This window comes from Nonomuraea sp. NPDC059194 (genome assembly GCF_042754765.1).
Taxonomy (GTDB): domain Bacteria; phylum Actinomycetota; class Actinomycetes; order Streptosporangiales; family Streptosporangiaceae; genus Nonomuraea.
Window position 1 is genome coordinate 1 of the sequence record NZ_JBHZBH010000056.1, and the last position, 41,501, is coordinate 41,501.

The 41,501-nt window shown below is 69.3% G+C and carries 44 protein-coding genes and 1 pseudogene; 23 read left to right on the top strand and 22 right to left on the bottom strand.

Features of this window, described 5'->3' with window-relative positions; all coding sequences use genetic code 11:
* Positions 1–90: 90 nt before the first annotated feature.
* From ACFXJ8_RS39830 to ACFXJ8_RS39850, 5 genes and pseudogenes are all read right to left on the bottom strand, one after another.
* Complete coding sequence (locus ACFXJ8_RS39830; RefSeq protein ID WP_379650109.1) at positions 91–1,794, bottom strand: ATP-binding protein; 1,704 nt, start codon at positions 1,792–1,794, stop codon at positions 91–93.
* Between the two features lie 287 nt (positions 1,795–2,081).
* Positions 2,082–2,519, bottom strand: a complete 438-nt coding sequence (locus tag ACFXJ8_RS39835) for a hypothetical protein (RefSeq protein ID WP_379650111.1) — start codon at positions 2,517–2,519, stop codon at positions 2,082–2,084.
* 158 nt (positions 2,520–2,677) lie between these two features.
* Positions 2,678–2,890: pseudogene (locus ACFXJ8_RS39840) on the bottom strand (IS3 family transposase); the annotation flags it as partial.
* 350 nt (positions 2,891–3,240) lie between these two features.
* A complete protein-coding gene (locus ACFXJ8_RS39845) occupies positions 3,241–4,599 on the bottom strand; it encodes a hypothetical protein (RefSeq protein WP_379650113.1) in 1,359 nt (452 codons plus the stop codon).
* A 145-nt stretch (positions 4,600–4,744) separates the two neighbouring features.
* On the bottom strand, positions 4,745–5,953 hold the full coding sequence (locus ACFXJ8_RS39850) for an NADP-dependent malic enzyme (RefSeq protein ID WP_379650115.1): 1,209 nt from the start codon (positions 5,951–5,953) through the stop codon (positions 4,745–4,747).
* Between the two features lie 135 nt (positions 5,954–6,088).
* Here ACFXJ8_RS39850 and ACFXJ8_RS39855 point away from each other — a divergent pair, with 135 nt between their 5' ends.
* A complete protein-coding gene (locus tag ACFXJ8_RS39855) occupies positions 6,089–6,505 on the top strand; it encodes a CGNR zinc finger domain-containing protein (RefSeq protein ID WP_379650117.1) in 417 nt (138 codons plus the stop codon).
* Here ACFXJ8_RS39855 and ACFXJ8_RS39860 read toward each other — a convergent pair.
* A complete protein-coding gene (locus ACFXJ8_RS39860; RefSeq protein ID WP_379650119.1) occupies positions 6,502–6,840 on the bottom strand; it encodes a S24 family peptidase in 339 nt (112 codons plus the stop codon). The genes ACFXJ8_RS39855 and ACFXJ8_RS39860 overlap by 4 nt on opposite strands.
* Positions 6,841–6,870: 30 nt before the next feature.
* Between ACFXJ8_RS39860 and sodN the strand changes: the two genes are divergently transcribed.
* The 3 genes from sodN to ACFXJ8_RS39875 all read left to right on the top strand — a co-directional run bounded on the left by sodN (position 6,871) and on the right by ACFXJ8_RS39875 (position 8,599).
* Positions 6,871–7,272 (top strand): superoxide dismutase, Ni, encoded by a 402-nt coding sequence (gene sodN, locus ACFXJ8_RS39865; protein ID WP_379650121.1) that lies wholly within the window; start codon positions 6,871–6,873, stop codon positions 7,270–7,272.
* Positions 7,273–7,391: 119 nt separating this feature from the next.
* On the top strand, positions 7,392–7,802 hold the full coding sequence (locus ACFXJ8_RS39870; protein WP_183655876.1) for an anti-sigma factor: 411 nt from the start codon (positions 7,392–7,394) through the stop codon (positions 7,800–7,802).
* A gap of 17 nt (positions 7,803–7,819) precedes the next feature.
* Positions 7,820–8,599, top strand: coding sequence for an RNA polymerase sigma factor SigF (locus ACFXJ8_RS39875; protein WP_379650122.1), 780 nt, complete (start codon positions 7,820–7,822; stop codon positions 8,597–8,599).
* On the opposite strand, the gene ACFXJ8_RS39880 is transcribed toward ACFXJ8_RS39875, so the two are convergent.
* Positions 8,596–9,000 carry a hypothetical protein gene (locus tag ACFXJ8_RS39880; RefSeq protein ID WP_379650123.1) on the bottom strand — a complete coding sequence of 135 codons (405 nt, stop codon included), beginning with the start codon at positions 8,998–9,000 and terminating at the stop codon, positions 8,596–8,598. The two genes, ACFXJ8_RS39875 and ACFXJ8_RS39880, sit on opposite strands and share 4 nt — an antisense overlap.
* Positions 9,001–9,257: 257 nt before the next feature.
* Between ACFXJ8_RS39880 and ACFXJ8_RS39885 the strand changes: the two genes are divergently transcribed.
* Both ACFXJ8_RS39885 and ACFXJ8_RS39890 read left to right on the top strand, forming a co-directional pair.
* Positions 9,258–10,199 carry a diacylglycerol/lipid kinase family protein gene (locus tag ACFXJ8_RS39885; RefSeq protein WP_379650125.1) on the top strand — a complete coding sequence of 314 codons (942 nt, stop codon included), beginning with the start codon at positions 9,258–9,260 and terminating at the stop codon, positions 10,197–10,199.
* 278 nt (positions 10,200–10,477) lie between these two features.
* Positions 10,478–10,732, top strand: a complete 255-nt coding sequence (locus ACFXJ8_RS39890) for a WhiB family transcriptional regulator (RefSeq protein WP_379650127.1) — start codon at positions 10,478–10,480, stop codon at positions 10,730–10,732.
* A 235-nt stretch (positions 10,733–10,967) separates the two neighbouring features.
* Here ACFXJ8_RS39890 and ACFXJ8_RS39895 read toward each other — a convergent pair whose 3' ends face one another.
* Positions 10,968–12,479 (bottom strand): sensor histidine kinase, encoded by a 1,512-nt coding sequence (locus tag ACFXJ8_RS39895; protein ID WP_379650129.1) that lies wholly within the window; start codon positions 12,477–12,479, stop codon positions 10,968–10,970.
* Between the two features lie 357 nt (positions 12,480–12,836).
* Between ACFXJ8_RS39895 and ACFXJ8_RS39900 the strand changes: the two genes are divergently transcribed.
* From ACFXJ8_RS39900 to ACFXJ8_RS39915, 4 genes are all read left to right on the top strand, one after another.
* The gene (locus ACFXJ8_RS39900; RefSeq protein WP_354921679.1) at positions 12,837–13,556 is read left to right on the top strand and encodes a GntR family transcriptional regulator; all 720 of its coding nucleotides are present in this window, start codon (positions 12,837–12,839) and stop codon (positions 13,554–13,556) included.
* 434 nt (positions 13,557–13,990) lie between these two features.
* Positions 13,991–14,302 (top strand): DUF6247 family protein, encoded by a 312-nt coding sequence (locus ACFXJ8_RS39905; RefSeq protein ID WP_379650131.1) that lies wholly within the window; start codon positions 13,991–13,993, stop codon positions 14,300–14,302.
* Positions 14,303–14,545, top strand: coding sequence for a hypothetical protein (locus ACFXJ8_RS39910; protein WP_379650132.1), 243 nt, complete (start codon positions 14,303–14,305; stop codon positions 14,543–14,545).
* Between the two features lie 40 nt (positions 14,546–14,585).
* A complete protein-coding gene (locus ACFXJ8_RS39915) occupies positions 14,586–15,143 on the top strand; it encodes a type II toxin-antitoxin system VapC family toxin (protein WP_379650134.1) in 558 nt (185 codons plus the stop codon).
* Positions 15,144–15,276: 133 nt separating this feature from the next.
* Here ACFXJ8_RS39915 and ACFXJ8_RS39920 read toward each other — a convergent pair whose 3' ends face one another.
* Positions 15,277–15,885: a hypothetical protein gene (locus ACFXJ8_RS39920; RefSeq protein WP_379650136.1), complete on the bottom strand. Its 609-nt coding sequence runs from the start codon at positions 15,883–15,885 to the stop codon at positions 15,277–15,279.
* Positions 15,886–16,189: 304 nt separating this feature from the next.
* Here ACFXJ8_RS39920 and ACFXJ8_RS39925 point away from each other — a divergent pair, with 304 nt between their 5' ends.
* Positions 16,190–16,963: an SAM-dependent methyltransferase gene (locus ACFXJ8_RS39925; protein ID WP_379650138.1), complete on the top strand. Its 774-nt coding sequence runs from the start codon at positions 16,190–16,192 to the stop codon at positions 16,961–16,963.
* A 45-nt stretch (positions 16,964–17,008) separates the two neighbouring features.
* Positions 17,009–18,655 (top strand): acetolactate synthase, encoded by a 1,647-nt coding sequence (locus ACFXJ8_RS39930; RefSeq protein ID WP_379650139.1) that lies wholly within the window; start codon positions 17,009–17,011, stop codon positions 18,653–18,655.
* Positions 18,656–18,659: 4 nt separating this feature from the next.
* Here the strand turns inward: ACFXJ8_RS39930 and ACFXJ8_RS39935 are convergent, their stop codons facing one another.
* Positions 18,660–20,264 (bottom strand): protein kinase, encoded by a 1,605-nt coding sequence (locus tag ACFXJ8_RS39935; RefSeq protein WP_379650141.1) that lies wholly within the window; start codon positions 20,262–20,264, stop codon positions 18,660–18,662.
* 232 nt (positions 20,265–20,496) lie between these two features.
* Here ACFXJ8_RS39935 and ACFXJ8_RS39940 point away from each other — a divergent pair, with 232 nt between their 5' ends.
* Positions 20,497–20,889: a thioesterase family protein gene (locus ACFXJ8_RS39940; RefSeq protein WP_379650142.1), complete on the top strand. Its 393-nt coding sequence runs from the start codon at positions 20,497–20,499 to the stop codon at positions 20,887–20,889.
* On the opposite strand, the gene ACFXJ8_RS39945 is transcribed toward ACFXJ8_RS39940, so the two are convergent.
* The 7 genes from ACFXJ8_RS39945 to ACFXJ8_RS39975 form a co-directional block, all read right to left on the bottom strand.
* Complete coding sequence (locus tag ACFXJ8_RS39945; protein ID WP_379650144.1) at positions 20,886–21,095, bottom strand: biotin/lipoyl-binding carrier protein; 210 nt, start codon at positions 21,093–21,095, stop codon at positions 20,886–20,888. The two genes, ACFXJ8_RS39940 and ACFXJ8_RS39945, sit on opposite strands and share 4 nt — an antisense overlap.
* 38 nt (positions 21,096–21,133) lie before the next feature.
* The gene (locus ACFXJ8_RS39950; RefSeq protein ID WP_379650146.1) at positions 21,134–22,489 is read right to left on the bottom strand and encodes an acetyl/propionyl/methylcrotonyl-CoA carboxylase subunit alpha; all 1,356 of its coding nucleotides are present in this window, start codon (positions 22,487–22,489) and stop codon (positions 21,134–21,136) included.
* A gap of 124 nt (positions 22,490–22,613) precedes the next feature.
* The gene (locus ACFXJ8_RS39955; protein WP_379650177.1) at positions 22,614–23,882 is read right to left on the bottom strand and encodes an HD-GYP domain-containing protein; all 1,269 of its coding nucleotides are present in this window, start codon (positions 23,880–23,882) and stop codon (positions 22,614–22,616) included.
* Entirely contained in the window at positions 23,882–25,234 is a 1,353-nt protein-coding gene (locus tag ACFXJ8_RS39960) for an HD-GYP domain-containing protein (protein ID WP_379650147.1), read from the bottom strand. Before ACFXJ8_RS39960 ends, ACFXJ8_RS39955 begins: the two co-directional genes overlap by 1 nt.
* 179 nt (positions 25,235–25,413) lie before the next feature.
* Positions 25,414–26,337, bottom strand: coding sequence for an NAD-dependent epimerase/dehydratase family protein (locus ACFXJ8_RS39965; protein ID WP_379650149.1), 924 nt, complete (start codon positions 26,335–26,337; stop codon positions 25,414–25,416).
* Positions 26,338–26,347: 10 nt separating this feature from the next.
* Entirely contained in the window at positions 26,348–26,614 is a 267-nt protein-coding gene (gene rsrA, locus ACFXJ8_RS39970) for a mycothiol system anti-sigma-R factor (RefSeq protein WP_379650151.1), read from the bottom strand.
* Positions 26,611–27,216: a sigma-70 family RNA polymerase sigma factor gene (locus tag ACFXJ8_RS39975; RefSeq protein ID WP_379650153.1), complete on the bottom strand. Its 606-nt coding sequence runs from the start codon at positions 27,214–27,216 to the stop codon at positions 26,611–26,613. Before ACFXJ8_RS39975 ends, rsrA begins: the two co-directional genes overlap by 4 nt.
* Positions 27,217–27,438: 222 nt before the next feature.
* Between ACFXJ8_RS39975 and ACFXJ8_RS39980 the strand changes: the two genes are divergently transcribed.
* On the top strand, positions 27,439–28,179 hold the full coding sequence (locus ACFXJ8_RS39980) for a class I SAM-dependent methyltransferase (RefSeq protein ID WP_379650154.1): 741 nt from the start codon (positions 27,439–27,441) through the stop codon (positions 28,177–28,179).
* 2 nt (positions 28,180–28,181) lie between these two features.
* Here ACFXJ8_RS39980 and ACFXJ8_RS39985 read toward each other — a convergent pair whose 3' ends face one another.
* A complete protein-coding gene (locus tag ACFXJ8_RS39985) occupies positions 28,182–28,514 on the bottom strand; it encodes a TraR/DksA family transcriptional regulator (RefSeq protein ID WP_379650156.1) in 333 nt (110 codons plus the stop codon).
* 158 nt (positions 28,515–28,672) lie between these two features.
* Complete coding sequence (locus tag ACFXJ8_RS39990; protein WP_379650157.1) at positions 28,673–29,419, bottom strand: SOS response-associated peptidase; 747 nt, start codon at positions 29,417–29,419, stop codon at positions 28,673–28,675.
* Between the two features lie 70 nt (positions 29,420–29,489).
* On the opposite strand from ACFXJ8_RS39990, the gene aroA reads away from it, so the two are divergent.
* Positions 29,490–30,770 (top strand): 3-phosphoshikimate 1-carboxyvinyltransferase, encoded by a 1,281-nt coding sequence (aroA, locus tag ACFXJ8_RS39995; RefSeq protein ID WP_379650159.1) that lies wholly within the window; start codon positions 29,490–29,492, stop codon positions 30,768–30,770.
* A 28-nt stretch (positions 30,771–30,798) separates the two neighbouring features.
* Entirely contained in the window at positions 30,799–31,824 is a 1,026-nt protein-coding gene (gene rsgA, locus ACFXJ8_RS40000) for a ribosome small subunit-dependent GTPase A (RefSeq protein ID WP_379650179.1), read from the top strand.
* Between the two features lie 188 nt (positions 31,825–32,012).
* Here the strand turns inward: rsgA and ACFXJ8_RS40005 are convergent, their stop codons facing one another.
* On the bottom strand, positions 32,013–32,456 hold the full coding sequence (locus tag ACFXJ8_RS40005; protein WP_379650161.1) for a DUF4442 domain-containing protein: 444 nt from the start codon (positions 32,454–32,456) through the stop codon (positions 32,013–32,015).
* A 49-nt stretch (positions 32,457–32,505) separates the two neighbouring features.
* On the opposite strand from ACFXJ8_RS40005, the gene hisN reads away from it, so the two are divergent.
* A complete protein-coding gene (hisN, locus tag ACFXJ8_RS40010; protein ID WP_379650181.1) occupies positions 32,506–33,327 on the top strand; it encodes a histidinol-phosphatase in 822 nt (273 codons plus the stop codon).
* A 208-nt stretch (positions 33,328–33,535) separates the two neighbouring features.
* Here the strand turns inward: hisN and ACFXJ8_RS40015 are convergent, their stop codons facing one another.
* On the bottom strand, positions 33,536–34,000 hold the full coding sequence (locus ACFXJ8_RS40015) for a low molecular weight protein-tyrosine-phosphatase (RefSeq protein ID WP_379650163.1): 465 nt from the start codon (positions 33,998–34,000) through the stop codon (positions 33,536–33,538).
* A gap of 121 nt (positions 34,001–34,121) precedes the next feature.
* Here ACFXJ8_RS40015 and pstS point away from each other — a divergent pair, with 121 nt between their 5' ends.
* The 5 genes from pstS (at position 34,122) to ACFXJ8_RS40040 (ending at position 38,663) form a co-directional block, all read left to right on the top strand.
* Positions 34,122–35,234 carry a phosphate ABC transporter substrate-binding protein PstS gene (pstS, locus tag ACFXJ8_RS40020; protein ID WP_379650165.1) on the top strand — a complete coding sequence of 371 codons (1,113 nt, stop codon included), beginning with the start codon at positions 34,122–34,124 and terminating at the stop codon, positions 35,232–35,234.
* Between the two features lie 3 nt (positions 35,235–35,237).
* Positions 35,238–36,218, top strand: a complete 981-nt coding sequence (gene pstC, locus ACFXJ8_RS40025) for a phosphate ABC transporter permease subunit PstC (protein WP_379650167.1) — start codon at positions 35,238–35,240, stop codon at positions 36,216–36,218.
* A gap of 67 nt (positions 36,219–36,285) precedes the next feature.
* Positions 36,286–37,161, top strand: a complete 876-nt coding sequence (gene pstA / locus ACFXJ8_RS40030; protein ID WP_379650168.1) for a phosphate ABC transporter permease PstA — start codon at positions 36,286–36,288, stop codon at positions 37,159–37,161.
* A gap of 15 nt (positions 37,162–37,176) precedes the next feature.
* On the top strand, positions 37,177–37,953 hold the full coding sequence (pstB, locus tag ACFXJ8_RS40035) for a phosphate ABC transporter ATP-binding protein PstB (protein ID WP_379650170.1): 777 nt from the start codon (positions 37,177–37,179) through the stop codon (positions 37,951–37,953).
* A complete protein-coding gene (locus ACFXJ8_RS40040) occupies positions 37,953–38,663 on the top strand; it encodes a response regulator transcription factor (RefSeq protein WP_379650172.1) in 711 nt (236 codons plus the stop codon). The genes pstB and ACFXJ8_RS40040 overlap by 1 nt, the downstream gene beginning before the upstream one ends.
* A gap of 15 nt (positions 38,664–38,678) precedes the next feature.
* Here the strand turns inward: ACFXJ8_RS40040 and ACFXJ8_RS40045 are convergent, their stop codons facing one another.
* Positions 38,679–39,554: a phenylalanine 4-monooxygenase gene (locus tag ACFXJ8_RS40045; RefSeq protein ID WP_379650174.1), complete on the bottom strand. Its 876-nt coding sequence runs from the start codon at positions 39,552–39,554 to the stop codon at positions 38,679–38,681.
* Positions 39,555–39,679: 125 nt separating this feature from the next.
* Here ACFXJ8_RS40045 and ACFXJ8_RS40050 point away from each other — a divergent pair, with 125 nt between their 5' ends.
* Positions 39,680–40,153, top strand: coding sequence for an Lrp/AsnC family transcriptional regulator (locus tag ACFXJ8_RS40050; RefSeq protein WP_379650176.1), 474 nt, complete (start codon positions 39,680–39,682; stop codon positions 40,151–40,153).
* Positions 40,154–41,501 lie beyond the last annotated feature (1,348 nt).

Sequence of the window (41,501 nt, forward strand, 5' to 3'; positions counted from 1 at the left end):
CGCCCACTGAGCGGCGGTCAAATCACCACGACCCACCCGAAGATCATCCCAGAAGTAGATCACTCACGTGATCCACTTCTGAAACACGCCCTAGTTCGGAAATCGCGGACCAGGCCCGTATCGCACGCCCGGCCCACCCTTCGCTTCACCGATCTTTTCCAGGATCCCGCGATCGCGAAGACTGTTGAGCAGATCACGAGCGGCATATACGTGGATGTCGAAGAGCCGTTGCAGAGTGCGATTGGTGACGAAGCCATACTCCCGCACGTGATCAACGATCTTCTGATCGATGCCGTCGATGGTGTGCCAGTGATAGCTCATAGCCCGCGACATCGCTGCCACCGCCTCGGACTGGAGACGATAGGAGGGAAACGCCTTGGCCACCGTACGCCTGGATGGTTCGATGAGACGCTCACCGGCCATGGAGGCAAGCACGTGCTGCGCTTCGACGGGAGAGCGTTGGATCAGCGTTCCAAGGTGCGATGCGTCGATGCTCCGCCGCCTTCTCAGATGCGAGAGGGCGAGGAGCACGTTGACATCTCGTCCCACGCGCAGCGGCAACTCATTGATGAAGCGGACGAAAGCATCGTTTCCAATGCCACCGGCCAGCGTCGCCCGCACCATCGTCCCCGAGTCATCAAAGGCCGGCGGCTCCTTGCCTATCCTCAGCATCTCGCGATATGCACGGTCGACACGCTGCCCCGTGCGCTCCGCCAACTGCAACGCGGAAACCGTCTCAGTGAGAAGGCGGTTTCTTGGCGTGGACGGATGAGTCAGGATGTTCTCCGGCGTAACGCCGGAGACCAGCCCGCCAGGGCTGACGACGATCAAGCGCTCGGGTGAGTGTTCGACGTCGACCGTGCCGCTCGTCTCGTAGGAGCGATGGATCAACGCATTGACGATCAGCTCTCGTACAGCTTCGGCGGGATAGTCCGTGAGTTGCAGTTGCACGCCCCCGGCGATATTGAGCGGATGCACCTCGCGTCGCACTGCTATCGATTCGGTGAGTGCCTCGATAGCGGCGAGCAACGGGCGCGTGCCTCGCATCCGGCCGGTTGCCTCGCTGCCCAGCGTCGGGCGGAACTGGTAGGAGTACCCGTAACTCGGGATCACCTGCTGTATGAGCGATTCCTCAGCAAGGAGGAGCACTCCCGCGTTGGTCACACTGCCATCCGAGGCCGTCAGTCTCAGAGAGTCCAGCAACGCCCGGTCGGAGAGGTCTGCCAGGTGTTCGCGGCCCGCAGCGACGAGGAGATTGCGCAACCTGCCGAACTCCACCGGACTCAGGTTCTCTGGCTCGGCGCTCGACGGCTCGGCCGACCAGTCAACCTGCCCTCGGGCAATCATGACTTCGCGCTGCTGATCGGGCGGGAACGGAAGGCATTCCTTTCCCAGGCGCCGCGTCGACAGGCCGGCCGCGTTGCTGTGAGGCATGACCCCTTCAGGGACGGTCAAGGTGAGCAGCCTGACTCCATCGACGATCTTTTCGCAAACGAACGGAGTGATCGGAGGCCGGGTGCGGTCGAAGACCCCCTTCCGCAGCTGATCGACCGAGTACTGCTCAGGCACTCCACGCAGCGCGTCAGCCCGGGTGGACGCCCTGTCATCCACCCCCAGAATCACTGTTCCGCCTCGCGCGTTCACGAAGCAGACCAACGCGTCGGCAAGGAGGTTGTAGGTGGCCTTGACAGAGTCCGAGACCAGCTTGAAGTCGAGAGTTTCAGACTCCAGCGAATCCGCAGTGACCTCGCGGCCTACGCGTTCAAGTGCCGCTTCGACTTCGGGGCGCTCCATGCGACTGACGATAACTGAGAAGTGGTCGTAAAACAACGCTTCTCAGTTTCAATCAGTTCCTCGTTAAAGCTGGCAAGGCGATGCCAATCACTCCCCGAGAGTGGCTGCCCGCTTCGTCACAAGAGACCGCGCGCGGAGTCTGAAGCTACGACCGGATTTGGGTTGCCGTGGGAGCCCGGATGCCCGCGAAGAGGTCCGCGATGGTCGCGCACGGCCGCATGGGAGGTCGGACACGCGGAGCCGACCTCACGGCGTCACGTGCCCGGCCGGTGCGCTCCGCCTGCCGGTCATCCGATCAGGTCGAATGCGAGACGGGGCTCGATCTTCGCCAGGCGGACGGCGCCCGCCCGCGTGGTGAAGACCGGGGCGGAGCGGTTGAGTGCCACGCCAGCGGTCTGCGCGTCGTCCAGGGTGAGACCGAGCACGCTCATGAGGAAGCCAGAGCGGATGGCGCGTTCGCCGTCGCGAGTCTGGTCCCGGTGGGGGTCCTCGGCCACCAGGTGGTCGACGATCACGGCGGCGCTGTCCAGCAGTGCCTTAACTCTGGCGGCGAGCTGCTGCATGTACAGGTCCGGGTGTTCAGCCGTCGCGGCGGCCAGGGCCGCAGTGGGCAGTAGCAGGGGGATCGCCTCGCGGGCGGCGGCGGCCACCGTGATGCGGATGAGCCGGTCACCGGCGAGGTAAGCGGCCACGGCGGGGGTGTGCAGGACGCGTCCGCGGATCATGCGGTGTTGCCGTCCGCGAGCTCATGCTCGTTGTCGGCGCGGACCTCGGGGGGAGAGCGGCGCAGCCGGCCGGCCATCTCTTCCCAGAGGGCGGGGTCGTCGGGCAGGGGCTCGCCGAACGCCGCCTCTTCCTGCCTGAGCCATTCGGCGTAGCGGCGGTCGGCCTCGTCGGTAGTGGTGCCCGGCCGCTGTCCTGCATCGATCTGGGCTTGGCGGACCCATTTGCGCAGTGTCTCGGCGGTGCCGATGCCGAGTTTGGCGGCGACCGCGTTGATCGCGGCCCACTCGGTCGGGTAGTCCGGGCGGACCTCGGCGACCATCCACACCGCACGTTTACGCAGTTCGGCCGGATAGGGGGACTTGGCTGCCACGACTCGATCCTCTCAAGGGAACGAGCCTCCATCGAAGCCGGAGCGCTTCAGACCACCCAAGGGCGCAAGGGGTGGGCGCTTGTTGAGGAACGTCCGAGCGAAGCGTGGCCCTTCGCGACCGGGGTGGGATCCAAACGTCTGACCACCCAAGTGCGCAACGGGCGGGTGCTTTTAAAAGGACGTCCGAGTGGAGCGAGGGCCGTTGTCCCCCGGGTGGGATCCAGGTGCCCAACCACCCAAGTGCGCAACGGGTGGGCGCTTTTTGAAGGACGTCCGAGCGAAGCGAGGGCCTTTGTCCCCCGGGCGGGATCCAAGTGTCTGACCACCCAGGTGCGCAACGGGTGGGCGCTTTATACCGGGGTGAGTTCCTTGACGTGCTCGTTCAGAGCGGCCACCAAGGGTTCCGACCGGTACGGCTCCAGCCGCCGTCGCAGGTCGAGCGCGTACGACCGGGTCCTGACCGACTGGAGCTCGTTGGCCAGCCCCAGCGCCTCCGTGGCCGTCTCACAGGCCTCCTCCAGCTCCCCGCACTGCAGCAGCCCCGCCGCCAGCAGCGACAGGTTGAACATCCGCCCGCGCACGTATCGGCCGTCCATCTCCAGCGACCTGCGCGCATATCGTACGGCACGCTCCCCCTCACCCAGATCCCTGAAGCAGTGCGCGAACTTCGCCGCCAGGTACGCCTCGTCGAAGTACGACAGCCAGGCCGGCTCCTCCCCCGGCGAGCGCAGCGCGAAGTCGCGTTCGGCCGCGTTCAGGGAGGCCCCGCAGGCGATCTTGTCGCCCAGCCCCGCGTGCGCATGGGCCTCCAGGACGTGGCAGGACGCCATGAGCGTGTGGATGCCAGAGCGAAGCGCCGACTGCTGGGCGGCGCGGGCGAGGTCGAGGGCGTGGGCGGGCTGGCCCATATAGAGGGCCTGGTGGCTCATTCCGGCGAGGATCTCGCCACCGAGAGCGTCGTCGCCCGCGCCGCGGGCCAGGCGGAGCGCCTGGATGAGGTAGCGCTGGGCCAAGCCGTGCTGTTCGAGGTCGTAGGCCATCCATCCGGCCAGCCTCGTCAGCTCGGCGGCAGCGGAGGCGAGCCGCTTGCCCGTGCCCTCGCCGTACGAACCCTCTTTGAGCAGCGGAGTGACGGCGGTGTCGAGGTACTTGACCACCGCGGAGCGGACCCTGCCGCCGCCGAACCTGTTGTCGAGCTCGCCGAACGAGCGGGTGACCTCGTGGATGGCGGCGATGTCGCTCGCCCCCACCTTCCGCCCGCCTGCCGCCGTGGGATGGCCCTCGGACGGGAAGGTCAGCCACCGGATGGCGCCGACCGAGCCCGCTCCGATCGCGAACGTGGAGTCGACCAGGAACCTGCGTCGTTCGACGTCCGCCCGCCACAGAGCTGTCACTGTCGCCACCCCCTCCTGCCACGTGTGCGTGAACTCCTGACCGAGATGGAGGGGTGTGGCGATGACCGGCATGCCGAGGTCTTCCGGTGTGACCGGACGGCCGAGACGCAGGGCGAAGATCTCCGTCAGCAGGCAGGGAACGGGGTCACGCGGACGCTGACCGCCGATCCAGCGCAGAACGGAGCTGTGGTCGTACTTCAGGCCGGGCGTGCCTCGGGCCGCGCCCAGGTCGTTGAGCCTGCGGGCGAGCCCCTTGTGGGAGAAGCCCGCCTCGGCGATGAGCGCCTGGAGCGGCCGGTTGGCCTCGCGTTCCATGGGCCCCTCTCAGCGGATCATTACAGGGAGCTTCAGTTCTAGCACGGAACGTAACGTCGATATCGCCGTTCCCCCAAGGATCGACCAACTTCCCCGGACAGCGAACAGCCCCCGGCGACAGCGCGCCGGGGGCGGAAAGCCGAACCTACAGCCTGGCCACGCCGTCCTCACGGGCCTGGGCGGCCACCGCGGCGATGACGGCAGGGGCGACCCGCGGGTCGAACGGGCTGGGGATGACGTAGTCCTCCCGCAGCGCGTCGCCGACCACGTCGGCCAGCGCCGTGGCCGCCGCCACCTTCATGTTCTCGGTGATGGTCGAGGCCCGGACGTCCAGCGCTCCCCTGAACACGCCGGGGAAGGCCAGCACGTTGTTGATCTGGTTGGGGAAGTCGGACCGCCCCGTCGCCACCACCCGCGCGTAACGGGCGGCCACGGACGGGTGCACCTCGGGCGTCGGGTTGGACAGCGCGAACACGATCGAGTCGGCCGCCATGGAGGCGATGGCCTCCTCCGGCACCGTCGAGCCCGAGAGCCCGACGAACACGTCGGCGCCGGCCAGTGCCTGCTCGGTCGAGCCCGTGTGCCTGGCCTTGTTGGTGTCGGCGGCCAGGGCCTGCTTGAAGGGGTTCAGCCCGGAGCGGCCCTCGTAGATCATGCCCTTCGAGTCGGACACCGCGATGTCGCCGATGCCCGCGTTGAGCAGCATGCGGGTGACGGCGACGCCCGAGGCCCCGGCCCCGGCGACGACGGCGCGCAGCGCGCTGAGCGGGCGTCCTGTCAGGCGGGCGGCGTTCTGCAGCGCGGCCAGGACGACGATCGCGGTGCCGTGCTGGTCGTCGTGGAAGACCGGGATGTCCAGCAGATCACGCAGCCGGTCCTCGACCTCGAAGCAGCGGGGTGCGCTGATGTCCTCGAGGTTGATGCCGCCGAAGGACGGCGCGAGCCTGGCGACGGTTTCCACCAGGGCGTCGACGGAGGTGCAGTCGAGGCAGATCGGGACCGCGTCGACCCCGGCGAACTCCTTGAACAGCAGCGCCTTGCCCTCCATGACCGGCATGGCGGCCGACGGGCCGATGTCGCCGAGCCCGAGGACGGCAGTGCCGTCGGAGACGACCGCGACGACGTTGGACACCCAGGTGTAGTCCCTGGCGAGTTCGGGGGACTCGGCGATGGCCGTGCAGACCTTGGCCACCCCGGGGGTGTAGGCGAGGGAGAGGTCGTCCGCGTCGCGGACGGGGATGGTGGAGCGGACCTCCAGCTTACCCCCACGGTGCAGGGCGAAGGCCGGATCCAGATCGAGGGATTCGAGAGAGACAGAAGCGGGCGTGACAGCCACAGCGACCCCAGTAGTCATTCGGAACGGACACGAACTTGACGCCGCACGAAAGGTGTCGTAGGGCAGGCGTCTTCGTGAGTGGGTACGGGGGTCACCCGTTTCTGGATTCTGCCACATAGTGTGACGCGCAGACGTGTAAGGAGTGTTGACAGGTTGGATCTGACCTCATACGCGGAGTTGGCCGTCCTTGTGGTCAACGGCGAGCTTCCTGATGAGTACGGCCTGCGTGAGGAGCTCATCTCGGTCTTCGCGCTCGCCGACGCGGAGAAGCACGACGAGGCGGTCGAGCTGCTCAACACCCTGCTCGCGCGGCATCCGGTCCATCCGCAGATCTCGGCGCACGACGGGCAGGGCTGGCATCTGCACCTGGCGGAGGGCGGGCTGGTGATGGGGCTGGCCGCCGTCGTCACCGAGCTGGGTGTCGACAGGCTGGGCGGCTGCAGGGCGCAGCGGTGCTCGAACGTGTTCGTCGACACCTCCTCCAACCGTTCCCGCCGCTACTGCTCCGAGCGCTGCGCCAGCAGGGCGAACGTCGCCGCCTACCGCGCCCGCCGCAGGAACGACCGCTAGAGGCGGCGCGGCAGCGGCCAGTAGCGCAGCATGACACGGCCCACGATGTCGGCGACTGGCCCGAAGTCCCAGCTGTCCCTGCGTCCCGAGGCGCGCTGGTTGTCGCTCTCCAGCCACCACCCGTCCGTCCCGTGCCACTGCGCGCGCTTGACGATCAGCTTCGAGGGTTCGCCGGGGAGTTTGGCCACGACCAGGTCGCCCGGATGGACCGCGGCGCCACGCCGTACCAGCAGCCAGTCTCCGGGCCGCAGGGCGGGCCGCATGGAGTCTCCTTCGACACGCACCCTCATGGGCTGATGATCTCCCCGCACGAGTATGGTCGGTAACTGGACCAAGCTGATTCAGCATCAAGGAAGGACTTTCTGATGCTCGCACGACTGCTACGACCCAAGCACGTCGCTTCGGCGCACTGCGACCTCCCCTGCGGTGTCTACGACCCCGCCCAGGCCCGGATCGAGGCCGAGTCGGTCAAGGCGATCATGGAGAAGTACGCAGGCAACGAGGACCCGGTCTTCCGCGCTCGCGCCCTGACCATCAAGGAGGAGCGCGCCGAGCTCGTCAAGCACCACCTGTGGGTGCTGTGGACCGACTACTTCAAGCCGCCGCACCTGGAGACCTACCCGCAGCTGCACCAGCTGTTCTGGGAGGCCACCAAGCTGGCGGGCGCCGCGGGCGCCAAGGGCACGGTGGACGTGGGCAAGGCCGACGAGCTGCTCGGCAAGATCGACGACATCTCCAAGATCTTCTGGGAGACGAAGGCGGCCTGAACCGCCGCTGAAGGGCCCCGCTCGCGCGGGGCCTTTTTCGTTGGTTGGCGCGTCTGAGGACGCCAACCGGCTCCAGGTGGCGGTAAGTTGCAGAGAGCGTCCTATACGCGAGGAGGAACGTGACCGAGGACACCGAGGCGCGCGTGATCCGTGATGTCGTGAGCGTCAGGCTTCCCGCCGCGAGCGCGTACTTGTCCGTGCTCCGTACGGCGACCGCCGGGTTGGCCGCACGGCTGGACTTCACGCTCGACGAGATCGAGGACCTGCGCATCGCCGTCGACGAGGCCTGCGCCATGCTGCTGAACGAGGCGGTGCCGGGCACCGACTTGACGGCCGAGTTCGAGCTGACCGGGCAGGAGATGCAGGTCAGGGTGGAGGTCGCCACCGTGGGCAGTTCGGCGCCGAAGCGCGATGACTTCGCGTGGATGGTGCTGACGGCCCTGGCCGACGACGTCGACGCGGTGACCGACTCCCCCGACCGCATGGCGATCGTCCTGCGTAAGCGCCGAGGCGCGGCGAGGCCGGCGTGACGGAAAGGACTGGAGCCATGGCCGCCAGCGACCACGCCGTGCCCGACAGGGTGCGCGCCCGCATGCTTTTCGCCGAGTTGGCCGAGCTGGGCCCCGACGAGCCGCGCAGGCAGCGCATCAGGGACGAGCTGGTCGAGCTTCATCTTCCCCTGGTGGAATACCTGGCCCGTCGCTTCCGCAACAGGGGCGAATGGCTCGACGACCTGACCCAGGTCGCCACCATCGGCCTGATCAAGTCGATCGACCGGTTCGACCTGGGGCGCGGGGTGGAGTTCTCCACCTACGCGACCCCGACCATCGTCGGTGAGATCAAGCGTCACTTCCGCGACAAGGGCTGGGCGGTGCGGGTGCCGCGCAGGCTGCAGGAGCTCAAGCTTTCGCTGACGAAGGCGATAAGCGAGCTGTCGCAGCGTGAGGGGCGTGCGCCGACGGTGGCCGAGCTGGCGACGTTCCTGAAGATGACCGAGGAGGAGGTGCTCGAGGGTCTGGAGTCGGCCAACGCCTACTCCACGGTCTCGCTCGACGCCCCCGACTCGGGCGACGACGACGCGCCCGCCGTGTCCGACTCGCTGGGCATCGTGGACGAGTCGCTGGAGGGTGTCGAGTACCGCGAGTCGCTCAAGCCGCTGCTGGAGCGGCTGCCTCCGCGGGAGAAGCGCATCCTGCTGCTGCGGTTCTTCGGCAACATGACGCAGTCGCAGATCGCCACCGAGCTCGGGATCTCCCAGATGCACGTCTCGCGGCTGCTGGCCCGCACGCTCGCGCAGCTGCGTGAGGGCCTGACGGCCGAAGACTAGTCGCCGCCGTGCGATGACGTCGACGGTTGGTCGCCGTACAGTGCCCTGGTGGTGGGTGGCGCGAGCAGCGTGACCAGGCCCGCGATCGCGACGACCAGCAGTGGTATGCCGATCGCGGGCTGGCCCGACTGGATCACCGTGATCGACACGGGGAGCATGAAGATCTGGGTCAGCACGCCGGGCGCTCTGCTCCAGCGTTCGGCTCTGAGCAACCCGCCCCAGGCGACCCAGATCAGCCCGGCGCCGATGAGCAGCCCGAACGCGGCCTCGGCGATGGCCGCGGTGGTCTCGGTCGCCTGGCCCGCGAGGGTGCCGACCGCCGCGTAGAGCCCGAGGCCGAGCGCCACCAGCCCTTCCAGCGCCACGATCGCGGCCGCCACCACCAAGCTCCATGGGCGCATGCGTGTGTTCTTTCCTCTTGTACGGCAAGCGGGGTCAAGGCCACGGCGGTCACCGGTGACCGCCCGTCCTCCACGCTACTCCAGCGGGACTTCGGCCGGCCGCCGTCACATCGGGTTCGTCAGACCGGCCGCCGACCTCCCATCATCCCGCTCCCCTACCGCGGTCCCGCAATCGGCCCGCCACGCCATCCGACAGATAGGTCAGTCATGACCATTTGCCGACAAGACGGACATCGATCGTTGGCTACGCTTGCCGTATGCGCGCGATGCTCCTGGTCAACCCCAAGGCCACGACGACGAACCACCGCACGCGAGACGTGCTCATCCGCGCGCTCAGCGCGGCCGTCGAGCTGACCGTCGAAGAGACCGCCTACCGGGGGCACGCCGCCGCGCTGGCGAGCACCGCGCGCTCCAAGGGCTACGACACCGTCGCGGTGCTCGGCGGCGACGGCACGGTGAACGAGACGGTCAACGGCCTGCTCGCAGGCGAGGGCCACGACCAGGGCGAGCGCCCGTCGCTCCTGGTGATCCCCGGCGGCAGCGCGAACGTCTTCGCCCGCGCGCTCGGCCTGCCGAACGACCCCGTCCAGGCCACCGGCGCGGTGCTGGAGGCGCTGCAGGAGGGCCGTCAACGGTCGGTGGGTTTGGGTCAGGCGCTCTGGGACGACCAGAGCCGGTACTTCACCTTCTGCTCCGGGCTCGGCTACGACGCCGAGGTGGTGCGCGCGGTCGAGGGCCTGCGTGGCGCCGGACGCAAGGCGACCCCCGCACGGTACGTGAACACCGCCCTGCGCCACTACCTGTCCACGGACAAGCGGCATGCCGCGATGACCGTCAAGGGGCCGGGCATCCCGACCGCCGAGGGCGTCTTCATGGCGATCATCTGCAACACCACGCCGTGGACCTACGTCGGCTCACAGGCGGTCTCGCCGACGCCGTGGGCCAGCTTCGACACCGGACTCGATCTTCTGGGGCTCCAGCGGATGGGCTTTCCGTCGATGGCCTCGATCATCCACCAGATCCTCACGGAGCGTGACACCCTTCCCAAGGGCCGGCACCTCGTCCAGCTCCATGACGAGCCCGAGTTCACGATCTCCGCAGACCGCCCCGTCGCCTTCCAGCTCGACGGTGACTACCTCGGAGAGCGCGAGTCGGTGACGTTTCGGTCTATCCCGAACGCGTTACAAGTACTGGTCTAGATGGTTACATACGGTCATTGTGTGATGCATCCGACATCCATATCCACCAAAACTTCGCCCCAAACCTCTTGCATGTACTAAGCGTGGCTGGAAGTCTCATCAGTGACGTCGGAACGTAGGACCTTTAAACCACCCGAGGCTCCTACCGGCGACAGCGCGGACACCCCCGGGTCCAACCCAGGATTCGGGTAAAGGCTCGCGCTAGTTAGTGAAAGTCTTCACAAAGTAGACCGCACGGAGTCGGCTAGCGGCGGCTCCATCTACGAAGGAGTGGACGCATGGACTGGCGCCACCGAGCTGCCTGCCGTGACGTGGACCCTGAGCTGTTCTTCCCGATCGGCAACACGGGCCCGGCCCTGATGCAGATCGAGGAGGCCAAGCAGGTCTGCCGTTCCTGCTCGGCTGTGGACTTGTGCCTGAAGTGGGCCCTCGAATCCGGGCAGGACGCCGGTGTGTGGGGCGGTCTCAGCGAGGACGAGCGTCGCGCCCTCAAGCGCCGCACGGCCCGCGCCCGCGCTCGCGCCACCGCCTGAACGACACCTGAACCTCGTCGTCTCCATGATGCCTGGCGAGTGAGGCTTTCCTGCCAGGCCCGCGGCCCTGAGGGGCTGCGGAACACGAGACTCGGGCCCGCGCTTCGCACGTCGAGCGCGGGCTGAGGTCTTTCCCGGGCCGCTCCCTGCCGCCGAGCGCGCCCCCGGATCCCGGCGGTCCCACTCCTCGGCCACGCCCGAGGGCGAGCCTGAGCGGCCAAGCGGCGAGCGGTCGTCACGAGGCGGGCAGCGGGATCGACAAGGTGACCTCGGTGCCGCCGCCCTGACGCGGTTCGATCGACAGTTTGCCCGACAGCTCCCCCTCCACCAGCGTCCGCACGATCTGCAGGCCGAGGCTGGTCGAGCTGTCCAGGTCGAAGTCCGCCGGAAGCCCGCGCCCGTCGTCCCACACCACGACGTTCAGCCGGTCGCCGCCCGCCTCCACGACCACCTGGAGCTGTCGGGGCCGCCCGTGCTGGAGGGCGTTCTGCAGCAGCTCGGTCAGCGCCATCGCCACCGGCGTCGCGATGAGCGAGGGCAGCACCCCGAAGGTGCCGATCCGGCGCGGCGTCACCGCCGCCTCGGGCGCCGACACCTCACCGGCCATCGCGATGACCCGGTCGGCGATCTCGTCGAAGTCGACGAACTCCTCCGGCGCCATCGACAGCGTCTCGTGAACGATGGCGATCGAGCCGACCCGCCGTACCGCCTCCTCCAGCGCCTCGCGGCCCTCGGGGACCTGGAGGCGGCGCGCCTGCAGCCGCAGCAGCGCGGCGACGGTCTGCAGGTTGTTCTTGACGCGGTGGTGGATCTCGCGGATCGTCGCGTCCTTTGTCATCAGCTCGCGCTCGCGCCGCCGCAGCTCGGTGACGTCGCGGATGAGCACCAGGGCGCCGATACGGCCGCCGCCGACGATCAGCGGGATGGCCCGCAGCTGGACGATCGTGCCGCCGGACTCGACTTCGGTCTCCTTGGCCGCGCGACCGCTCGCCACGATCATCAGGTCTTCGTTGATCGGCTCATCGGAGTAGCAGAGCGTGGCCGTCAGCCTGCCGAGCTCGGCGCCGACCAGGTCGGCGTGCAGGCCGAGCCTGCGGTAGGCCGACAGCGCGTTCGGCGAGGCGTAGGTCACCCTGCCCGCGCGGTCGAGCCGCAGCAGGCCGTCGCCAACGCGGGGCGAGCGCACCAGGATCGGCTCCTCGCCCGAGAACGGGAAACGGCCCTCGGCCACCATCTGGGCCAGGTCGGAGGCGCTCTGCAGGTAGGTGAGCTCCAGCCGCGAGGGGGTGCGGGCCGACGACAGGTTCGTCGAGCGCTGGATCACGCCAAGGAAGCGGCCCTCGCCGCCGGCCATCGCCCGCCGTACCGGAATGGTCTCCTCGCGGACCGGCACGCCCGTGGACCAGTCGGGATCGCCCTCGCGGCAGATGCGCCGCTCGTTCCACGCGGTGTCGATGAGGCCGCGTTCGCCCTTGGCCGAGACGGTGCCGACGATGTCGTCGTGGTAGACGGTGGGCCCGGTGGTCGGGCGCATCTGGGCGATCGCGATCCAGCCGCTGTCGCCCTGCGGCTGGTCGAGCTCGGCCGTACGCGCGCTCCCGCGGTCGAGCAGCGGCGCCCACAGGATGAGATCGGCGAACGACAGGTCGGCCAGCAGTTGCCAGTCGGAGACCAGCGAGTGCAGCCATTCGAGGTCCGCCGCGTCGAGTGCGGTGTGGCGGACGACGAGGTCGCTGAGAGTCGGCACGAGTGCATCATGCGTGGTTTCGGCCACAACAACCAACTCGCCCCGTCCCAAGTGCGGGTACAGCGCTTTTGGGGCATCTCACATTGTGAACAGCATCACACCGCGGAACGCAGGAAAGTGGTCGAGGGCCTTGATCTGGCGTACGAGACCGGAGGCGGTTATCACCGCACGCTCGGCCACGGATATCCTTCACAATCAGCCCGAGCAGCCCATATATGCGCGTGCGACGGCCCAACGGATCCGGGTGCCCGCAAGCCACTCTTGCCTGCGGTTGACCACTCGGGCCAATCTGAGTTCCGATGATCTCGCGGTGATCAGACACGCCCTCACCGCCGTGGCTGGAGTGAAGGTGAGAGCGTGACAGAAGAGTCCCCTCGCGTACCCAAGTACTACGACGTCAAACGGAGTCTGCTGGAGCTCACCAAGAGCCTCACGCCGGGCAGCTCGCTGCCGCCCGAGCGGACGCTCGCCGTGCGCTTCGAGACCTCCCGCACGACCGTCCGCCAGGCGCTGACCGAGCTGGTGGTGGAAGGCCGGCTGGTACGCATCCAGGGGAAGGGCACCTTCGTCGCCCAGCCGAAGGTGGCTCAGGTGCTGCAGCTCACCTCCTACATCGGCGATCTGCGTACGGCGGGCCTCGAGCCCGACACGAAGATCCTCGACATCAGCTACATCACCGCCGACGAGGCGCTGGCCAGGCGACTGGCGATCAACCCGGGCGGCAGGGTGCTGCGCATCCACCGGCTCCGCCTGGCCAACGGCGAGCCCGTCTCCATCGACACCACCCACCTGTCGGCGCGCCGCTTCCCGAGGCTGCGGCGAGAGCTGGAGGTGCACTCCTCGCTGTACGAGACGCTGCACAACGCCTACAACGTACGGTTGACCGACGCGGAGGAGGTCATCGAGACCGTCCTGGCGACGCCGTACGACGCGCAGATGCTGGGCGTCGACGTGGGCCTGCCGATGCTGCTGCTGACCAGGCACGCCTTCGACGCCGACGGCAACCCTGTTGAGTGGGCGCAGTCCCTCTACCGCGGCGACCGCTACAAGTTCGTCACGCGCCTGCGACGGCCCTGAAAGGCAAGGTCCCTCGCCTGACGGCGAGGGGCTGGCCTTCCCCGGGGGCTCCCGCCCCGTCCCGCCCCCGTTGACCACGCGCCCCGGTATCCCGACCGCCCTGCCGAGAGAAACAGAGCTTCAGGTGGGGTGAGGTGGACCTGGAGCGAGGTGAGCACCCTACCGGCGGCGATCAGTGCCAAGGCGATGAGGCCCTGGTGGCCGATGCGCTTGGCTCGGTAAGTGGCGTTCGTGACGTGTTGAAGCTGATGCGAGTAGGCCTGCCGATCAGTCGCTCGCGATATCGATAGCGCACACGGTGAAGCGGCGAGCGCCCGACAACGGGAAGTCAGCGCGTCGAAGTGGAACGGGGTTCGCGGAGCTCAATGCCTTTGGCCGATCTGCTCGATAGGCTGGGATGGAATGTGGTGACCGACAGGAGGTGAGGCGTCGTCATGACCGTCCAGCGACACGACAGTCACCATCCGCGCATCGAGCGGACCTTCACCGCCGTGCGCGCGTCCTTGCCCGCGGCCAACGTGGCTGCGTTCGACGTCGAACTCGAAGCGATCGCCCACGCGGCCGTCGTCGACTTGGCAGCGCTGGATGACTTCTTGTCCGCGTGGTGGCGCATCGCCACGCGCGCGGCCCAGGACCCCGGCGACTGGCAGCGAATGCACGAAGAAGCGCAGGAGATCCAGTCTGGCGCGCGTCCGGCGGGCCCGACCCTGGCCGAGGTCTTGGCTCGGCGCGGAGTCCAGCTGTAGGTGTACACCATCCGCATAGGCAGCGACGTCGCCGAGGCTCAGATCGACGGCCTGGCCCACGCCGAGGTCAATGTCCTGCTGGAGATCTACGAGGTGCTCCGGCTGACCCCGGACAACGGTCGCAAGCTCAGCCCAACCGGCAACATGTACGTCTGGGACTACAAAGGGATCTCGGTAACCTACGTCTTGCTCGACCCGCAAGGCGAGGTCGCCGTGCTCCGTGTGGACCGCTTCCCTGTCTGAATCGCGCGCCACAACCCCACTCGCCCGCATCATGAGGGTCTTGACCTGCCGGAATACGACCGCCAAGCGCATTCGAACGGAAAGTCACGGTGAGCTGCTGAGCTTTGCTCCACTAACAGGCCTTTCGTTCGGACGCGGACGAGTTCTTTGGAACGGAAGACCGGGTCGGCAGCGACGACCCCTGAGAGGTCAACAATGCCTGAGTTACGAGGCGGGCGTACTCCACACCTACCCCTCCATCGATCTGGATCTGATCGACCCGGCACGGCTGCCGATCATCCCGGAGATCACCGCAATCACTCTTGCCGAACTCCACCAGGGCGTCGCCATGGCAAAGGACGCGGGAGCCAGGGCCGCACGTATGGAGAAGTCGGAGGCGGCCGTCACCGACTTTGAATCACTGCCGTTCGACGGTGACGCCGCCGCTCGTTATGGGAACCTGGTAGCCCTCACCGTCGCCGCCAATCGTGACCCTCGTCCCCGCAGAATGGATCTGATGATCGCAGCGGTGGCATCCACCAGAGGCCTGCCGCTTTACACGCGCAACGACACGGACTTCAAGGGGCTCGAAAGCATAGTGACCGTCGTGGCCGTGTGATGGCCGCATGGCCAGGCCGATGGTCGCGACTTGACCAGCCACGGGCGGGCCTCACTGCAACCCCCGCCCGAGTCCCTGCCGCCCAGATGCGGCCTCTGCCCGGACCCGGTACGGCGGTCAGCGAATGCCGCTGTTAACGGTTCTGGCAGGCGGCCTCGGGAAGCCAGCAGACCTTGCGCGCCATCTCCCTGGCGTCCTTCAGCAGCGGCTTGAACTCCGCCATCGGCAGCGAGGGTGTCGGCCACGCCGTCTCGGTGTAGACCATGATCGCCGCGCCCCTGCGCACCGCGACCTGCCTGAGCCCGCCCTCCCAGTACCGGGCTCCCACCCTGATGGCCTCGTCGCCGAGCTTGAGCGGCTTGCTGTAGTAGGTGACCTTCTCGATCTCGCCCTTGCCCCGTGTCGCGCACTTCTTCAACTCTGCCCGCATCGCGTCCATGGCCGCGCGGGCGCCCGCCTCGTTCCGGTAGAGCGCCACCTGCTCGCCTCCGAGGTCGATCTCCTGCTGCCGGTAGACGGTCCTGGCCGCCACGCGTCCCTTCTCGACGCCCCCGCGCCTGTTCCAGTAGCTGTCGTGGCAGGCGTCGACCATGAGCGGCGTCGAGGCCCGGTCGGACACCTCGAAGGTGTCCCAGCCGCTCGACCTGTTCTCCCAGAGCAGGAAGCCCTCCGGCAGCGTGGTGGCCGTGGTTCCCAGCATCATGCTCGCGGCGGTCATGACCGCCGCCCCCGTCGTCATCATCCCCATGCCTGATAGACGCGACGCTGTCGTCCGAAGTTGGCGACAAACAGGTATCAGGCGCGTTACCCACGGGCTCGTGAATGATCGCTAGATTGGGGCGTTGACATCCTGCACACCCGGATCGGGGGTCGCCGCGGCGTGGCCCTGAGCCGCTGTCGACCGGGGGCCTCCGGACATAAGGCCACTGCCGCCCAGGGGCCTTCACGTGAAGGTCGCGTGGCCTTCACGTGAAGGTCGCTGCCGAGCAGGGTGTCTCCCACGTCGAAGACCGCTGCCGAGCAGGGGTCCACGTCGAAGGAGTTGCATGAGCGAGATCGACACCAGCGTGCCGCACTCGGCCAGGATCTGGAACTACTGGCTCGGCGGCAAGGACAACTACGAGGTCGACAGGATCGCCGGTGAGGAGTTCCTGAAGATCTTCCCCGGCATGGCGGCGGGCGCGCGGGCTTCCAGGGCGTTCCTGCAGCGGACGATCACCTGGCTGACGGCCGAGGCAGGCGTCAGGCAGTTCCTCGACATCGGCACGGGGCTGCCGACGGCCGACAACACCCATCAGATCGCCCAGCGGATCGCGCCCGAGGCCAGGGTCGTCTACGTCGACAATGACCCTCTCGTGCTCTCACACGCCCGCGCCCTGCTGACCGGCACCCCCGAGGGCGCCACCGACTACATCGACGCCGACGTGCGCGAGCCGGACGCAATCCTCGCCGTGGCCGCCAAGACGCTCGACTTCGACGCCCCGGTCGCGCTGAACCTGAGCGGCATCATGGGCCACGTGGTCGACGACGAGGAGGCGCTGTCGATCGTCGGCAGGCTGCTCGACGCGCTCGCCCCCGGCAGCTACCTGGCGCTCAACGACGGCACGAACGTGCACAGCTCGGCCAACAGGCAGGCGCACCAGCAGTACAACGAGAGCGGGGCGCTGCCGTACATCCAACGCAGTCCCGAGCAGATCGCCCGGTTCTTCGACGGGCTGGAGCTGGTGGAGCCCGGGCTGGTGTCGGTGTCGAGGTGGCGGCCCGAGGGGATCAACCCACCCGAGGTCGACGGGTACGGCGCCGTCGGCCGCAAGCTCTGACCAGGCATCTGTTTGGAACGGTGACCGGCTGGTAGGTTCCCGGCCATGGAGTCTGCGAAGCACGCTGGCGACGCCGCCGTCGCCGTCGCCAAGGCCTACGGCGTCGAGACCATGTTCACCCTCTCCGGCGGGCACGTCTTCCCTCTTTATGACGGCGCCGTGCACGAGGATCTGCGCATCCTCGACGTCAGACACGAGCAGAGCGCGGTGTTCGCCGCCGAGGCGACGGCGAGGCTGACCAGGCAGCCGGGTCTCGCCGTCCTCACCGCGGGGCCTGGCATCACCAACGGCGTCAGCGGCATCGCCACCGCGCACTTCAACGGCTCGCCTGTCGTGGTCATGGGCGGGCGCGCGCCGCAGTCGAGGTGGGGCAGCGGCGCGTTGCAGGAGATGGACCATCCGCCGCTGCTCGAACCGATCACCAAGCTGTCGTTCACCTCCTCGGCGGCCGACTCGATCGGCCAGGACGTCGAGATGGCCTTCCGCACGGCCATCGCGCCACACCGGGGCCCGGTGTTCGTCGACTTCTTCATGGACCACCTGTTCTCGCCGTCGGAGATGCACCAGGCGCAGACGCAGACGCCGTCCCCGCTGGAGCCCGACCCCGACGCGATCGCCCGCGTGGCGGGGCTGCTGGCCGAGGCCGAGCGTCCGGTGGTCGTGCTGGGCTCCGATGTGTGGATGGACCGCGCGGAGGAGGCGGCCCGCGACTTCGTGGAGGCGTGGCGGCTGCCGGTCATCCCCAACGGCCAGGGCCGCGGCATCCTGCCGGCGGGTCATGAGCTGCTGGTCACCAGGGCTCGCGGCCTCGCCTTCGGCCAGGCCGACCTGGTGATCGTCATCGGCACGCCGCTCGACTTCCGTCTCGGCTACGGCTGGTTCGGCGGCAAGGAGGGGGCGCCACTGGCCCGCGTCGTCCACCTGGCCGACGCGCCCTCGCAGCTGGCCACCCACATGCAGCCCGCCGCCTCCGCCGCGGGCGACCTGTCGCTGGTGTTCTGGAGCCTCGGTACGGCATGCGGCGACGCGGGCGTGAAGCCCTCCCGCTACTCCTCGTGGCTCGACACGCTCTCCCAGGCGGCCGCCGCGGCCATCGCGAGCGACGCCGACCTCCTGGCCGCCTCCTCCGACCCGATCCACCCCATGCGCGTCTACGGCGAGCTGGGCAAGGTGCTGGCCGACGACGCGGTGGTGATCGGCGACGGCGGCGACTTCGTCTCCTACGCGGGCAAGTACGTCGAGCCCCGCCAGCCGGGCAACTGGCTCGACCCCGGGCCCTACGGCTGCCTGGGCACGGGGCTCGGCTACTCCATCGCCGCCCGCCTGGCCCGCCCGTCTTCGCAGGTGGTGCTGCTGCTCGGCGACGGCGCCGCGGGCTTCTCGCTGATGGACGTCGACACTCTGGTCAGGCACAACCTGCCGGTCGTCATGGTGTGCGGCAACAACGGCATGTGGGGGCTGGAAAAGCACCCCATGCAGCTGCTGTACGGCTACGACGTGGCCGCCGAGCTGCGCCCCGAGACGCGCTACGACCAGGTCGTGACCGCGCTCGGCGGCGGTGGCGAGCTGGTCACCAAGCCGTCGGAGATCGGGCCCGCGTTGCGGCGGGCGTTCGATTCCGGCGTGCCGTACCTGGTGAACATCGCCACCGACCCGCAGGTCGCCTACCCCCGCACCACCACGGGAGTCTGAGCGGCTACGACTTGGGCTTGGCGGTGCCCGTCGGGGTGTGCGTGGTGCTGGGGGTAGGGGTCGGTGACGGCGACGGGCTGGGCGACTTGCCGGGCGGGCACTGGTCGCTCACCGTCGACACCGTCACCGACCTGCCCTTGGCCAGAGGCATGCCCGGCTTCGGGGTCTGCGAGGCGACCTTCTGGCAGCTGTCGGGTTCCATCACCATGACTGCCTTGACGCGGATCTTGTAGCCCGACTTCGCCAGCTCGGCCTTCGCCTCGTCCACCAGCAGGTCCAGGACACTCGGCACGACCTGCTTCGTCTGATGGGACGTCGTGGGCGTGGGCGTCTGGCTGGGCTTGTCGACCTCGGCCTCCTTCGTCGTCGGCGGCGTCGAAGGCGGCCTGGTGGTCCTCTCCTGCGTCGGCTCTGGCTCCTCGGTGGGCTCGGTCGGCTTCGGCTTGGGCGGCTTGGCCGTCTTGCCCGGGGTGGTCTTGGTGTCGTCGGCGACCGGCGAGGTGGCGACGTCCGTCGGCCCCTTCGGGCCGTCCATGCCGGTGAGCGCGACGGCGCCGGCGCCGATGCCCAGCACCGCCACCGTGGCGATGCCCGCCACCAGCACGCCCCTGCCGCCGCCCGACTTGGCGGCCCTGCGGGCCCCCCGGCGCGAGCCCTGGGTGGCCACCGTGGACTGGTCGGGCGACTGGATCGCTCCCGTGGCGGGCGACGGCGTGGCCGCCACGGCTCCCGCCATGACCGGCAGATCGGTGAGCGAGGGCGGCGAACCCGCAGAGTGGGGCGACTGCGCGGCCTGCCTGGCCGCCGCCGCCATGGCCGCGGCGCTGGCGTGGCGTCGCGCGGGGTCCTTGGAAAGGGCCCGCTCCACCACCGCCCGCACCGCGGGCGGGATCTCGGCGGGCAGCGGCGGCGGCGCCTCCCTGATGTGCTTGAGCGCGATCGTGACGGGGCTGTCACCGTCGAAGGGGCGCACGCCCACCAGGCACTCGTAGGCCACCACGCCGAGCGCGTAGATGTCGACGGCGGGCGTGACCGGCGCGCCCTCGGCCTGCTCGGGCGCGCAGTAGGCAGCGGTGCCGAGCACCATGCCCGCGTCGGTGAGCCGGTTGGCCACGTCCTGGCGGGCGATGCCGAAGTCGGTGAGGACCAGCGTGCCGTCGCGCTGCACCAACAGGTTGCCCGGCTTGACGTCGCGGTGCACGATGCCCTGGTCGTGTACGGCCTGCAGCGCCGAGGCCGCCTGGGCGATGAGCTCCATGGCGGGTTCGGGTGCGATGCGCCCCAGGCGCTGCAGTAAGCGGTCGAGCGGCTCGCCGTCGACGAACTTCATCACCAGGTAGACGGTCGCCCCCGCGCCCGCCACCTGGTGAACCCCGTAGTCGTAGACGTCGACCACCCCGGGATGGTTGACCGTCGCCATCGCCCTCGCCTCGCCCTGGAAGCGAGCGACGAAACCCGGGTCGTCCGTGCGGCCCGGAAGCAGCACCTTGACGGCGACGGTGCGGGCGAGGACGATGTCCTCGCCACGCCACACCTCGCCCATGCCGCCGGCGCCGATGCGGGTGTCGAGGCGATATCGCCCCGCCAGCGTCGTCCCTTGGGCCACCATGTCTCCCCCGTTACCCCCTGTCGTCTGGAACCTCTCCCACCCCAGGGTTCTCCAACAAAGCGGATTTGTATCGCGGCGAGGTAACGCAGAGGTCACGGAATTCTGAGAAGTGTACGGCTTGCGCCATTCCGTCACCACACAATTGGCGCAAGCCGTACAAACCCTATCTTGATGCCTCGGACTGATTCCTGTCTGTCCGGTACCCGAGACGTGATCTCAGTAGGCTGGCCGTATGACGCTCGCCCCAGGTCTCCGCTCGTCGCTGCTCATCATGGTCGAGAGGGAGGACCTCGCCACCAAGATCGGTAGCGGTGACGTGCCCGTGCTGGCGACGCCCCGGCTGCTCGCGCTGGCGGAGATGGCGACCGTACAGGCCGTCAGAGACCACCTCGGGGCGGGCGAGACCTCCGTCGGCACCAAGGTGGAGCTCGACCACCTGGCCGCCAGCCCCGTCGGCGCGCACGTCGAGATCAGCGCCGAGCTGACCGCGGTGGACGGCCGGCGCCTGGTGTTCGGCTTCACCGCCCGCGATCGCACCACGCTGGTGGGCAAGGGCACGATCGAGCGGGTGGTCGTCGACAGGGAGAAGTTCCTCGGGCGGCTCGCCCCCACGGACACCGTCTAGCTGATGACGGCGATCAGGTCGCCTTCCTGCACCACGTCGCCCTCGGCCACCTTCAGCGCGACCACACCGTCGTCCTCGGCCAGCACCGGGATCTCCATCTTCATGGATTCGAGGATCACGAGCGTGTCGCCCTCCTCGACGGTGTCACCCTCGGCGACGACGACCTTCCACACGTTCGCCACCATTTCGGCGTGTACCTCAGCCACGGAAACTCCCCTCTTTCACTACTTCAACTGTGTCACGGTCACTTGGCGCGCATGCGGCCGACCAGGCCTGTGTCGTAGTCGCCGCTGACGAACTCGGCGTGGTCGAGCAGCTCGGCGCAGAACGGCAGGTTGTTCTTCGGCCCTTCGACCTTGAACGCCGCCACCGCCTGCCTGCCCTTCTCCATCGCCTCGGCCCGGGTCGCGCCGTACACGCAGAGCTTGGCCATCAGCGGGTCGTAGAACGGGGTGACCGTGGTGCCGGCAGCGTAGCCGGAGTCGACGCGGATGCCGGGGCCCGACGGCTCCTCCCACACGGTGATGGCGCCGGGGCCGGGGAAGAAGCGCTTGGGGTCCTCCGCGTAGACGCGGAACTCGATCGCGTGGCCGTTGACGTCGGGCGTGACCGAGGGGCTCTCGCCCGCGGCGACCCTGAGCTGCAGCTCGACCAGGTCGAGGCCGGTGACGAGCTCGGTGACCGGGTGCTCCACCTGGAGCCTGGTGTTCATCTCCAGGAACACGAAGTCCTGCTCGTCGGCGTCGACGAGGCACTCGACGGTGCCCGCGCCCAGGTAGGAGACCGCCTCGCCGGCCCTGACCGCGGCCTTCAGCATGCGCTCGCGCAGCTCGGGGGTGATGCCGGGCGAGGGCGACTCCTCCACGACCTTCTGGTGGCGGCGCTGCACGGAGCAGTCGCGCTCGCCGAGCGCCACCACGGTGCCGTCGGGCAGGCCGAGGATCTGCACCTCGACGTGGCGGGCGCGGGCGATGTAGCGCTCGAGGAGGATCGCGGGGCCCTCGTCGCCCGAGGAGAAGCGCGCGGCGGCCCTGGAGGCCTGCTCGAACGCCTTGGCCAGGCCGTCGGCGTCGTCGGCGACGCTCATGCCGATGCCGCCGCCGCCGCCCGCGGTCTTCACCATGACCGGGTAGCCGATCCGCTCGGCCTGCACCAGCGCCTGGTCGAGGTCCGTGACCGGCTCGCGGGTGCCGGTCGCAACCGGAACGCCCGCCTCCTCCATGAGGTTGCGGGCGTTGATCTTGTCACCCATCCGCTCGATGGCCTCGGGAGCGGGACCGATCCAGATCAGCCCCGCCTCGACCACGGCCCTGGCGAACGCGGCGTTCTCGGCGAGGAACCCGTAACCGGGGTGGATGGCCTGCGCGCCGGTCGCCCGCGCGGCCTCCAGCACCTTGTCGATGTCGAGGTAGCTCTGCGCGGGGTTGGCGGGGCCCAGCAGCACGGCCTCGTCGGCCTCGTGAACGAAGGGCAGGTCCGCGTCGGCCTCCGAGTGGACCGCGACGGCGCGCAGACCCAGCCGCTGGACGGTGCGGATGATCCGCCTCGCGATCTCACCGCGGTTGGCGATCAGGACGGTTCCGAGCGTCTCATTAAGCACGACGCCCACCTTACGGCCGGCGCCAGCTCGATCCCTTTCCCCCGAAACCACCGATCCGGCGAGCGCGTCTTGTAGGAAGCCCACAAAAGTGAGCCGGACGAAACGCGCTAGGTGCGCGTCGGGCTTAGAGCCGGTGCACAGGCGCGAGGCGGTCGACCACGCGGGCCATCGCCTCGATCACGGCGGGGTCGTACTCGCCGCCCATGCCGAGCCTGAGCCGCTCCAGCGCCGCTCCCGCGCGGTCGCGGTCGGTCGAGCCGCCGACCAGGTCGTCGTAGGCGTTGGCGGCCTTGATGATGCGGCTGGACAGCGGCGGATCCTCGGCCATCGAGTCGCACTGCCGCCTGACCAGGTCGGCCACCCGGTCGAGCACGCCGGTCTGCCTGATCACCTCGGCGCCCAGCTCGGCGATGCGCCTGGCCTGCTCGGGATCGGTGAGCACGGTCGCCCCGCCGGGGATGGGGTCGCGCAGGGACAGCTGCCCGATGTCGTGCATCAGCGCCGCGTACTCCAGCTCCAGCAGCTCGGGCTCGGCCATGCCCAGCTCTCTGCCGATCGCCACCGACAGCCTGCTCACCCTGCGCGAGTGGCCAGGCTCGACGTAGCCGCCGACCTCGGTCACCCTCGACAGCGCCCGCACGGTCTGCAGGTAGGTGGCCCTGATGCCCGCGTACTTGCGGAAGGCCACCTGGGTGACCAGCAGGGGCGCGGCGAACACCAGCAGTGCCACCAGGTCCATGCTGTGGCAGGCCAGGGCGAGCAGCACCCCTGAGGCGGCCACGGCGGCGCCCAGCGGGAAGGCCATCCTGAGCTCGTCTCTGATGGCGACCTTGAACGCGGTGCGCACCTGCTCGGCCCTGAGCATGGCCGCGATCAGCACGTCGGCCAGCAGGGTGAGCGCGATCAGCACCACCATCACGATGAGCGCCGGCCACCAGGTCTCGGTCGGCTCCTGGGTGAGGGTGTAGAGGGTGCCGGCCAGCGGCCTGAAGGCGAAGGCGAGCAGCGCGCCGGTGAGCAGGCGCCTGGCCATCGCGTCGAGCCTGGGCGGTCGGCCCACCGCCAGATGCGGCAGCGCCCCGGCGATCATCCCGACCGCGATGACCGCGACCACCTGCAGGGCGGTGTGGTCGAGCGGGACGTTGCTGAGGTCGAGCAGCAGCGTGTAGCCGAGGGCGGCGGCCGCGCCGATGGGCGCCACCTCCCTGTTGCCCGGCATCGTCAGCCTGGCCAGCTCGCCGATGGCGATCAGCGCGCCGAACCCGACGGCGATGTCGGGCCGCACCAGACCGACGGCGGCGGTGTGCGCCACCCCCGCGACGGCCACCAGCCCCGCGGCGGCGATCAGCAGCAACTGCCCGGAGTCGAGCCCCTGGAAGACCCGATTCGCCATCACGGCCCGCCCACCACTTCGATCGGCATGGTCGGGTCGTCGTGGTCCTTGGTGGTCGTCTCCCTCACGTCGGACGGCGGCGGCGACACCGTGCGCGGCGGCTGCCACGGCTCGCGCTCCAGCGCCCGCACGAACGCCGCCACCATCTCGGGGTCGAACTGCGTGCCCGCGCCCTTGCGCAGCTCGGCCACCGCCACCTCGACCGGCCGCGCCCCCCGGTAGGACCGGTCGGACGTCATCGAGTCGAACGCGTCGGCCACCGCGATGATCCTCGCGAACTCGGGGATCTCGGCGCCCGCGAGCCCCATCGGATAGCCACGGCCGTCGTGCCGCTCATGGTGGTGCATGATCCCCGCGAACGCCTCGTCGAGGAAGTCGATCCCGCGCACGATCTCCAGCCCCCGCATCGGGTGCAGCTGGATCGCCGCGAACTCCTCCTCGGTCAGCGGCCCGTCCTTCTGCAGCACCTTCGTCGGCACGCCCAGCTTGCCCACGTCGTGGAGCATGCCCGCGTAGCGGATGGCGCGCAGCCGCTCCACCCCCATCCCGATCTCCTGCGCGATCATCGTGGAGGCCAGCGACACGCGCGTGCAGTGGCCGCGGGTGTAGTAGTCCTTGGTCTCGACGGCCTGGCACAGCGCCGCGATCGTCGCGTCGTAGGAGCGCTGCTGGGCGTGGTACTGCCCGAAGGCCCAGCGGGCGACGAAGAGCGGCAGCAGCACCAGCACGGCCGAGATCGACGCCACCGTGGCCCACAGGCCCGCCACGAGCAGCCCGAAGGTGGCGTAGCCGAAGTAGGACAGCAGGAACTGGGTCATGCCGCTGACCGGCAGCTCCTCGGCCCGCACCTGGGTCGCCAGCCACACCATGGTCAGCGTCAGCACGATGTTGAGCGGGACGAACAAAGCGGCGGCCACCGCGTAGGGCCCGATCAACGCCTCGAAGGCGTTGACCGTGGGGACCTTCGCCACGCCGCCGAAGAACAGGTAGGCCTGCCCGGACACGTAGCCGCAGATCGCGAACTGCGCCCCGTTGAACAGCCGCTTCACCAGCGGCAGGCCGGGCCGTACGCTCAGCACGGCGGTCAGCCCCACCAGCGCCGCACCCTCCGGCCCGACCAGCACCACCGCGGCCAGCGCGGCGGAGAAGCTGACCGACACCGCGAACTGTTCGACGTTGAGCAGCGTCGGCATCGACTCGCACACCAGGAAGAGCAACGCGAGCACGAGCAGCGTGCCGGGCTCGCCCGACCGGAAGAGGTGTCCGGCGAGCAGGCTGTGCCCGACCAGGGCGGCCGCCGCCCCGATGACGACGACCAGGTAGACCTTCGCAGGCCATGGCAGTCCACGCATTGCGGCCCCCCAGGGCGATCAGGTCCAGGAGACACCCGGAGGTGCGGCGTCACCGCCACAGACCAGGGAAATCGCCGGGGCGACCAGAGCTCTCAACGTGCGCATGTGGCCCACGCTACAGAAGTCGCCCAGGGTCAGTAAGCCGACTCGTGAATCGCAAGCAAAGCGTAATCAAGCAACTACCTGCGGCGACCCAGCGCCCACTCCACCGTCGCCTTCAGCCCCGTCGACAGCTCGGTGCGCGGCTGCCAGCCCAGCCCCTCGAAGGCGGGCAGCGGATCGACGGCCATCGCGGGCAGGTCGCCGAGGCGGGCGGGGGCGAAACCCGGCCGGTCGGGCGCGCCCGCGGCGGCGGCGACGAGCGTGTGGAGGTGGCGGTCGGTGGTCTGGAGGCCGGTGCCGAGGTTGAAGCGCCTGCCGCCGCCCGTCGTGCCGCAGGCCCTGACGAAGCCGTCGACGACGTCCTCGACGTAGACGTAGTCGCGGGTCTGGTCGCCGTCGCCGTACAGCAGGGTCGGCGTGCCGGACAGCAGCGCGTCGGTGAAGATGGCCACGACGCCCGCCTCGCCGTCGGGCGACTGGCGCGGGCCGTAGACGTTGGACAGCACCAGCGTGGTGTAGTCGATGCCGTGCAGCGCTCTGAAGGCGGCCAGGTAGGTCTCGGCGCTGAGCTTGCTGGCCGCGTACGGCGAGCGCGGATCGGTGGCCGCGTCGCGGGAAACGGGGATGACGTGCGGCCTGCCGTACACCGCGACGGAGGAGGCGAAGACCACCTTGCGCGTGCCGCCGCGGTGGGCGGCGGTGAGCACGCGGGCGGTGCCCTCGACGTTGACGCGGGCGTCGTGCACGGGGTCGGCAACGCTGGCCCGCACGCTGATCTGGGCGGCCAGATGGCAGATGACCTCAGGCCGCCACGCGGCGGCCAGGTCGGCCAGCGCGGGGTCGAGGATGTCGAGGACGTGCAGGTGCGCGCCCTCGTTGACGTTGGCCTCGTGCCCCGACGACAGGTCGTCGACGACCGCGACCTCGTGCCCTTCCTTCAGGAGGGCGTCGACGAGGTTGGATCCGATGAACCCGGCGCCGCCGGTGACCATGACGCGCATGCGCGCCATGCTAGTCGGCCAGCTCCGCGCGCACCCGGGCGATGCGGTCGAGAACCTTCGAGCGCAGGTCGTCGGGGACGGGGTCGCAGCCGCAGTGTTTGGCGACCAGCGCCTTGACCGCCTTGTCGAGGTCGTACTCCTGCAGGCAGGGGCTGCACTCGTCGAGGTGGACCGTTATGTCGAAGGTCTCGCCCTCGGCCAGCTCGCCGTCGAGGTAGGCGTAGACCTTGTCGAGCACCTCGCGACAGTCTTTGTCGTGCGGTTCGCCACAGCTCATCGGGATCCCTCCGCCGGGACCAGGCCGCGCTCGCGGGCGTAGTCTTCGAGATGCGTCCGCAGCTGCCTGCGGCCGCGGTGGAGTCGCGACATCACCGTGCCGATGGGGGTGCCCATGATGTCGGCGATCTCCTTGTACGGGAAGCCCTCCACGTCGGCCAGGTAGACCGCGATCCTGAACTCCTCGGGAAGCGCGGCGAGCGCCTCCTTGATGTCGCCGTCGGGCAGGTGCTCCAGCGCCTCCACCTCGGCCGACTTCAGCCCGCTCGAAGTGTGGGACTCGGCGCGCGCCAGCTGCCAGTCCTCGATCTCCTCGGTGCCCGACTGCTTCGGCTCCCGCTGCTTCTTGCGGTAGCTGTTGATGAAGGTGTTGGTCAGGATCCGGTAGAGCCAGGCCTTGAGGTTGGTGCCTTCCTGGAACTGGTGGAAGGACGCGAACGCCTTGGCGAAGGTCTCCTGGAGCAGGTCCTCCGCATCGGCCGGGTTGCGGGTCATCCGAAGCGCGGCGGAGTAGAGCTGGTCGAGGTATGGCATGACATCGCGCTCGAACCGCTCGCTGCGCTTCTCCAGAGTCTCCGTGCCTGTCGCGGGCACCGGACCCACCCCCCTAAGATCGCCGGTGGCCTGCTGTGGCGGAACACCGTACTTCAGGGAGGATACCCGCTCGTCAACGACCGGCAGGCCACCGGGGACGGGTTCGAGCAATGTGAGCATGTTCGTCTGCAACACGCCCGCGCGCGCGTCTGTTCCCACAAGATGAGAGGTGACGAACGACCCGGTACGGGGAAAAACTAACGTACCTTTTCCGGAACACAGGAGACGCGTGTGCTGCCCATTCCGGCCGAGGAACTGAACGGCTCAGGCACGCTCGGGCCGTACTGGACGTTCTATCGTGCAGTCGTCGCCGAGCAGCTGAATCGCTGGCTTCCCGGTCGTCCCTCCACCATTCTCGACCTGTCCGGCGGCCGGGGTCGCTGGTCGGCCCATGCCGCGAAGGCGGGCCACAAGGTGATCGAGGTCGTCGACTTCCGCCGTGCGCTGGAGGGGCAGCAACAGCTGCGCGATGCCGACCGGGTGCGCCAGGTCCGCGCCGACGACCTGGGGTTCCTGCCAGACGGCAGCGTCGACGCGGTCGTGGCCGAGGAGCGGGCGCTGTCCATCGAGCTGATGGCCGAGTCGGCGATCGAGGACGTGGTCCGCGTGCTGCGCCCCGGCGGGCGCGCGCTGGTGTGCGTCGACTCCCTGGTGCTCGGCATGGCGATACTGGCCGAGCAGAACTACTGGGCCCACCTGCGCCAGACCGGCGAGGTCATGCTGGTGCCGTGGCCCGACGGCAGCATCACCCGCTGCTTCAGCAGCGGCCAGTTGCGCGAGCTGCTCACCGGCGCGGGCCTCGAGGTCGAGTGGGTACGGCCGCGCACCGTGCTGTCGCCCTCCACCGTCGACCACGTGCTGGCCACCGACACCAGGGCGCTGGCCTGGCTGGTGCGCACGGAGCTCGACGCCCATCCCGACGACGACGACACGGTGGGCATCCACCTGGTGGCCAGCGCGCTCAAGAAGTGAGCTCAGCGCCTTCGCTCCTGCTTGGCCTGGCACTGGACGCATCTGGCGGCCTCGGGGCGGGCCTCCAGCCGTCCTTCGGGCACCGGCCTGCCGCAGTCGACGCAGTCGCCGTACGTACCCTCGTCGAGCCGGGTGAGCGCGGCCACGATCACGCCCCGATGCGCGGTCGCGACGGTCAGCATGGCCTGGGCCCGGTCGGTGTCGGTCAGGTCGGAGCCCGCGTCGGCCGCCGAGCGGTCCGCCACGGCCACCGGGTCTCCACGCAGCACGCCGATCGACCTGTCGAGCTCGGCGAGCATGCTCTCCAGTCGCTGACGAACGGTCGTGTCGTCCACGGTCCGCACCTCCGGGTAGGCGGGGGCAGCCGAAAGCGGAACTCCCCGGAGGTCCCGCCCGGTGCGTTCGGGGGGGTGAATGTGCGGTGACTCCGAGTGAACGGATGCATCGCTTTCCTGACCGGATGCCCACTTAGCGTGCTTCTTACACCGCCCGCCTAGAAAAGTGCGCTTTCTTCCTCCGGTTGTTGCGGCTCGATCAGGTGCGGGCCGTTGTTGCGGACGCTGTTGACGTCGGTGGAGACGGGGTAAGCGACCAGCCGTCCCGAGTCGGCGGGAACCAGCAGCCTGGAGGCCTGCTCGGTGTCGGTGAGCTTCGGGTCGAGCCACTCGGCCCAGCGCTCCCGCTCGATCATCATCGGCATCCTGTCGTGGATGTGCCCGAGGGCGTCCTCGGCTTGCGTGGTGATCACCGTGCAGGTCACCAGCCACTTCAGCGGGTCGTCGTCGGCTCTGGTCGGGTCTTTCCAGAACTCGTACAGCCCGGCCATCGCGAGCACGCCGTCGTCCTCGGGGTGGATGTAGAAGGGCTGCTTCTTCTTCTTTTCGCCCTCTACTGGCATCCACTCGAAATAGCCATCGGCCGGCAGTAGGCACCTGCGCGAGGCGAACGCCCGCTTGAAGGCCGGCTTCTCGGCGACCGTCTCCAGCCTCGCGTTGATCATGCGGGAGCCGATGGACGGGTCCTTCGCCCACACCGGCACCAGCCCCCACCGCAGGACGCGCAGCTGCCTGACCGCCCGTTGGGCGTCCTGCGGCACCCTGCTCAGCACCGCGTAGACCTGCTTGGTCGGCGCCACGTTGTAGTCGGGCGCCAGCTCCTGGTCAGGCGAGGCGTCCTGCTCGACCTGGAACTCCTCCAGGAGCTCATGCTTCTTGCGCGCTGAGGCGTATCTGCCGCACATGACTCCACCCTGCCACGTGCCGGTGATCATGTGCTACGGCCGACCCGCGAGCGCCCGATAGGCTTGTCGCATGCCCGCTCCGCTCTGGCCAGCTCCGACGGCGTCCGCTCCGGTCTCCGCCACCGTCCCTCTGCCCGGCTCCAAGTCCGTGACCAACAGGGCGCTGCTGCTCGCCGCGCTCGCCGACGGCCCCGGCACCGTACGGCAGGCGCTGCGCAGCCGCGACGCCGACCTCATGGCCGCCGCCATGCGCGCGCTCGGCACCGGGTTGACTCCGTCCAACGAGAGCGCCTCAGGCGTCGACTGGCAGGTCACGCCGGGTCAGGTGCGCGGCGGCGCCCGCATTGACGTGGGCCTGGCCGGCACCGTGATGCGCTTCGTGCCGCCCATGGCGGCGTTGGCCGACGGCGAGGTCTTCTTCGACGGCGACCCCCACGCCCGCAAGCGTCCGATGGGCCAGATCCTCGGCGCCCTGCGCGCGCTCGGCGCCGAGGTCGACAACGACGCGCTGCCGTTCACGATCAGGGGGCCGATCACCGGCGGCGAGGTCACGATCGATGCCTCGGCCTCCTCGCAGCTCATCTCCGGTCTGCTGCTGACGGCCCCCAGGTTCGAGAAGGGCGTCACGATCCGCCACGAGGGCGCGCCGGTGCCGTCGATGCCGCACATCGAGATGACCGTCCAGATGCTGCGCGCCGCGGGGGTGCGGGTCGACGACGGCGAGCCCGACGTGTGGTGCGTCGAGCCCGGCCCGATCGCGGCCATGGACCTGGTCGTCGAGCCCGACCTGTCCAACGCCGCGCCGTTCCTGGCGGCCGCGCTCATCACCGGCGGCACGGTGACCATCCCCGGCTGGCCGTCCGCCACGACCCAGCCTGGCGACGAGCTGCGCCCGCTGCTGAGCGCGATGGGCGCTGCCGTGTCCACGACCGGCGAAGGGCTCACGGTCACCGGCTCGGGCGAGATCGCGGGCATCGACGCCGACCTCCACGAGGTGGGCGAGCTCACCCCGACGATCGCCGCCCTGGCCGCCCTGGCCACCTCGCCCAGCACGCTGAGGGGCATCGCCCACCTGCGGGGGCACGAGACCGACCGGCTCGCCGCCCTCGTCACCGAGATCAACAGGCTGGGCGGCGACGCGGAGGAGACGGCCGACGGCCTGATCGTCCGCCCGGTGAAGCTCCACGGCGGCGTCTTCCACAGCTACGCCGACCACCGCATGGCCACCGCGGGCGCCGTCATCGGGCTCGCGGTCCCCGGCGTCGAGGTGGAGGACATCGCGACGACGGGTAAGACTCTTCCCGAGTTCGCCCGGATGTGGGCGGAGATGCTGGGGAGTGGGCAGTCGTGACCGGCTTCTCGCGGCAAGGAGCGGACCGCTGAGAAGGCGGGAGTACGACGAGGACGACGTCAGGGTCAGGCCGGGCAAGGGCTCGCGGCCGCGGACCAGGATCCGTCCTGCCCACGAGGACGCCGTCGAAGGCTTCGTGGTCGCGGTCGACAGGGGCCGCTACACCTGCCTGGTCGAGACCGAGGGCCGCAGGAAGAAGGACCGCCGGCGCCGCACGGTCACCGCGATGAAGGCCCGCGAGCTGGGCCGCAAGGGCATCGTCGTCGGCGACAGGGTGGCGCTCGTCGGCGACGTCTCCGGCGACGCCGACACCCTGGCCAGGGTGGTCAGGGTCGAGCCGCGCACGTCGATGCTGCGGCGCAGCGCCGACGACACCGACGACACCGACGGCATCGAGCGCCCGATCGTCGCCAACGCCGAGCAGCTGGTCATCGTCACGGCCCTGGCCGACCCGCCGCCGCGGCCCAGGATGATCGACCGGATCCTGGTCGCCGCCTTCGACGCCGAGATCGAGCCGCTGCTGTGCCTGACCAAGTCCGACCTGGCGCCGCCGGCCGAGCTGGTCGCGCAGTACGAGCCGCTCGGCGTGCCCTACGTCGTCGTCCAGAAGGGCGGCGACCTCGACGCGCTGCGCGACCGGCTGACCGGCCACATCAGCGTGCTCGTCGGCCATTCGGGCGTCGGCAAGTCCACGCTGGTCAACGCGCTGGTCCCCGATGCCAACCGGGCCGTCTCCCACGTCAACGCGATCACCGGGCGCGGGCGCCACACCTCCAGCTCGGCGGTCGCGCTGGAGCTGCCCGAGGGCGGCTGGATCATCGACACGCCCGGCGTGCGCAGTTTCGGGCTGGCCCACGTGTCGGTCGAGACCGTCCTGGCCGGTTTCCCCGATCTGGTGGAGGGCACGGTCGAGTGCCCCAAGGGCTGCACCCATCTGGCCGACGGCTGCGCGCTCGACGCGTGGGTGGCCGCCGGGCACGCCGACCCCGCCAGGCTCGAGTCGCTGCGGCGGTTGCTGGCCAGCCGCGAGGGCGCGCCCGACACCGACGACTGAGCCTGTACGGCCGGCCGTGTCCGTTACGGCGGCGTCCGTTACGACGGCGCGGTCGCGCGCTCGGTGAGCGTATCCCTGGACGGGCGCCGGCCGGTGACCACCTTGGCGCCCTCCCGTGCCTGCCGTACAGACGGGAGAGCGGGCGGGGCCGCGCTCAGCGGTTGGGGCTGCGTCGGGTGGGGCCGCGATCAGCGGTTGGGGCGCAGGGTCCAGGTGACGGTCAGCTCCGCGACCGGAGTGCCCTCGGCGTTGCGGATCTCCACCTCCACGTCGAACTCGGGCCGCTCGCCCGCGTCGAGCCGTGCGACGACCTCCTGGCGGGAGGCCAGCAGCCGCGCCTCGGCCACCACCTCCCCCACCGCCACCTTCCGGTACCGGATCGTGGCGGTCGTCGGCAGCGGCACCGCGCGCGAGAGCTGGTCGCCGAACGCCGACAGCGTCGCCGCGCCCGAGGCCGTCTCGGCGAGCGTGAACAGCGTCCCCGCGTGCGGGCCGCCGACGTGGTTGTGCAGTTCGGGGCGGTCGAGCAGGCGGCAGATCGCCGTCCCGTCCTCCACCTTGTCGAAGGAGATGCCGAGGAAGCGGGTGAACGGCACCGTCTGCAGCATGAACTCGCCGAGGTCGAATGACATGCCGCCATGCTACTGGTGAGTAACTCTCAATTGGGATATGACCGCTCTCATGGCAGCGGCCTCCGACGCGATAGCGTGGCTTCTCGTGACGGGTTACAGCGACGATCTGCGTCTCGCGCATGTCATGGCGGACGCCGCCGACGACCTGACCATGCGCCGGTTCAAGGCGGTCGACCTCAAGGTCGAGACCAAGCCCGACCTCACCCCGGTCAGCGACGCCGACAGGGCGGTCGAGGAGGCGATCAGGGGCACGCTGCGCAGGGCCAGGCCCCGTGACGCGATCGTGGGCGAGGAGTTCGGCAAGACTGGCTACGGCGCGCGCTCGTGGATCATCGACCCGATCGACGGCACCAAGAACTACGTGCGCGGAGTTCCCGTCTGGGCGACGCTGATCGCGCTCATGGACCACGCCGAGGTCGTGGTCGGCCTGGTGTCCGCGCCCGCGCTCGGCCGCCGCTGGTGGGCGGCGCGCGACGGCGGCGCGTGGAGCGGCAAGAGCCTGACCAAGGCCTCACGCATGCGGGTCTCGTCGGTGAGCAAGCTGGAGGACGCCTCCTTCTCCTACTCCGACATCGAGGAATGGGAGAAGGCCGGACGGCTGGAGCCGTTCCTCGACCTGGGCCGCGGATGCTGGCGGACCCGAGCCTACGGCGACTTCTGGTCCCACATGATGGTCGCCGAGGGGTCGGCCGACCTGTCGGCCGAGCCCGACCTGTCCCCCTGGGACATCGCCGCGCTGACGGTGATCGTCGAGGAGGCCGGCGGCCGGTGGACGGGGCTCGACGGCGGCAAGGGCCTGGAGTCCGGCGGGCTGGTCTGCACCAACGGCGTGCTCCACGACGAGGTCCTCAGCCGCCTGGCCGCCCGCTAGCTCTAGAGCGCCAGGTCGCTTTCGCGGTGGCCGCCGTGCGCCGCCGGGTCGATGAGCACGGCGCGGCCGGCTCGTTCGGCATCGGCAGCTCGGCGATGAACCCCGGCCACGGAGCGCCGAAGGCGTCCGCCCCCAGCAGGTGGGTCCGGGCGAGCTCGTGTCGAGCGTCCCCCTGCGCAGCCGCCAGGCGTGCGAGGAGCCGAGATCCTCAGTCCAGACGATCGGCAAGGTAGGTCGCCAGCCCCTCGGCAGCCGCTTTCACCTGCCCGAGCACGATCTCGAAGCCGTCGTGCCCGCCATAGTAGGGGTCGGGCACCTCGGCCCCGTCGGGCGCGTCAGGGTCGAACGAGCGGAACAGGCGGACGTCGGTGCCCTCGGGTACGACGCGGCGCAACGCCCTGAGGTTCTCCCTGTCCATGGCCAGGACCAGGTCATAGCGGTCGAAGTCGAACTGCCTGGCGCGGTGCGGCGACCCGTCGTACCCGTGCTGGGCCAGCACCTCGGCGGCGCGCTCGTCCATGGGGCCGCCGACGTGCCAGCCGCCGGTCCCCGCGCTGTCCAGCACCACCTTTCCGCCCAGCCCGTGCTGGTCGAGCGTGCGTCTGACCACCACCTCCGCCATCGGCGAGCGGCAGATATTGCCCATACACACCAGAGACACGCGATACGTCATGCATCCCATCATGATGCTGACCTGGCTCGTTCACCGAACGTTCACCCCGATTCGGGGGTCGAGTCACCTTGGCTGCCTAACGTCTGAGTCGACTAAGGACCAAGTGGGAGGAAACCCAACCGTGAAGTATGCAGGCCGGCTCGCCGCCGTCGCCGTCGTCGGCGCGCTCTCGCTCGCTGCGTGCGGCACCGACAACAACACTGGTGCCCCCGCCGGCACCGCGTCCGCGTCCGCCGCCGCCCAGGGCAACGACAACGCCCTCAGCGGCACGATCAACGCGGCTGGGTCCTCGGCTCAGGCCAACGCGATCGACCAGTGGAAGAAGGACTTCCAGGCGAAGAACCCGAACGTCAACCTGAACTACCAGCCCAGCGGTTCCGGCGCCGGTGTCCAGGCGTTCATCCAGGGCACGATCTCCTTCGCCGGCTCCGACTCGGCGCTGAAGGACGACAAGGGCGAGCCCGCCCAGGCCGACGCGCGCTGCAAGACCGGCAAGGCCATCAACCTGCCGATGGTCACCGGCCCGGTCGCCGTGGTCTACAACCTCCCCGGCGTCGACGGCCTGCAGCTGTCGCCCAAGACGATCGCCGGCATCTTCAACAGCACGATCACCAAGTGGGACGACGCGGCCATCAAGGCCGACAACCCCGACGCGAAGCTGCCGTCCACGCCGATCCAGGCCTTCCACCGCTCGGACGAGTCCGGCACCAGCGACAACTTCACCAAGTTCCTCAAGGCCACGGCCGAGTGGCCGTACGAGCCCGCCAAGGCGTGGCCGGCCGAGGCCAAGGGCCAGGGCGCCAAGGGCTCCGACCAGGTCGCCGCCTCGGTGAAGGGCGCCGAGGGCGCCATCGGCTACGTGGAGCTCTCCTACGCCGACAACTCCCAGCTGCAGAAGGCCAAGGTCGCCAACGGCTCGGGCGAGTTCGTCGAGCTGACCGCCGACAGCGCGGGCAAGACCGTCGAGGCCGCCGAGATCAAGGGCACTGGCAACGACCTCAAGCTGAGCATCGACTACGCCACCAAGGCCGCCGGCGCCTACCCGATCGTCCTGGTGACCTACGAGATCACCTGCGAGAAGGGCCTGCCCGCCGACCAGGTTCCGCTGGTCAAGTCCTTCCTCGGCTACACCGCGAGCGACGAGGGCCAGGCCTCCCTGAAGGACCTGGGCTACGCCCCGCTCCCCGCGGCGCTGCTCACCAAGGTTCGCGCGGCCGTCGAGGCGATCTCCTAACCCATGTCCACCGACGTTCGCACCCGAGGAGGCGGGCCGGCCACGCGCCGGGCCGCCTCCCGGCGCACCCATGGTGAGGGACCCTTCCGCTACGCCTCCACCGGTGCCGGCATCGTCCTGCTCGGGATCATGGCGGCCATCGCCGTCTTCCTGATCAGCGAGGCGATTCCCGCGTTGCAGGCGAACAAGGGCAACTTCTTCACCGATCTCATCTGGGAGCCCAACAGCAGCCAGGTCTTCGGCATCGCCGCCCTGGCGTTCGGGACCGTGCTCAGCTCGGCCCTCGCCCTGGTCATCGCGACCCCGATCGCGGTGGGCGTCGCGCTGTTCATCTCCCACTACGCGCCCCGCCGCCTGGCGGGGCCCCTCGGCTACCTCGTCGACCTGCTCGCCGCGGTGCCCAGCGTCATTTACGGCCTGTGGGGCCTGGTCTTCCTCGTCCCCCTCCTCAAGACGCCGTCCGAGTGGCTCAACGAGCACCTCGGCTGGTTCCCGCTGTTCGCCGGGGAAGGCGTCATCGGCGGCAAGACCATGCTGGCGGGCGGCATCATCCTGGCCATCATGATCCTGCCGATCATCGCGGCGATCTCCCGCGAGGTCTTCCTGCAGGCGCCGAAGATGCACGAGGAGGCGGCGCTGGCGCTCGGCGCGACCCGCTGGGAGATGATCAGGATGGCGGTGCTGCCGTTCGGCCGCCCCGGCGTCATCAGCGCCGCGATGCTCGGGCTCGGCAGGGCCATGGGCGAGACCATCGCGGTCGCGCTCATCTTCCCCGCCACCTTCGACATCAGCTTCCAGATCCTCACCCCGCACGCCAACAGCATCGCGGCCAACATCGCCAACGGCTTCGGTGAGGCGACCCCCATCGGCCGAGGCGCGCTCATCGCCTCCGGCCTGGTGCTGTTCGTCATCACGCTGCTGGTCAACATGGGCGCCCGCATGGTGATCGCCCGGCGCAAGGAATACTCGGGGGCCGCGGCATGAGCGAGCATCGCGAGCGACTCATCAGACACAGCCACGTCGTGGTCATGCGGCCGACGAAGGAGGTCGTATGACCACGATCCAGCATGTCTCGACCGGGCGGCGGGTCAAGGACCGGATCGTCCAGTTCCTGGTCTACCTGGCCTTCGCGCTGGCCGTGGTGCCGCTCGTCTCCGTCCTGTGGCTGGTCGTCAAGAACGGCCTGGCCCGCTTCGACCTGGAGTTCCTGACCCACTCGATGCGCGGCATCGGCGCCCGCGACGCGGGCGGCGGCGCCTACCACGCCATCATCGGCACCCTCGAACAGGTCCTGCTGGCCTCGGCGATCGCGGTGCCCATCGGCGTGCTCACCGCCATCTACCTGGTGGAGTACGGCAACGGCGGGCGGCTCAGCCGTATGATCAGCTTCTTCGTGGACGTCATGACCGGCGTCCCCTCGATCGTTTCCGGCCTGTTCATCTTCGCCTTCTGGATCCTCTTCCTCGGCATCCCGTTCTCCGGATTCGCCGGCGCGCTCGCGCTGTCGATCCTGATGATGCCGACCGTGGTCCGCTCGGCCGAGGAAATGCTCAAGCTGGTCCCCAACGACCTGCGCGAAGCCTCCTACGCCCTGGGCGTGCCCAAGTGGCGGACGATCCTGAAGGTCGTACTGCCCACCGCGTTCACCGGCATCGTCACCGGCGTCATGCTGGCCATCGCCCGCGTCGCCGGTGAGACCGCGCCGCTGCTGCTGACCGTGTTCTTCACCGACTCCATCAACAACGATCCGTTCAACGGGCCGCAGATGGGGCTCCCCCTCTACGTGTTCGACCAGGCGGCGCGCCCCAACGACACCGCCATCGACCGCGCGTGGGCCGGTGCCCTCACGCTCATCCTGATCGTCATGCTGCTGAACCTGGTCGCGCGCCTCATCGCCTGGTGGCGCTCGCCTGCCAGGGCCCGATAGGAGGTATCCGCCCCCATGTCCAAGCAGATCCAGGTCTCGGGCCTCGACGCGTACTACGGATCGCACAAGGCCATCGAGGACGTCTCGATGACCATCGAGCCGCGTTCGGTCACCGCGTTCATCGGCCCGTCCGGCTGCGGAAAGTCCACGTTCCTGCGCACCCTCAACCGCATGCACGAGGTCATCCCCGGCGCGCGCGTCGAGGGCAAGGTGCTGCTCGACGGTGAAGACCTCTACAGCGCCGACATCGAGCCCGTCTCGGTCCGCCGCTCGATCGGCATGGTCTTCCAGCGGCCCAACCCGTTCCCCACGATGTCGATCTACGAGAACGTGGCCGCCGGCCTCAAGCTCAACGGCCGCATGTCCAGGTCGGAGACCGACGGCATCGTCGAGGAGTCGCTCAAGGGCGCCAACCTCTGGAACGAGGTCAAGGACCGCCTCAACAAGCCGGGCGCCGGCCTGTCCGGAGGTCAGCAGCAGCGTCTCTGCATCGCCCGGGCGATCGCCGTCAAGCCCCAGGTGCTGCTCATGGACGAGCCGTGCTCGGCGCTCGACCCGATCTCCACGCTGGCGATCGAGGACCTCATGACCAAGCTGAAGGACGAGTACACGATCGTCATCGTCACCCACAACATGCAGCAGGCCGCCCGGGTGAGCGACCGCACGGCGTTCTTCAACCTCGCCGCCCAGGGTCAGCCCGGCAAGGTGGTCGAAATGGACGACACCTCCCGCATGTTCACCAACCCCTCCCAGAAGGCCACCGAGGACTACATCACGGGGCGTTTCGGCTGATGGTCGTCGCGGCGAACGGGGACGCCCCGACAGTACCCACCCTGCTGGTGGCCGACCCCGACGAGGAGGTCATCCACGAGCTGGCGGCGGGGCTGGAGCGGGAGGGCGTCGTGGTCACCGGCGTGACCGACGGCGCCCAGGCGCTGCTGCAGGCGGGCGCGCTCCAGCCCGACGTCGTGCTGGTCGGCGCCACGCTGCCGACCATCGGCGCGGTGGAGTTCGTGCGTGCCGTACGGCTCTCGCGGTCGGTGCCCGTTCTGCTCGGCGTCGGAGAGGGGCACGCCGAGCAGGCCGTCCAGGCGCTGGCCGCGGGCGCCTCGGCGTGCGTGGCCAGGCCGTACCGGGTGCTGGAGCTGCTGCCGTTCATCCAGGCCGCCTCCCACGGCGGCGCCGAGACCCGCAAGGTGCTGACGGTGGGCGGTGTCGAGCTCGACGTCAACGCTTACCAGGTGCGGGTCGACGGCAGGGCCGTGCATCTGCCGCTGCGCGAGTTCGAGCTGCTGCACTACCTGATGCGCAACGCCGACCGGACGGTCACCCGCGAGCAGATCATGAAGCACGTGTGGAACTCCGCCGACGGGACCTCGACCAACACCATCGCCGTCCACGTCAAACGGCTGCGCGCGCGGCTCGGTGACGACGACGACCAGCTGATCCAGACCGTGCGCGGCGTGGGCTACCGGCTGATCACGCCGTCACAGGTGTGCTGAGCGCTTTCCCTGCGGCTAGGTCAGGCTGGCGATGGTGTCGTCGTCGCAGGTCTCCCAGAAGGCGCCCACGACGTCCTCCAGGTGCTGCATGGACTCCGCCCTGAACAGCACGTCCTGATATTTCGTGATGTCGTACTGCGTGCGGCCCATCTCGCGCAGGTCGAGCGGCCTGATGTCCATGCCCCTGAACTCTTCGACCTCGCCGTACGACGACAGGATCCCCGCCCCGTACGCGCGCAGCTCATCGCTTTCGGCCATGACGCCGAACTCCATGGTGAACCAGAAGACCTTCGAGACGAACTCCAGCGCCTCCTCGCTCTCCACCCGCCGCGCGGCGGCTCCCGCCAGCCGGTACAGCGCCGCGAACCGGTCGTTGGCCAGCGCGTTCGCGTGACCGATCACCTCGTGGATCACGTCGGGCTCTGGCGTGTAGAACGGCACGGAGTGGTGGCGGATGTACTGCGTCGAGTGGAAGTAGCCGTCGGCCAGCACGCCGTAGAAGTCCCTGAGCGGCACCAGACCGGCCGCGGGCAGGTACCTGAACCCGGTCAGCGGCTCCAGCAGCTCGCTGACCTCCTCCAACTGCGGGATCCGCTCGTCGGGCAGGCCCAGCCTGGCCGCGCCGTCGAGGTACTCCGCCGTGGCGTACTTCCTGTGCTTGATCGCCAGCTCGCCCGCGACCAGCGCCCAGATCTCGTGCTCCTGCTCGGTGTACTCCGCCGCGGGGATGGGCTCGCCCAGCCGGTGGTTGACGGCCAGGGCCGCGATCGCGTTACGCCTGGCCCGGTACACCTGGTCGGCAAACCCAGGGTGTGACGCCGCCAACTCGACCACCACGGAGCCGTCGCCCTGCTCGGCGACCGGCGCGAAGTACTGTGCTTCCTCGAACATGCCTGAATGACAGCAATTGAGGCTTTCGTTGGCAAGAGTGACCAGTCTGGCTGGTCGAATCGCGCACTATCGCCCTGCCATACTGGGATCAAACTACGCGAATCGCACAGATCGTCTGGAGGGTCATGGACGAGCTCGACGCCCGGCTCCTCGTGACCATGCGCGCCCATCCGCGCGTCGGCCTGACCGAACTGGCCCGCCTGCTCGGCGTGGCCAGAGGCACCGTCCAGGCCCGCGTCGAGAAGCTGACCGCGCGCGGGGTCATCCTCGACTTCGGCCCGACCGTCTCCGCGGCGGGCGCCGGCTACCCGATCCTCGCGTTCGTCTCCCTCCAGATCGCCCAGGGCCGGCTCACCGAGGCCGTCCAGGCCCTGGGCGAGGTGCCCCAGATCCTCGAGGTGTACGGCACCAGCGGCCAGCACGACCTGCTCTGCCGCGTCGTCGCGCGCAGCACCGACCACCTGCAGGAAGTCATCGCGCGCATCCTCGCCTCACCGGCCGTCCAGCGCACCGACACGACGATCGCGCTCTCCACGCAGATCCCGTACCGCATCGAGCCGCTGCTCACGCAGCGCGAATCGCCTCCTCCCACGACCTGAGCCCGCCGCCATCTCACGGGTCACCTGTACGGCGCTGCCGCTCCCTTGACCGGCCTCCGCCACCACGGTCACGGTGCCTGTGCCCGGCTGTTCGGTATGACGCGGCGTACGCCTGCTCGGTGTGACGCGGGGGCACGCCACCAGGTCGCTCCGGATACCCGGTCTCGTGGCGAAGGGCCTCCCCCGTCGTGTCCTCCCCCGTCGTGTCCTCCCCCGTCGTGTCCTCCCCCGTCGTGTCCTCCCCCGTCGTGTCCTCCCCCGTCGGCCTCCACCTGGAGCACACCGTGCCAGCCTCGGTATCGCCATCGACCTCCTGCGGGAGGGTCTGGCCTCGGGCGAGAAGCGGTGCCGTAACCTCTCGACCCGCCGCTCCTCGCCGCGTGGCGTGACCAGCTCGACGGCATCTTCGGGAGGCAGCGCCTCAGAGAGCCGTCTGGGGAGCCGATACTGCGGCCCCTCACCACTCTCCACCAGTTTGCGGCGTCGGCCGATGTGAGGGTGAGCCTGTAGCCGGGTTGCTGCTCGACCCGGTGTTGGCGGAGCGGCGGACGTGAGAGTGATGACACCGCAGCGGCTCACCGGGACCCAGGACCCAGGATCCGGAATCCGGCATCCGGCATCCGGCATCCGGGCGCCTGGAACCGAGATCGGGGCCCCAGAATCGAGGATCCGGGATCCCCAGCCGGAGCTCCGAGCTCCGAGATCCGAGATCCGAGGTCCTGAGATCCGAGGTCCGGAGATCCGGCGGCGGAGATCCGGGCCCGGGACCGAGATCCCGGGGCTTTGGGGCGGAGATCCGGGGGCGCAGCCGGATCCCGGGGGTAGGGGGGCCGAGACGCGCGCCACGGTGGTTGGGGGGCCGAGACGCGGGCCACGGGAGTTTGGAGCGGAGATCCGGGATCCAGAATCCGGCATCCGGCCACGGAGGCCGATCGGGGTTCCGGAAGCCAGATCCGGGATCCCCGGCCGGAGATGCGGGGTCCGGAGATGCGGGGTCCGGACATGCGGGGTCCGGACATCCGGCGGCGGGAATCCGGGATTGGGGGCCGAGACCCGGAGTCGAGATCCCGAGGTTCGGGGCCGGGGTCCGCGCACCCGGGGCAATAGCCTGACCATCGAGCCTGACCATCGGCGGGTCCGGTACCGCACCGTGCTCGACATCCGAGCCGTGCTCGGGGTTTGATCGTCTGGGCCCCAGCGATGCGGATACGGCGACTACGGCCACGCCCGCAATAACGCTTTCCCCGGAAACGCAGAAAGGCCCTGTCCAGGTTTCCCCGGACAGGGCCTAACGTTAAAGAATTGCGCGGCGGCGACCTACTCTCCCACACCCTCCCGAGTGCAGTAC

Bases quoted from the DNA above. Each gene is read 5' to 3' on its own strand.
- ACFXJ8_RS39830 (WP_379650109.1), bottom strand. From the start codon at position 1,794: ATGGAGCGCCCCGAAGTCGAAGCGGCACTTGAACGCGTAGGCCGCGAG.
- ACFXJ8_RS39835 (WP_379650111.1), bottom strand. From the start codon at position 2,519: ATGATCCGCGGACGCGTCCTGCACACCCCCGCCGTGGCCGCTTACCTC.
- ACFXJ8_RS39845 (WP_379650113.1), bottom strand. From the start codon at position 4,599: ATGGAACGCGAGGCCAACCGGCCGCTCCAGGCGCTCATCGCCGAGGCG.
- ACFXJ8_RS39850 (WP_379650115.1), bottom strand. From the start codon at position 5,953: ATGACTACTGGGGTCGCTGTGGCTGTCACGCCCGCTTCTGTCTCTCTC.
- sodN (WP_379650121.1), top strand. From the start codon at position 6,871: ATGCTCGCACGACTGCTACGACCCAAGCACGTCGCTTCGGCGCACTGC.
- ACFXJ8_RS39875 (WP_379650122.1), top strand. From the start codon at position 7,820: ATGGCCGCCAGCGACCACGCCGTGCCCGACAGGGTGCGCGCCCGCATG.
- ACFXJ8_RS39880 (WP_379650123.1), bottom strand. From the start codon at position 9,000: ATGCGCCCATGGAGCTTGGTGGTGGCGGCCGCGATCGTGGCGCTGGAA.
- ACFXJ8_RS39885 (WP_379650125.1), top strand. From the start codon at position 9,258: ATGCGCGCGATGCTCCTGGTCAACCCCAAGGCCACGACGACGAACCAC.
- ACFXJ8_RS39890 (WP_379650127.1), top strand. From the start codon at position 10,478: ATGGACTGGCGCCACCGAGCTGCCTGCCGTGACGTGGACCCTGAGCTG.
- ACFXJ8_RS39905 (WP_379650131.1), top strand. From the start codon at position 13,991: ATGACCGTCCAGCGACACGACAGTCACCATCCGCGCATCGAGCGGACC.
- ACFXJ8_RS39920 (WP_379650136.1), bottom strand. From the start codon at position 15,885: ATGATGACGACGGGGGCGGCGGTCATGACCGCCGCGAGCATGATGCTG.
- ACFXJ8_RS39925 (WP_379650138.1), top strand. From the start codon at position 16,190: ATGAGCGAGATCGACACCAGCGTGCCGCACTCGGCCAGGATCTGGAAC.
- ACFXJ8_RS39930 (WP_379650139.1), top strand. From the start codon at position 17,009: ATGGAGTCTGCGAAGCACGCTGGCGACGCCGCCGTCGCCGTCGCCAAG.
- ACFXJ8_RS39935 (WP_379650141.1), bottom strand. From the start codon at position 20,264: ATGGTGGCCCAAGGGACGACGCTGGCGGGGCGATATCGCCTCGACACC.
- ACFXJ8_RS39940 (WP_379650142.1), top strand. From the start codon at position 20,497: ATGACGCTCGCCCCAGGTCTCCGCTCGTCGCTGCTCATCATGGTCGAG.
- ACFXJ8_RS39955 (WP_379650177.1), bottom strand. From the start codon at position 23,882: ATGGCGAATCGGGTCTTCCAGGGGCTCGACTCCGGGCAGTTGCTGCTG.
- ACFXJ8_RS39960 (WP_379650147.1), bottom strand. From the start codon at position 25,234: ATGCGTGGACTGCCATGGCCTGCGAAGGTCTACCTGGTCGTCGTCATC.
- ACFXJ8_RS39965 (WP_379650149.1), bottom strand. From the start codon at position 26,337: ATGCGCGTCATGGTCACCGGCGGCGCCGGGTTCATCGGATCCAACCTC.
- rsrA (WP_379650151.1), bottom strand. From the start codon at position 26,614: ATGAGCTGTGGCGAACCGCACGACAAAGACTGTCGCGAGGTGCTCGAC.
- ACFXJ8_RS39990 (WP_379650157.1), bottom strand. From the start codon at position 29,419: ATGTGCGGCAGATACGCCTCAGCGCGCAAGAAGCATGAGCTCCTGGAG.
- aroA (WP_379650159.1), top strand. From the start codon at position 29,490: ATGCCCGCTCCGCTCTGGCCAGCTCCGACGGCGTCCGCTCCGGTCTCC.
- ACFXJ8_RS40005 (WP_379650161.1), bottom strand. From the start codon at position 32,456: ATGTCATTCGACCTCGGCGAGTTCATGCTGCAGACGGTGCCGTTCACC.
- hisN (WP_379650181.1), top strand. From the start codon at position 32,506: ATGGCAGCGGCCTCCGACGCGATAGCGTGGCTTCTCGTGACGGGTTAC.
- ACFXJ8_RS40015 (WP_379650163.1), bottom strand. From the start codon at position 34,000: ATGACGTATCGCGTGTCTCTGGTGTGTATGGGCAATATCTGCCGCTCG.
- pstC (WP_379650167.1), top strand. From the start codon at position 35,238: ATGTCCACCGACGTTCGCACCCGAGGAGGCGGGCCGGCCACGCGCCGG.
- pstA (WP_379650168.1), top strand. From the start codon at position 36,286: ATGACCACGATCCAGCATGTCTCGACCGGGCGGCGGGTCAAGGACCGG.
- pstB (WP_379650170.1), top strand. From the start codon at position 37,177: ATGTCCAAGCAGATCCAGGTCTCGGGCCTCGACGCGTACTACGGATCG.
- ACFXJ8_RS40040 (WP_379650172.1), top strand. From the start codon at position 37,953: ATGGTCGTCGCGGCGAACGGGGACGCCCCGACAGTACCCACCCTGCTG.
- ACFXJ8_RS40045 (WP_379650174.1), bottom strand. From the start codon at position 39,554: ATGTTCGAGGAAGCACAGTACTTCGCGCCGGTCGCCGAGCAGGGCGAC.
- ACFXJ8_RS40050 (WP_379650176.1), top strand. From the start codon at position 39,680: ATGGACGAGCTCGACGCCCGGCTCCTCGTGACCATGCGCGCCCATCCG.